Genomic DNA, 54,347 nt, shown 5'->3' on the forward strand with positions numbered 1-54,347 from the left:
ACAGCACCTGTAACAGAGCCAACAACAGTATCTCCTTCTACAGAACCGACAACAGCTCCTGCATCAGGCGTAAGCGTATTTGGTGATATTAACCTTGATCTCGTTAAGGGTAATGATGATGTATACAGCGCATCAACAAGCCTTGAGAGCGGTACATACACATTCAGAATCAACAACAACGGTGCAACATATTGCAACGGTTCAACATTTACAGATAAGACTTCAAATGTTGCATACAGCACAAAGTGGAAGTCAGCAACAAAGCTCGTAGCTAATGGCGGTACATATACATTTAAGTACAATGTATCAACAAATAAGCTTACTATCGAGTATCAGGCTCCATCACTTGCTCAGATCTTCGGTGATATCAACCTTGATCTCCAGGCAACAAAGGATGCTAACATCTATTCAGCAGCAGTTGAACTTGAAGCAGGTTCTTATAACTTCAGAGTAATGAACCAGGGCGTTCAGTATTGCTGCGGATATACATTTGTTGATAAGACAAAGGGCGCACAGTACAACTCAAAGTGGAAGAGTGCATCAACACTTAAAGCAACAGGCGGTACATATACATTCAGCTATGATATAGACGCAAACAAGCTCACAATTGCTTATGTACCTGCAGGTGCAGAGTGCGGAATGGTAGGCGACCTTACAGCTGCATTTGAAAAGACTTCAACAGAGAATGTATATTCAACAACTATGGAAGTAAAGGCCGGAACATACCAGATTAAGATGAGCAACTTTGGTAAGATCTGCGGCGGCGGATTAAATGTTACAGATTCAACAAAGGGAATCACACTTAATCCTAAGTTCTCAAAGTATGCAACATTCAAAGCAACAGGCGGTACATACAAATTTACTTATGATGTATCAAAGAATGTTCTTTCAATTGCAAAGATTAAATAATTAAATAGTTGCAAAATCAATTGGCGGTTGCATTAATATGCAGCCGCCTCTTTTATCAGTTCAAGAAATAGGGGATAAAATAAAGCACTTCAAAAATTAAAATTAAAGGGGGAAGAGATTGGGCCTAAATAACTCAATGTCAATACTTGGTGTAAACCAGAAAAATGAATGATAGATTTAGGCAAGCGAAGGTTGGAAAGCTCCCGCCTTATTTGATATGAGTATGAAAATAGATTGGTATATTAACCTCCGAATTTCACTAAATGTAATTAACATTAAATTTGATTGAGTTTTTAAAATATGTTCTTATGCATAAAAACAATCGGTGGTAAAGAACCACCGATTGTTTGCACTAATTATTCGTTTTCTGATTTATTGCAACTGCTGAGATTACAATATGTTTTAAATTGAAAATTATTTTTTGAATATACGCTTTACTTTGTTAGATTTTTCACGTATTCTAATTTTTAGTTTTACCCAAAATACTTTTTTATAGCATTTGTTCAGAGCCTTTTCAAAACCATATTTTTCATAATTGTTCCAAAAATAATCTCCGTCTTTTGGTTTTTGAGAAGACATATACAGATTTGGATTAGGTTTTGCGCTTTTTTGCAGGTCACACTCAAAACATTCAATATCCTTTTTACAGGCTTCAAGCACCTCGGCGCCCTTTGATGAATTAACAAGCAAAAGTGAAACGCCTTTATTATCATTAAATTCAGGAAGAATGTTGTTTATGCCCCAAAAATCTGCAAGGGTAAAGTCTGCGGGTCTGTCAAGATTTGTAAATTTACAATTAAAGCAGGACGGTCTTGAAATATAATTATCATTAAAGAGATAAGCATATTCGTTTGAATTGTATTTTTTACCGTCAATCCATATGGCCTCTTTATGGGCATTCCAACCAAGTGTTTTGTCACGAAAATTTGCATTGGTAACTTTGCCGTTATATTTTTTTTCGCAATGGTTCAGATATTCTTTCCAGATTTTTGGACTTGGAACACCGTGACAAACAAGGTCGCAGGTGTACAGCTTTGAGGTATCTGTATTTTTGAGGTAGTTCTTTAATCCGCCAACTTGACAGGCCGTTCCTGAAAAAAGAACATACATACCGTTTTTGAGATCCTGTTTAACATTAGAAAATGTATCCTTGACATTACTTTGTACATATTTTGAACCTTTAAGTCTGTCGCGCTCAGATTTGTTTGTAGTCCTAATGTGACATACGGAAAAGTCATCGTCAAAGGCTGCTCCGTAAACAGAACCGTTTTTTTCAAGAATAAAGTCAGAAATCGCAATAAATACACCGCCGCTTCTGCTTGTCATTCTTGTGTTGAAATCCTTATGTTTTATGGCATACGCCTTTTGCGCTCTGTTTTTTTCATAACCATTTTGAAATGCACAAACTCTTTTGCAAGCACCGCATTCAACACAAAGCGAATTGTCTATTACGGGATACAAAAAGCCCCTATCGTCAGGTTTCATTTTAATAGCGTTTTTTGGGCAAATTTGCTCGCAGGCACTGCAGCCACAGCAATTATTTTTTGAATCAAAAATTTCCATAGTTCCATCTACTCCGTAATTTGTTTAAGATATTCATACGCATTATTGCGTTCAATGTTTAAAATTTCTTCCGCTTTATCCCAAAAAATCTCAGTTTCTTCAGATTTTCCGTTCTTAATTTCTCTGTTAATTCCCACCTTTGTAAGCAGGTTGCAGGCGCGATCGTTAAATCCTCTTGCCGTTTCAAACTCTACAAAAAGATTCTTGTGAAAAATTAAAGAGAATGCTGTCCCATGAAAAGAATTGGTGACCGTGTAGGTCGCATTTAAAAAGTAGCCGAGAAATTCCTCAACAGTCGGTGCTGAGACATATGTAAATCCTTGGTGCTTTTTTTGCGGATTGTCTGTAATATAAATTACAGGGATATTTTTAGCCCTCGAAAGATTTTCGGCAAAATCAAGTAACGATTTTACCGGCTTTACATTAAAAACAAGTATATAAGGTGTCTTAATCTTTGTAACGGCAATTTTTTTCCATTCGTCACTTGGCCACAAAAATGTTGGGTCAATATGGCAAAGCGCATCTTTGCCGGTAATTTTTTTTACAATTTTAACGGCACTTTCTTCTCGAACAGACAACGTTTGGAAACCATCCATAAGTGATTTCATAACAGGTATTTTTTCATCACTGATGTCAGAGACGCCAAAGCTTGCTGCATAGCTGAATTTTTGATAGTCATCGGCAAATTTAAGGAAATAGGCTGAATCCGGATCAACGCCCTTTTTTCCCGGTCCCCAAACCTGGTCACTGCCTGTAATAAAGATGTCATATTTATTTTTGCAATCTTTAATTTCGCTGTCGGTATATGATTTTTGGCTGATTCTCAAATAATTGTTATAAAAGCTTGAAAAGCTCTTAATGCGCTTTGACCTTTTGCGAAACATAATAACTGATTTTATAATCGACTTGACTGGGTCACTTGCGTTGAATTGAAACGGTTTGTAGCTGTTATCAATATTTTCACACTTATAGTCAATAATTTCACAATCGTTTCCAAAAGACTGAACTGCTTTTTGCAGTGCGTATCCCTGAAGGACAGCTCCGTAATTTTTTGCACGGTGAAATGTAATAATACCAACTTTTTTCATAATGATATCTCCTTATGAGCGTTTGTAAAGGATGATTCCCATGGGACTTAACAGTGTAACAAGAAATCTCCGAATTCCCGGATTAACCATTTTTCTGATTTCCTTAGGGGTGTAGTTGTTTGCCATTCCGTCTCTGGTTATGGCAACAATATGTTCAAGGTAGCGTTTGCGATTGTATTTGCGATAATCCCAGCAGTCGTTTATATAATGAAGGTGCATAGGATACTTTTCTTTTGCTGCGTTTTTTCTGCCTACATTGGTGACGGCATTTTCCTGATCATTAATATAATATCTTAGTGCCTTGTTTATATAGCGGGATTTATATTTTCTTCCGACAGTATTCCAGATAATACTTTCAGGATAAAAGTGGTATCCGGCAACTATTGGAAACGGAAATTCACGCATAACATCAGTGCGAATCATTCCCCATAATTCTCCGGTTATTTTATATTTGAATTTTAAATCAAGGTCACAACTGTCAATATAGGGAACATTCATCGGGGTGCCGTTAATAACACCGTTTTTATCACAGGTTCGGCAGGATATACCATAATATTCCGACTGTTTATCGGCAGGTATTTTATTCCATTCCGATAAAAAAGTCTCCAGTGCATCATTGGTGCAGGCATCGTCTGAGTCAAGGGTAATGAAAAACTCTCCTCTGCAAATTTTAACTGCATTGTTGGTTGCAACGTGTTTTCCCTGATTTTCCTGATAAATGTATATTATGTCAAAAAAGGAATTTTCTTTTTTAAAGCTTTCAACGACTTCCTTTGTATTGTCGTGGCTGCCGTCATCAATAATAATCCATTCAAAATTTTTAAAAGTTTGTTTTTTTAAACATTCGTACGCTCTCTGAAGTGTAGCAGCACGATTATATGATGGTGTAAATACAGTAATTTTAATATTATTCATAGTTTATCTTCTCTTAAGCTTTGTAGTAACTTTATTTTTAAGTTTAAGCAGTTCGTCTTTTTTGAACAGGAGCGGAAGTGAAATAATATATCCTATAATGCCGACGCCTATACATACTGCAAGAAGTGAAATCCAGCTGTTGAGAGCAAATATGTTATTTACGATTAAGAAGAGTACCAACATTATTGCAAATGTAATCCATCCCCTGATAATAGTGGGATAGAATGTTGTTACTTTGCGCCCGAGAATATGTGCGGCATACATAGGAACAAATATCAGAGAACGTAGACCCATAAGGATGGAGCTTGTACCTGCTATAAAATACACGCCTAAATCAGTTGTATTTACGGCAATCAAAACAATTGCCAGACTTCCAACTCCGATTGCGAGATTTACAAATACGGGCAGTTTAAGCTTGTTGCATACGGTATTGAGCATCATAAGCGACTGTGTCTGGCTTGCACACAAGAAAGTAATGCAGGTGAGTACAGACATAATCTGTATCAATTGTATTTCCGCAGGAGATTTTGTAGGCTGCCAAAGTGTGTAGAACTGGTTGCCAAATGCAATAAAGCCTGCAAATGGTACAATGAGTATGAAGCTCATAATCTTTGTAGTAAACTTTGCTTCTTCAACTAACTCGTTAATTTTTTGTTTTGCATAAAGAATGGTAAAATGAGGTGTAAATACCGAACCGAGAGTAACAGTGAGATTACCAATACTGTTTGGAACTGTTTTTGCAATGGATAGGAGACCCATAAGTCCCGTGCCTAATGTTAAATTACATATCAAAAGGTCAAAGCCGGTCATAAGAACGTGGCAAAGCTGAGATAGTGACAGCCAAACGCCCGACGCCAAAAGTGATTTTACAACTTTGATATCAAATGTACGTATATCTACCTTTACCTCAGGAAGAATTTTCTTTTTTACGGTTATGTTAGCAAAAAGCAGGAACAGTCCGCTTCCGAGGGTAGCAAGTGCAACATAATAAAGCTGTGCCGGAAATAGTGTAAATAAAATTACAACAAATGCAGCTTTCAAAAGATTAGAAATTATGTCACGGACAGAGTTAATGTCAAGTCTATTTTTGACAAATGCCGCAGTCGTGAAAATTGCTGTTACAGTGCTGACTACAAATGTAAGGAACGTAATGCCAAAGGTTATTTTTACGGTTGTTATGAGTTCATCGGGAATATTCAGGAATATGTCAAGATAACCTGTAAGTATGGCAGAGATAATCAGTATTACGGCTGCCAAAAATAAATCGGCAACAAGTACCGAGCTGAATATTCTTGAGGCTTTGTCAACCTCTCCTTTATGATATGAAATAGAGATAAATCTGCCCGAAATTGAGTTTAGAGCCATGGTGATTATTGTTCCGTACTGAACAAAGTTGTTGGCAAGTCCGATAAAACCGTATGCGTCCGAGCCTAATTCTTTTACAAGATACGGAGTAAGAAAAAAGTTTATACCGATTGTTACTGCAAACGAAACGATACTTGCTATAATATTGATCGACATTTGCTTGCCGGATGATTTAGACATTTATTTAAGCACTTCCTTTTCAAGCTTTTTTTATCATTTTGATATACATTCTTGATTTTTCTCGCTGTTCGGCAAGTGCTTTTTCAATGTGTTCCCAGTCAACGTATTCATCGGGATTGGGATAAAAATCTTTTTTGATTTCGTGATTTTTTATTCCTAAACTGTTCATAAGTTCTTCTGAGCGTATGTTTCTTCCGCCCTGATTTTCAAATTCAACGGCGAATCTTTTTTTGTAAATTATTGAAAAAGCTGTTCCGTGAAAAGAATTTGTGCAAACATATTCTGCATTTTTTATCAAACCTACAAATTCATTTGCAGTAACGGGGTCAAGGTATGTTACTCCTTTGACTTTGTGAATTCTTTCCTTTTGCAAATAATATATTTTCAATCCGGTTTTTTGGCTGAGTTGTTTTGCGTAATTAATAAGATGAATTGATTTTCTTACATTAAACAAAAATATGTACGGTTCATTTACAACGGGCTTGCTTATTTCGTCCCATTGCTGTTCTGTAAGCAAAAGCGTGGGGTCAATATTTACCTCAGCATCTCTGCCCAAAAGTTCCTTAATAATTGCGGCGGCACTGTCTTCTCTTACGGAAAATGCCTGATAATCTGACAAAAGCCGTTTGTATTCATCTTTCTTGTCAGACGGAAGCTCCTTTACCGCAATGCTTGCTGCATAGGAGTATTTTTGTTTGGATTGTGCAAAATCAAGGAAATAAACCGGGTCAAAACCAACACAGGTAGGACTCCACACTTGGTCGCTTCCTGCAATAAAGGCAGAATATTCGTCTGACGCTTCTTTTATATTGTCGGCATCAAACGGACGGCTCAACTTCATATATTTTTTTCGAAATTCAATGGATTTTTTTCTGTCAATTCCTGTCTGACGCATTGTAATCAGGGAACGCACAAAAGACTTTAACTTATGTTTGTTGCCGACCCTTATAGGACGGATAAGTCTTGTGTACATAAAATGACATGTGTAGTCAATAATATCGTTTTCCAAGCCATTCTGTTCTAAAAATTTTTGTAATGCATAGGCCTGTAATTTTGCTCCGTAGCTCAATGCCTGATGAAAAGTAACTATGCCTACCTTTTTCATATTATGTGTTCCTCCGTATTTAGTATTTTTCGATTTGTGTCCATACTGTTTTCGGAGGCTCTGTTCAGATACATAACCATACCGATTGAAAACATCCACAAAAATAAAATTTGTCGTGTATATACTGGATTTCCTGTTAGTGAATAAATAATCATCATTATCTGGATGTAAAGCGAAAAGTAAGACATATATTTGTCGTTGCGGTCATTGCGGAATTTTTTGATTGAATTAACAGTATAAACAAGCGCCGCAATAACAAATAACAAGAAAATTATACTTCCGACAATTCCTAACTCAGAAAATATTTGCATATAACTGTTGTGACCGTTATATGACCATTTTTTGTTGCCGACCCTTAATCCGTGGTCATAGGCGTATTGGTTGTACGAACCCATTCCGGCACCGAATATCGGAAATTCAGATATCATCATAGTCATATATTTCCACAGCGGTTCTCTGTCTCCCATAGATTCAACGTTTTCCTGATCCATGAATCTTTCAAAAATAGTTGCTACTTTAGGGATAAACATCATAATTACAAACAGCGCGCAGATTGCAATTATGATAACACTCATTGTTTTAAATGTTTTGCCTTTTAAGTTTGACAGTAGCATAAAAACTGCAAATGCCGCAATGACAATTACAAAAAGTGTTCTTTTGCCTGTCAGCATAAGGGCAACAAGAAAAATCAAAAGCATAAATAAGTCTTTTTTTGCAAGTTTTCCGTCAGAAAAATATTTTGCAAACAAAATTGCTATTCCGACGTTCATTATATAAGCTGCTTCAGCCTTTTCTCTTGCAAATCCAGAATATGCTCCGATGGCAAGTTCTTTTCCTATTAGTCTTGATATTTCTGCCGAGTGTGTCGGGTTTACGATAAACCAAAAATATTTGAGCATACAATTTTGAACAAAGACGCTGATTATAATCGAAAAAGCGATTACTGCACATATGACGTAAAAAATTGATAATATTTTCAGAAAATAAGATTTAGGCATATCAATGAATATCAGGGTAAAGGAGCAGGCATAAAGAAGAAAAAGCTGAATTGTTGCTTGCTGGTCATAGGAATAAATAATGGATATGCCTATATAAGATATTAGAATAAATGAAGTAACAGTTACTGTATTTATTCTAATTTTTATGTCGCAAAAAACAAAGACTACTAAAAATAATATACCCGTAGCATAAATTAACGGCAGTCTTATACTGTAAGGAATCGGACTTACACCTGTCACACATATTATCGGCAACGTGACCACAAGGAAAATTTGCCATATATTCTTCAAAGTTAAGTCTTTTAAATTTGGTTTATTCACAAAATATCACCGTAATTAGTATTTATCAAAATATTTTATCATAAAGAAGAAGAGCGGTCTGCTTGTCCTTAGTGTAAAAAAGCGTATAAAGTCTTTTTTAGAAAGATATTTTTTTGCAATCTTTTTGTCAAAGGCTTTCGTGAAATCAACTAACTTATCTGCTTCGTCTTTATATGTGTCGAGTCCGTTTCTCATACACATAAGCTTGTATATTCTGAGGGCAGTAGAAAGCTTATTACATAAAGCGTTTTCTGTAATATTGGGGTGTGATTGCTTAATGTTTTCAAGAATTTTATCTGCTAAATATATACAGTCAAAGTATTTATCTGAAAATTCAGTAATAGAGGACGAGCCGGCATGTCGAAAGTAAGTATATTTTGCTTCGCTTCTGCTACTTATTCTTTTTGCATTTAATGCGGCAAGAAAGCAAAAATACTTGTCTTCGTTTATTTTGCAGTCTTCGGGATATTTAACGTCCTTGCAAATCTCGGATTTAAACAGCTTGGTATACGTGCTCATACCAACACTGCCGTTAAAAAGATCACAAAGAAAGTCTTCATTATTATCCCATATTTTTTGCTCGCCCGTTGCAATATTGCGAATGGAGCCGTCCTCAAATGCAAAGCGTACCTCACAGATTGAAATGTCGGCATTATCTTCTTTTGCTGTATTAAGCAAAAACTCAAACATATCCTTGTCCGGAATATCATCACCGTCACAGAATCCTATATAATCGCCCTGTGCAACATCCAGTCCGGCATTTCTTGCCGCAGATACTCCTTTATTTTTTTGATGAATAACCTTTATACGACTATCTTTTTTTGCAAAATCATCACAAATTTGAGGGCTGTTGTCGGATGAACCGTCATCAATTAGTATAATTTCAAGATTTTTGTAAGTTTGATTAATCAGGCTGTCAACTGATTTTTCGAGATATTTTTCAATATTGTATACCGGAACGATAATTGAAATTTTAGCATTGTCCATATATATCCTGCCTTGAATTTATTTTAGCCTTTTTAACAATTTCAAAATGCCTGTTTTGTATAAAGTGCCACGGAACTTACCGAATATCTTTCGACTGGTTTTCACCGGAATTGTGTTTTTAACAACTTTATCTATTGTTATTCCGCTGTTGAGCATTTCAAAGTATTCTTTGCGTTTGGGATGAATTTCCGGATTTTGCAAAGCCATTTTTCCGTCTGTCTGTAAAAGCATATTTACATCTGCTTCGTATTTTGTGATTTTGTCTGAAATGCTTTCAAAAAGCTTTTTTCCTTTTTCGCTTTGAATTATTACTGCCGTATAGCCTTTGTCATCATCAGGAACTGAGGGTACATAGCGGGTTACATTCCAACAGTCAAAGACCGTTAAATCGGAAATCCTTCCTGCACTCCTGGACGGGCAGGAATAACATGATGGACGAGAACAAATTCCGTCAAAATAACTTTTAAGCATATAATCAGTGTTAGTGTTTTCAACGCTTCTTTTACCGTTAGCAAATCTAAGTGTCAAATTTGCGCTGTGATATCCATAGGTCTTTTCTCTGAAATTTGCATATGTGATTTTTGAATTGAATTTTGATTCCATATACTCCCTGTACTTTTTCCATACGAACGGAGAGGGAACCCCATGACAGACCAAATCAACAGTAAACAGATTGTCATACGGTTTTCGTAAAAAGTTTACTAATCCTTCAACTTGGCACGGTGTGCCGGAAAACATAACAATTCTTCCACTGTCAAGCCATTTTTTAATATCTGAAAATGTGTTTCCAAGGTCACTTTGCACATACTTTGAGGTTCGGAATTTTGAAAGGTCTTGCACCGTTTCTGCTGAAGAATGATATACATTAAAATCTTTGTCATAAGCTGCGCCGAATATAATACCGTTTTGATTTAGTATTTCTTCGCAAAAAGCTGTTACGGCACCGCCGGATGAACTATTTTTCACAATTTCAGGGTCATTGTTGCGAACAATATACGCAGTGTACGGCATATCTTTGCCGTTAGTTTGGTTGTTAATAATCGGACAAACTTTTTCGCAAAGCCCGCATTTTATGCAAGTTTCTTTGTCAACAGAAGGGTACTTAAATCCCTCTTTATCTTCCTGCATTGTGATACAACGTTTAGGACATATGCAGGCACACGCCGTACAACCGCAGCAGGCATTTTTGTTATTGTCGGTAATGTTAATCATAGTTTCCTCCATCAGCAAAAGTCAGCAAGTGCCCTGTCCAAAAATGCTTTGGATTTTTGTCTGTGCTCATCCACTTTACCAAGAACGTCCTCATAATTAATTTTATTTTCAACATCGGCGATATTGCCGTTATATCTTCTGTCGGAGAGTCCGTAGTTTTTGCAAAAGCTGTCGATACGAGAGTTCTTGGAAGATGACGAGTTGTCCGAATATCTGTTGAATACCAAGAAATGTTTTTGATACAGCATTGAGAATACCGAGCCGTGGAATGAGTCGGTAAATACATATTCCGCATTGCGAATCAAATTTACAAATTCTGCCGGACCGATGTCAAACGGTGTATAGTCGCCAAAGTTTTCATCAGCCTTGTTGTAGCTGTCCATATGAGGCTCAGTTACAATCTTTAAACCCTTTTGCTTTGCAAATTTGGTTACAGCGTCACGATATTCGGCACTTTTTCCAAGAAAATATGCAAATATGTAAGGTTCGTCATAAAGTCGTTTGTTTGGTATTTCTTTAAGCCATTGTTCTGCGTCAAGCAAGATAACAGGGTCACATACCACTTCCGCTTTATTTGAGCTGAGTTCCTCAACTATCTTTTTTCCGCTGTTCTCGCGGACGCTTATAAAGTTAAGTCTGTTAAGAAATGTATTGTATATCTTGTGGTATCTTGGATTTATCTGTGATACGCCGAAACTTGTGGCGTATGATATTTTAACGGTGTTATTGTCTGCGAACATAAGATTATAAAAATTTGAGGTTATTCCGCTAGGAGACCAAAGTTGGTCGCTGCCAACCATAACAGCAGTGTATTTCTTTGATTGTTCCTTTAACTGTTCATAACCATAGTAAACCGGTGACAGTTTTTTAAACCTACTTTGCGAAAATTTGTCAAACGCAGCGTTACGAACTGCGTTATCCTGTGCAAGTTGTGGATGAAGTTTTAGCATCATCTTTTTTTGTGAGGTTTCAATAATTCTGTCATTTATAAAAATAGGGTTCAAAAGGCGCGGAAGTGACTTTATAAGCAAAAGGGGAGTTGTTTTTTTCTTATATCTGATTATTTCAAAGTCGATATTTCTTCTTGCAAGTTCAACCGTTGTAGCGTAGCTTTGCAGCTGGCTTCCGTAGTTTTTATGCTGATAGCAGGCACAAATTCCGAGTTTTTTCATAAAATCAATCTTTCTTTAATTTGTATTTCTTTATAAATCCGAATCGTTTTTTCAATATATGCTTCCGGATTAAGTCACGTTTTGCGGCGGAAACGGCATTTTCACCTATCTGTTTGTATTCGTTGGAAGATAGGGCACACAGCTTTACAAAAACGAGCTATTCAAATTTGCTTGAATTGCATATGCCTGCAAAACAGAGCCATAGTTTAATACTGTGTATATTTCGGGAACGTAAATGTATTATTATTCATTATCATTCCAGGCTTTCAACAGTAATGCCGCCATTATTTTTTACAACGGAATTTGCGGGAATATCACGATAGATAATGCAACCTGCTCCGATAACACTGTTATCTCCGATTTCAACACCCTTAAGTATAACTGTGTTGGTACAAATCCAGCAATTGTTTCCGATTTTTACACGACTTGTTGAATATCCCTGTTCACGGATAAGTTTTTTTCTGTCTCTGAATTTATGATTCTGGTCATAAATTTTAACATTTTCTCCGAATATGGTATGATCGCCGATTTCAACACTTTCAAGGCAGTTTATGGAACATCCACGGTTGAAGAAACAATCGGTTCCGATTTTAATTGATGCGCCTTTTTCAAGGTATAGACCGAAATTTTTGCGAAAGGTTGTATTCTTTCCCACTGAAAATCTTTTGCCAAACATAATCTTGAAGCACAGCTTTTTAATTGCAGCTTTTGTTCGCCAATATATTTTTAATAATATCATATTTTTTTACCGCCTTTAGCTTTTATCAGTTCTTTGTAGCATTTCATAAGTTTGTCGTAGTAGTTTTCACAGTAACAGTTGTTTTTTGCTTTTTCAAGTGCAGACTCTGACATTTTGCGGTATTCATCATCTGAAAGGTTGTTCATTTTTTTAAGACACTCGCAGAGACTGTCGGGATTATTGGGTTCACAAATAAACCCCGTGACCCCGTCATCAACGATTTCGGGAAGTCCGCCGTAATTGCTTACGATTGCAGGTTTGCCGACCGCAATTGCCTCAAGAATTGAATACGGCCCGTTTTCATACCATTCACTCGGAAGTATAACGCACTTTGCTCGTTCAACATATTTCTTTAATGCGTCACCACGCTGAAATCCTGTAAAAATGACCTTATCGGTCAGATTGTTTTCTTTTACATAAGTTTCGAGTTCTTCCCTCAGAGGACCGTCACCTACAAGGTAGAGCTTGTTTTTAAAATTACCTTTTCGGTAAGCTTTTACAAGCGACATAATTCCCTTTTCAACTGACAATCTGCCAAAGAACAGGAAGTAATCATCAATATCTTTGCAAAGGTGATACTGTGTTCCCGACGGCAAAAAATTAACCCAATGCACAATCGGATTCTTGGTTATATGTGATTCAACAAATTGTCTGCGATAAAAATCGGAAGGACAGATGTAAAAATCTATCTTATCGTACATATGCATACGCTCGTAATTTTTGGCTTCAATTACGGCAAGATATGTTTGCATAGTTGAATTTTTTACGCACTTTTGTTCAATCGCCGGTTTATAACTGTGCTCCCTCACGCAGCGATCACAGACTTTTCCGTTACAGAGCATCGTATGTGTCGGACAAACGCAGTTTAAGTCGTGTGCTGTCAGCACAACGGGAATGTTGAATTTTTGGATAGCATTGAGTATTGAGAGCGTAATATGACGGTGAACAAGGTTGATATGTACAATGTCAGGTTTTTCGTCTTTAATAAGTTTTTCGATTTTCCTTTTAGCGTCAAATGAGTAGAGTGCGTGAAAACCTGCACTTAATTTTTGGACAGGAGACATACTCTTGTTAAAATCAACATTTTTGGAGAAGTATTCGGATTGCGGACAATCGTAGTTTTTTTCGTCCTCCATTGCAAAATAAATGACCTCGTTACCGTGTTCTTCAAGTAGTTTTGCAAGACCAAAGTGATATGTCTCACTTCCGCCCTTTACATAGTGGTATTTATTTACAAGCAAAATTTTCATTCTCAGCCCTGCCTTTTTCCTTTAAATGATCGCACCATAGGGTACAATTTTGAGTGAACAAGCGAGATTCCTGCAATCATCATTCCTTTCGGCATAATGTTGCAAACCTTTGTCATTGCTTTTTTGCTTCCTTTGCGGTCGTCCGGATACTGCGGAAAATCTCTCCAGGGAGAAATAGATTTGTATTTAAGATAATCATCCTTAAAGGGGTGATTGTTATTTTCGTTCCATGGACGTGTTCCTGACATAAAGCACGAGGTGTAGTGTATTATATACGGGTCGCCGACAGCCTCGTTATATTCCTGTTCGCTCAGATGATGCTCGGGCCTTCTGACTTTTAATAAGTCCTTGAAGTTGAAGTCAAAGAAAATTGTCATTGCATCATACTTAGTATGAATCGGCATAACAAGGTTGCGCTTTGCAAGCACTCCGTTAAGTACGCCCTGGTCAACGTACGTTATATCACCGTTGTGCTTAATTATAAATTCCAAAAAATCCTTTTCAACGTTCATTTTGCGCCAGCTGCCAAGGTCTATCAGCAAAACTCCGTTATTGGTATAGGTGCTGTCTGTCGGCAGACCGAGTTCTGTTTTGTATCGATCGCTTCGGCAGTCGTCAACTGCTGCTACAATTTTATCTCCAAGGTCAAGTTCCCACAAATCTTTGAGTGAATGACGGATTACCGTGTCGCAGTCAAGATATATGCATCGGTCAATATCGTCGGGCAAAATTGTGCATAAGAAAAGTCTGAAAAATGTGCTTATGTTCCATCTTCCAACCTCAATGTCAACTCCTGCTTGCTTATTTAAATCAGGTTGAGGAATAAAGATAATATTTCTTTTGTATTCGTTAGCAAGATTTTCAAATCTTTGTTTATTTTCGGCTGAAATGTTGTTATCTATCATATAGATATTGATTTCATCAGCATCGGTATTATTTTTTAGTAACGAGCAGATTGAAACGCCGGCAATCGGCGCATAACTGTCTGAGCTTGAATAAACTACGTTCATTTAATTCTCCGAATATTAATTATTTAAGATATTTTTCCTGATACTCTTTAAAAGATTGCAGATTTTTATCCTTGTCGGCAAGAATAAGATTTTCAATTCCGCCGATTTCTTCAAACGGCCACTCAACACCAAGGTCGGGGTCGTTGAACATAATACCGTCATCGTATTCGCCGTAGAATTTTTCTCCGCACTTGTACGATACTATTGACGGTTCAAGCACCAAATATCCGTGAGCAAAATGTTCGGGAACATAGATTTCATTCATATTTTCTTCTGATAAATAAAAGCCCTGCCATTTTTTGAAAGTAGGGGAGTCAGGACGCAGGTCAACAATTACGTCAAATACCTTTCCTTTAACGCATCTTACAAGCTTTGCCTGCTCGTGAACACGCTGAAAGTGAAGTGCACGAATAACTCCCTTGTGAGATACTGTGTAAAAGACTTCTGCAAGATTATGTTCAAGACCGTTTGCTTCAAAAACTTCTTTTGAATAGTCCTTAATAAATGCGCCTCTTATGTCTGTTGCACAAAACGGTTTGATAAGATAAGCTCCTTCAAAGTCTGTTTTGCAAAATTCAAATTTTTGTATCATAGTTTCTACCTCCATATAAACAGCGAAAAGGGCGAACAATGTCCGCCCTGCAAATCTTAATTCACAGTCTTAATCCAGTCCATTGTCAATTTTGTGCCTTTTGCAAATGAAATTGAAGGTTTAAAGTGGCAGTCGGTTTGGATGTCAGTTGTGTCAAATGCTTCAAGCGGCATATTAACACCTGTAAAGGGTACATCACCGAAAATCGGTTTAGCGTCGGGCGCAAGGGATTGCTGCATTTCAATGATAAATTCCTTAAGCGGACGAGCGTTGCCGCTTCCGATTGTGTATTCTTTATTAGCCTTTCCGTATTCACCGATGGCAACAAACGCTTTTGCAACGTCATCAATATAGATGAAGTCATAATTTTGAGTTGCCGCAGTAAACTGCAAAGGCTCGCCTGCGATAATTTTTCTTATTGTTGTGTTCACAAACCTTGGCGAAAATTCGCCTGCGCCATAAGCATTTGTTATTACAGCCCAGCATAAGTCAATGTTAAGGCTGTTGGCAATCGGTTTGCATATTGCGTGAGCAATCAGCTTGCCCGCACCGTATATATACGGAAGTCCCGGAGTGCTTCCTTGTGTGTAAACAGCGGTATAAGTTTCCTTTTCCATAATGGAACCCGCATTTACAAATTTTTTGCATCCCATTTTATCGGCTGTTCTGAGAGCCTGCGCTGTCCAAAGCGCATTTTTCAATTGAATGTTTTCGTCACATCTCAGGTTGCCTGCAGAACCAACCCATGCAAAATGATAAAAAACGTCAATGTCATTATCTGTTATTTTTTCTGAGAGTGATTCTATGTTGTCTAAATCACAGTATACAATTGAAATTCCCTGTAAATCTTTTATACTGTCGATATTTTCGTTTTCATCCTTGATTACAGCGTAAATTTTTGTGTTGCTGTCCGCCAGTTCTTTACATACATGCGAACCGACAAATCCGTTTGCGCCTGTGACAACCGCCTTATTCATTTTAACCCCCATTATATCCTGCTGTTTAAAAAGTCTTCAATTTGTGAATCCATACACTTGCGTACATCACCGTTTTCAAGCCAGACTTTTGACCATTCAACGGTTTTTTGAACCGCATTATCAACATGCCAATGCGGAGTCCAGCCAAAAGCAGCCTTTAGCTTTGAACAGTCAAGCTTCAAAAAGTTTGCTTCGTGAACGGCATTTTCTTCCGACTTGTCAATTCTCTTAACTTTACCGTCGGTATATTTTGTAAACATATCAACAAGTTCTCCGGTTGTTACGCAGTCACATTCATCGGGACCTACGTTATAGTAACCGGATTTTTCAATGTTTTCATATTGAGCCTTTGCTATCATAAGATATGCAAATAACGGCTCAAGAACGTGTTGATACGGTCTTGTTGAGTACGGATTTCTCACTATAATGTTGTTTCCGCTTTCAAGAGCACGCACACAGTCCGGAATAATTCTGTCGTTTGCAAAATCTCCGCCACCTATAACGTTGCCTGCTCTTGCAGTTGATATGGCTACATTTCCATCGGCAAAGAATGACTTTTTGTAGCTGTGAGTTACAAGTTCACTGCAACTTTTGCTATTGGAATAAGGGTCGAATCCGTCAAGCGGTTCGTCTTCTCTGTAACCCCAACACCATTCTTTGTTTTCGTATACTTTATCGGTAGTTACGTTTAAAAATGATTTTACACAGCTGTTTTGTCTTACACATTCAAGAATGTTTACAGTGCCCATAACATTGGTTTCATATGTATAAGCCGGTTCTTTATAACTGTCACGAACAATCGGCTGTGCTGCCAAATGAAGCACTATTTCAGGCTGTGCTTCATCAAAAGCCTTTTTTAGAGTCTCAAAATCCCGTATATCACCGATTACGGAATTAATATCCTTTTCAATGTCTGCAATTTCAAACAAGCTTGGGTTTGTGGGCGGATTAAGCGAGTATCCTGTTACCTGAGCGCCTGCGTTCGCAAGAATTTTGCAAAGCCAACTGCCTTTAAAACCTGTATGTCCTGTTACAAAAACTTTTTTTCCTTTATAAAACTCAAGCATCAGTCAGCCCACACTTTCCACGGGGCTCTTTTCTCAGCCCAAAGTTTTTCAAGTCTTTCTTTATCACGCATTGTGTCCATGCACTGCCAGAATCCGTCGTGTTTGTAGCACATAAGCTGTCCTTCAGCGGCAAGCTGTCCCATGGGTTCACGCTCAAACATAATAGTGTCGTCCTTAACGTAATCAAGAACCTTGGGGTCAAGCACCATAAATCCTGCGTTGATATAACCCGAATCAACGCTGCTCTTTTCTCGAAATGCATTAACCATACTGTCTTCCGACAAATCAAGAACGCCAAATCTGCTGTCAGGTTTAACCGCAGACATAGTGGCAAGTTTTCCGTGAGATTTATGAAATTCAAGCAGCTTTTTTATATTAACGTCAGAAACGCCGTCGCCGTATGTCATAAAAAACGGCTCGTTTCCGATAAACTCACGCACACGCTTGAGTCTTCCGCCTGTCATTGTGTTGAGACCTGTGTCAACAACGGTTACTTTCCATTGCTCGGCTCTTTTGTTGTGAACGATAATTTTATCGTCCTGTGTAAAGTCAAAGGTTACATCCGAAGTGTGAAGAAAATAATCGGCAAACCATTCTTTTATTACGTGTTGTTTATAACCTGCACAGATTACAAATTCATTAAACCCATAATAAGAATACAGTTTCATAATATGCCACAAAATCGGCATTTCCGCAATTTCAATCATTGGCTTTGGCTTAAATTGAGATTCCTCAGAAATTCTTGTGCCAAATCCGCCTGCCAAAATTACTGCTTTCATTATATGTACCTCCCGACATTTGATTATTTTGCACCCTCGCCCTTAAAGACAGAAATTATAGTTTTAAAAAATATTTTTATGTCAAGACCGACAGAGCGGTTTTTTATGTAGTAAATTTCCATAGCCATACGTCTTTTATAGCTTATTGTACTGCGGCCGCTGGCTGCCCAGTATCCGGTAAGTCCCGGTCTTACGCTTAAAAACATATCACGATAGTTTCCATACATCTGCGTTTCTGCTTCTGTTACAGGACGTGGTCCGATAATTGAAATGTCACCTTTAAGTATATTAAAAAGCTGCGGAAGTTCGTCAAGGCTTGTCTTTCTCAGAAAATTACCGATTTTTGTAATTCTCGGGTCATTGTCAAGCTTGAAGTTCTTTTCAAACTCAGCTTTTTGTTCCGGAGTGAATTTTTTGATGAGTTCTTCTGCATTTACAACCATACTTCTGAATTTGTAAATTGATATGGTCTTTCCGCCCTTTCCCACACGCTTGTGAGCAAAAATAACAGGTCCTTCGCTTGTGGCTTTGACCGCAATGTTTATTATTAAAATCAGCGGTGAAAGCAGAATTATTGCCACTAAAGAGAAAACTATGTCAAACAAACGCTTGAAAAAATCATAAAAAGGCTTTCGTTGTACATATTTTGAACTCTTAAAAGAAGATTCTGCTTGTGCATTTATTACCGTAGTCAAATTGTCCCCTCCTAATTTGTGCCCGGATGATTTGATTAATATCCATAATAATAATAGTCGCCTGAGTAGTATTTTTTCTTATTGCGGCTTTCAGGTTTTACTCGGTTTACAACCACACCGAGTATCTTACTTCCGGCACGGTTAAGCGTGTCTATTGTTATCTTGAGCTGCGGGTATGTTGTTGAGTTGTTCCTTATAACCACCACAACTCCGTCCGATGCTTTTATGATTGGAATAGCATCAATTACGACTCCGACCGGCGGTGTGTCAAATATAATATAGTTATAATCTTTTTCTACGCTTTTGATAAAATCTTGCATAGCATCACTCGACAAAAGTTCCGATGGGTTAGGCGGTATTGCTCCGTAACAAACAGCGTAAAGATTCGGAATCTTGGTTTGTTGAATTATATCTTCGCGAGTACACTCTTCGTTAAGATAGTTAGTGATACCCGGGGTCGGTGCTATGTCAAGTGCGGAATGAACGTGAGGACGACGCAAATCACATTCAACAACAAGAACTTTAGTCTCAACCTGTTGTGCAAGTGCGAGCGCAATGTTCATTGCGGTAATTGTTTTTCCTTCACCTTTTGCGGAACTTGTAAAAGCTATTTTTTTGCAACCTTTTTTTATAATCGAATAATCAATATTAGTTCTTGCGGCTTTGTAGGATTCTCTTATCTGGAAATTAAGAGCCTTTTGAGTTATTGCCGAATCTTTGCCTTTTGAAGAAGCCATACTTTTGTTACCTCTCTAAATAATCTTTATTGTTGTTTTGAAGATTTACGATTGTTATCTGAAAACTCAAACTCAGGAATTGCAGCAAGTATCGGAAGGTCGCAAATCGTTGTCATATCTGAATCATACTTAACTTTGACATCAAAGTAATCTCGAATAAATGCAATTATCAACGAGCATACTAATCCGGCTACAAAGAATATAAGTGTATTCTTTGCTACATTCGGAGAAGTCGGGGCTTTCGGAACTTGTGCTTCGTCAACTATGTCAAGTTTTGCGGATTTTTGGAGAAGCTGTTCTATGGTTGCCGGTGCGGTGTCAGCAACAGCGTCCGCAATTCGTTTGGCTTCCTTAGGGTCTTCGCTTACTATGTTGGCTTTAAATAATTCAGTATCTTCAACACCGGTGAATTTCACCATACTCTTTAATTCGGAAGCAGAGTAGTCGTTATCCAGCGTATCGGAAACCGCACTGAAAAATCTATTTGTATCAAGCATATTAATATATGTTGTAACAAGTTTTTCGGCATAATTGTAAGAAATAAGGTCTTCGTTTATGCTCAGACTTCCGTTGTTTGTGTTTACGTGAAGTTTTACGGTAGCTGTGTATGTTTTTTTAACCACAAATTTCGTTACAACAAATGAACCTGCTGCGCAGACAAGAGAAACAACTACTATAAAAATTATATTCTTCTTAATTATGCGCAAAATATCTTTAAATGAAAATTCCATAAGCAAGTACCCCTTGTATGCAAAATAATGCAAGATTTGGCTGCTTAAATCAAGTAACCATAGTATTTCTTATTATATAACATTTTTTGACTTTTAGCAATGGACAAAATTAGACAGAATATGATATGCTTGACAAAGTTTTATTGTAAACTTTATGTGTTGCTATTTTATAACTTATTATATTAATCATTGATAAATATACTTTGTTAACCTTGTTGTCAAATTTTTGCTGAGGTTTGGCTATGCCCGCAATATTGTATTTTACTGTTTTTTTGACCAAATATGTAAATTTTAGTTTCAATTTGCAATTGAACACGAATACACTTAATCGGTGTTTAAATATTCAGTGTATGTGAACAATATGCGAAAAATATTTAATGATTTAAAATGTTTGGTTGTAAATATAACAAAGGGAAAGATGATATATTGTGTCGTTTTTGTCACAACCTACAAAAAATAAAATTTTAGTAAAAAAAGCTATTTTTTGTTAGCACTTTTGTTTAAATTGTGGTATAATTCAATTAAATATTAAAGTAAATACACAGGAGTTTTAATTACGGAACATATTATAAACATTGACAGAATGGAAAATGCCGTTGCACTTTTCGGCAGCTTTGATGAAAATATTAAATTGATTGAGCGAGAGTTTGGTGTTAAAATAACTTGCCGTGACAGTGAACTCAAAATTGAGGGCGATGCTGAGAACGCATCAAAGGCAGGCAAGGTTATTGAGAGCCTTTTGCAGTTTATCAACAGGGGAGAGGCTTTGTCCGAGCAAAATATTCGATATTGCATTTCGCTTGTAAACGAGGGCAGCGAGGATAAAATCGAACAGCTTGCAGGTGACTGTATTTGTATCACCTCTAAGGGCAAACCGATAAAGCCCAAGACTATCGGACAAAAGCGCTATTGCAATATGATAGCCAAAAACACAATCACAATCGGCGTAGGTCCTGCCGGAACAGGAAAAACCTATCTTGCCGTTGCAATGGCTGTGACTGCTTTTCGCAGCAAACAGATAAACCGAATTATTCTTACCAGACCTGCTGTTGAGGCGGGAGAAAAGCTTGGCTTTTTGCCGGGAGATTTGCAGAGCAAGGTTGACCCGTATCTAAGACCTTTGTATGACGCACTTTTTGATATGCTGGGGGCGGAAACCTACCAGAAATATGTGGAACGAGGCAATATTGAAGTTGCGCCACTTGCATATATGCGAGGCAGAACACTTGACGACAGTTTTATAATACTTGATGAGGCTCAAAATACCACAAGCGCACAGATGAAAATGTTCCTTACAAGACTTGGCTTTAATTCAAAAATGGTTATTACCGGCGACATAACCCAGATTGACCTTCCCGGAGGAGCACGGAGCGGATTAAAGGACTGTATGAGAATTTTGAGAAACATTGACGGAATAGGAAGCTGTACGTTTGACGAAAAGGATGTTGTGCGTCACAGATTGGTTCAGGATATTATTAAGGCATATGCCAAATATGAAAACTCCAAAACTAACAACGTCAGAAATTAATTTTTGAAATAAATTGCAGAAAGGAAAGTTTACAATGGCAGACAAAATTAAAGTTATTATCACTAACAAACAAAAGACAGTTAAAATCCCGACAGGAATAAGAATGCTCGTACGCCGTTGTTGCAATGCGGTGCTTCAGCTTGAAAAATTTCAGGGACCTGCCGAAATCAGCGTTACTTTTACAGACAATAAAGGCATAAAGGAACTCAACAAGCAGTACCGTGACAAGGATATTGAAACAGATGTTTTGTCATTCCCGATGGGTGAAAACGGGGTTTATGATACAGATATGGAAACAGGCGCCAAGATTTTGGGCGATGTTGTAATTTCAATGGAAAAAGCAAGAGACCAGGCTGAGCTTTACGGACACAGTCTGCAAAGAGAAGTAGGCTACCTTACAGCTCACAGTGTTCTGCACCTGCTCGGTTACGACCATATGGAAAAACTTGACAGAGTAAGGATGAGAGAAAAGGAAGAACTTGTAATGGACGAGCTCGGACTTCCCGCTTCTTCAAGTTACATAGTTGACAAGGTTTGATTTTATAGAATGAAAAAACAGATTTTGAGCTTTAAATTTGCATTCAGAGGTATTTGGAAAGCGATAAAAAGCGAATCGCATATGAGATTCCACATTGTATCGGGATTTTACGTTATGGTGTTTTCGCTTTTTTATAACTTTTCACCTACTCAAACCGCATTGCTTATTGTCCTTGTGGCAACAGTGATTGCGCTTGAGACCTTGAACACCTGCATTGAAGAGCTTTCAAATCTTTGTGCCGACAGATACGAAATTCTTGTGCGTTTTGCAAAAGACGCAGCGGCAGGGGCTGTGCTGGTGGTTTCTTTGGCGGCAGTTGCGGTTGGAATTATATTCTTTTTTGATTTGACGGTAATACACAGAATACTGTGCTTCTTTGCCGATAATGCTTTTCTGCTTGCACTGCTTGTTTTATCAGCGGTTGTTTCGGCGTTTTTTATAGCTGTCGGTCCTGTCGGAATTAATGAAAAGTGGCTTATATACAGGCGCAAATTTAAAAATAAATCTGTAAAAAACAATAAATAATTTAGTAATCGCATTAAAATTGCATATTGATATTGCACAGGGCGAACTTTGTTCGCCCATAATTTTTAACGTTGGCACAGAGCTTTCTTGCTTCTTAAGGCGACAAGGTATGTTACGGTTTTTCAAACCGTTGCAGGCTCTGCTGTTTGCAAGCAGGGAAAAACCTTGCTCCGATTTAAATTTATTGCAAAAATTATATGTGCATTAAAATAACAAATACTTGTATTAAGAATATAAATTCAAGGGGTATCAGATGAATACAAATGACAAATCCGCCTTTGTGGCAATAGTGGGCAGACCGAATGTCGGAAAAAGCTCTATTCTCAATCAACTTTTAGGGCAAAAAATAGCAATAGTTTCAAACAAGCCTCAGACTACACGAAACCGTATTACAGGCGTTTTGACCGAAGGGGAATATCAGCTTGTGTTTTTTGACACACCGGGTATGCACAAACCTAAAAATTCTCTCGGAAAGTATATGGTTCGCAGCGTTAACGAATCGGTGGGCGGCGTTGACTGCTGTATGCTTGTTGTTGAAGCGGGCAAAGAACCCGGTCAAACCGAAATCTCTCTGATTGAAAAATTCAAGTCGCTTGATATGCCTGCAATTCTTGCCATAAACAAAATAGATACTCTGAAGGAAAAGGACGAGCTGATGAAGCAAATCCTTGAGTACAGCAAACTGTATGACTTTGATGCGGTTGTGCCTGTCAGCGCACAGGACGGAAGCGGACTGAACGAACTCCTTGACGAATTGAAAAAGCAGTCAAGCGAGGGCGGACACTTTTTTGATGACGATACGCTTACCGACCAGCCCGAAAGAGTGATTGTTGCCGAAATAATCAGAGAAAAAATACTTCGGCTTTGCGATAAGGAAATACCGCACGGTACCGCCGTTGTTATCGAAAAAATGAAAACACGGGAAAACGGAATACTGGACATTGACGCAACCATTTTCTGTGAAAAAGAAACGCACAAAAGGATAATTATCGGCAAGAACGGTTCAATGCTAAAAAAAATCAGCAGTTTTGCCCGACAGGACATTGAAAGATTTTTTGACTGTAAGGTGTTTTTGCAGACCTGGATAAAGGTAAAGGAAGATTGGCGCAACCGTGCTCAGCTTTTGCAGAACTTTGGTTTTGACGAGAAGAATTTTGATTAATATGACAATTGTGTTTTTCAAAAAGGAAGTTTGATTAATGGTTAAATTTTATGACAGTGTTGATGACAGGTTGCTTAAGTTTGCGGTAATTATTTCTAAGTCGAACGGAAAATGGGTATTTTGCAAACACAAGGAAAGAAATACGCTTGAAGTTCCCGGCGGACATCGGGAACCGGGAGAAAAAATAGAAGATACGGCAAAAAGAGAATTGTATGAGGAAACGGGTGCGGTTAAATACAATATTAAGCCCGTATGCGTTTATTCGGTGATTTCAGAGGATAACTTTGGTGGTTGTGAAACCTTCGGAATGTTATATTATGCGGACATTTTTGAATTTGAAAGCGAGCTTCACAGTGAAATCGAAAAAGTAATTTTATCCGATAACTTAGCGGATAAATGGACATATCCGCAAATTCAGCCGTTTTTGATAAAAGAATATGAACGCAGAAATAATCCCGGCAAATAAAGGATGAGAGTATATGAACATTGTATATAGAAAGCTTACAACTGAAGACATAGATATGTTTATTGATATGCGTATAAATCAACTGCGTGCCGAGGGTGCAACCGAAAGCATTGATTTAAGACCAAACCTAAAGGATTATTATAACCGTCACCTTGCTGACGGAACATTTGTGTCATGGCTTGCGTTAGACGGTGAAAAAACAGTTGGCACAAGCGGAATATCGTTTGTTGAAAAACCGCCGTATTTTTCATGTCCAAGCGGTAAGATTGCATTACTGTCAAGTATGTTTACTGAGGACGATTACCGCAGAAAAGGTATTGCAAAGCATCTTCTTGCAAAAGTCATAGACGAAGCTAAAAATTTCGGCTGTTCGGTTGTACAGATCACGGCTTCGGATATGGGAGTATTGCTGTATACTGATTTTGGCTTTAAAAAGAACGGAAACTTTATGCAATACAATCTCTGACAACAGGAGAAAAATTTACCGTCTATAATTCGCTCAAAAGTAAAAACACTATTTCTAAGAAGATTATTCGGAGGTGTTTTTATGGACGAGTGGTCTATGTGGGAAACTTTCATTACTACCGGCAGTGTGCTGGATTATATACGCTACAAAAGTATTCAGGATGCAAAAGATATGGGCATTGATACCGTAAACAGGGAGGAAACCGATGAAATTCCGAACCGATGGATTGATAATAAAGGAACAGAATATCGGTGAAAACGACAGGCTTGTTTTTGCTCTGACAAAATCAAACGGAGTTATCAGGGCATTTGTCAAAGGAGCCAAAAACATAAAAAATCAAAAATGTGCCGCAACCTCTTTGCTGTCATATTCCCGGCTGACAATATATAAAAGCCGGGACAGCTACATAATAGGAGAGGCTCAGTCTATCAGAATTTTTTCAAAACTGAGAAGCAATGTAAAAAATATGTGCCTTGCCCAGTATTTTTGTGAACTTGCGCTGACAATATGCCCCCGTGAGCAAAATTCTGGCAACTTTTTGAGCTTGGTGCTTAATTCGCTGTATCTTTTGTCTGAAGAAAAGAGAAGCCCTGATTTAATAAAGCCGTGTCTTGAAATGAGGCTTGTTTCACTTGCAGGGTATATGCCCGACCTTACGATGTGCAGACATTGCGGTGAATATTCCGCAGATACAATGTATTTTTTACCGAATATAGGTGTGCTTGAGTGCGCTTCGTGTCACCCAAAGTCTGTGGGCGGAATTGCTCTGAATACTTCGGTCTTGACTGCACTCAGACATACAATTTATGCGGATGATGACAAACTGTTTTCGTTTTCATTGCCTCAGGAGGGGCTTGATTTGCTGAATGTTTGCAGTGAAAATTATTTAAAGTATAAGTTTGAAAAAGATTTTAAAACGCTCAATTTTTATAAAGCGATTTCCTGAGTTTATTTTTGCGTTATATTAAAGCAATATAGATTTTATTGTGTAGGAGCGGCTTGAACGTTTTCTGTGATTATACGTTTTGATGCATATAGAATTTTCCGCATAATAAAATCATTCCGCACTCATGTAATACGCAATTAAAATATTATTTAAATAATCAATTATACAGATGATAATTTTCTGTCAGACAGAGAATTATTAATCATGCAATTAATGCAAAAGCCGAATTACATATGATTTTTTATTTTTAAACGTTATTCGGTTGAACAGAGGTTTTTATGAACAGACATTACAAAACACTTGAACTTGATAAAATACTTGAACGCCTTGCAGGGCAGACATCTCTTGATGACGCATATGAAATGGCGCTCAAACTTGAACCGCAGTTTGACTTAAAAAAAGCTCAACTGCTTTTAAAACAAACCGATGATGCGGTTGTGCTGAGCGGCAAATTCGGTGCACCGTCGTTCGGAGCGGCAACAAACTGTTCGGGCAATTTAAGACGTGCACAGGCGGGCGGTTGCCTTACAACTTCGGAATTGCTTGCAATTGCGGATACCTTGAGAATTATACGAACGGTTAAGGAGTGGCATTCCCGCTTTGCTTCCGTTGAGACAACCCTTGATATTTATTTTTCGGGCTTGGTTTCAAACAAGTATCTTGAAGAACGTATAACTTCGGCAATTATCAGCGACGATGAAATTTCCGACAAGGCAAGTCCTGCGCTTTCTGATATTCGCCGCAAAATTCGTACTGCGTCCTCAAAGGCTCGTGAGGTTCTTGACAAAATAATCCACAGCTCCTCCTACATAAAATATTTGCAGGAGGCTATTATAACTCAGCGTGACGGACGTTACGTTGTTCCTGTGCGCAGCGAGTGCCGCAACAATGTTCCGGGACTTGTACATGACACATCTTCAAGCGGAGCAACCGTGTTTATTGAGCCTATGGGCGTTGTTCAGGCAAACAATGATATAAAAATGCTCAGAGCCAAAGAGGAAGAGGAAATAGAACGTATTCTTTTTGAATTATCGGCAAACGCAGGCGATTTTGCCGACAATATCATTAACAGCTATAAAAATCTAGCTGATTTAAATCTGATTTTTGCCAAGGCAAATCTTGCTTATTCTATGAGGGCTACAATGCCTGTTCTTAACGACAAGGGAATTATAAACATTAAACAGGCTCGCCATCCGCTCATCAACAAAGATAAAGTAGTGCCCGTGGATATTGAGCTTGGCAAGAATTTTGATACGCTTGTAATAACAGGTCCCAACACCGGCGGCAAAACCGTTACTCTTAAAACTCTCGGGCTTTTTACCCTTATGGCTATGTGCGGACTTTTGGTTCCGTGTGCCGATAACAGCGAACTTTCTGTGTTCAGACGTGTGCTTGTTGATATAGGCGACGAACAGAGTATTGAGCAGTCGCTCTCAACGTTTTCTGCACATATGACAAATATTATTCAGATTCTTAAACTTGCCAATGCGGGTTCACTCTGTCTAATCGACGAGCTTGGCGCAGGTACAGACCCTGTTGAGGGTGCGGCGCTTGCAATTGCAATTCTTGAAAAACTGCGTACCCGTCATGCAAAAATTGCTTCCACCACTCATTATGCGGAGCTTAAGGAATTTGCTCTGCGCACCGAGGGTGTAGAAAACGGCTGTTGTGAATTTGATGTGGTTACTCTAAAGCCGACATACAGACTCTTGATTGGCGTTCCCGGAAAATCAAATGCATTTGCAATATCCAAACGCCTCGGAATGGACGATGATATTGTTGAAAGAGCAAGCGAGCTTGTCTCAAACGAGAGCAGGCAGTTTGAGGACGTTGTTGAAAAACTTGAAAAACGCCGTCAAAGCCTTGAAAAGCAGCTTGAAAATGCAAACAAGCTCACCGCAAAGGCTAATACAGAAAAGCAAAAGGCTGAAAATGAGATGCGCAAGGCAAAAGAAAATGCCGAACGTGAGATTGAGCGTGCAAAGCAGGAAGCTCAGAGAATAATATCCCGCACAAGAGCCGAAGCGGACAGGCTTGTTGAGGAGATTAACAAGGCGCGCAAGGAAAAGGAACTTAGCGTGGCGGCACGTACTAAGCTCAGAAAAAATATTGATAAAATGGAGGCTCATGCCGACCCTATCAAGCTGAAAAATACGCCCGACGAAGAATATAAACTTCCGAGACCTCTTAAGGTCGGCGACACAGTTTTGATATATGATATTGACAAAAACGCAACCGTTCTTGCGCCGCCGTCCAAAGAGGGACAAGTGCTTGTTCAGGCGGGAATAATCAAAACCAGGGTTGACATAAAGAACCTTCGTCTGTTAAAATCTCAGGTGAAGCCGACGGCAAGCCGTTTTTCATCGACAAGAAATGTGCCGAGCCGTATGGATGTACGACCCGAAACCGAAGTTGATGTTCGAGGTGAAACTGCATTTGACGCAGTAAATATTGTTGACAAGGCGATCGACAATGCGGTGTTGTCGGGTGTAGGAAAGCTGACGATAATTCACGGAAAGGGCACAGGTGTTCTTCGCCGTGAAATAAATCAATATTTAAAGACAAATAAAGCCGTCAAATCTCACCGACTCGGTGTTTTTGGCGAGGGCGAGGACGGCGTAACAATAGTTGAACTGAAATAAAAGCTTTTAAATGAGGAAATCGGATATATGAAAAAGCAGTTTCTTGATACGGGAAAAATCGTGGGCACCCACGGAATAAAGGGAGAAGTGCGTATAGACCCATGGTGCGACAGTCCTGAGTTTTTGTGTGCTTTTAAAAAACTTTATCTTGATGAGAGCGGCAAAACGTATGTTGACGTGAAATCACGTCCGCATAAAAATATAGTTTTGTGCAAAATTAAAGGCATTGACACTATCGAGGACGCCGAACGTCTGCGTGGAAAGGTTGTGTATATCGACCGCAACGATATAAACCTTGAAGAGGGCGTTAACTTTGTGCAGGACTTAATCGGGCTTGAGGTTCGTGACGCCGATACAAACCAAGTTTACGGAAAAATCACCGATGTTTTGAGAACAGGTGCAAACGATGTATATGAGATAACCGACAAAGGCAATAAATACCTTGCTCCGGTTATTGACGACGTAATTGTTGAGATTAACGTTGACTCGGGTTTTGTGCTTATTCACCCGATGAAAGGAATATTTGACGATGAGGATTGACATAATAACTCTATTCCCTGAAATGTTCGAGCCGGTGCTTAATGAAAGCATTATCGGCAGGGCTCAGAAAAGCGGAGCAATTGAGATTGTTTGTCATCAGCTTCGTGATTTTGCTTTTGACAAGCACAGACGTGTGGATGACACACCCTATGGCGGCGGAATGGGAATGTTGATGAAAGCAGAACCAATTGCCCTGTGCTTTGAAGATATATGCGCAAAACTCGGAACCAGACCTCACTTTGTCTATATGTCGCCCCAAGGCAAAACTCTTAATCAAAAACGCCTTAAGGAGCTTGCTGAGATTGACAACATATGTATTCTTTGCGGTCATTACGAGGGCGTTGACCAGCGTGTGCTTGATGAGTTTATTGATGAGGAAGTTTCAATCGGAGATTATGTTCTTACGGGCGGTGAAATACCGGCAATGGTTTTTGCGGACGCCCTTTGCAGAATGGTTCCCGGAGTGCTTACAAATAACGAGTGCTTCACCGAAGAAAGCCATTTTAACGGTTTGCTTGAATATCCTCAGTATACAAAGCCTGCGGTTTGGAGAGGCATAGAAGTGCCCGAAGTTTTAATGAGCGGTCACCACGCCAATGTTGAAAAATGGCGCCGTGAAAAAAGTATTGAAGTTACCCGAAAAAAACGCCCGGATTTGCTTGAATAAAGCTTTTTTTGTAAGTTTTTGACTGCATACAGGTTGATTTTCAGACTGATGTTTGGCAGTATTTGTCGACACAAAGACTCGGCTTGTAAATTTGCACAATAAACAGGGCGAAAATTTGACATCAAGTGAGTATAAGCACGAAAATATTCTTACTTATTGACCTTGTTTAAAAAAAAGACTATAATATGTAATAATTAAGCTGTATGAGGCTTTAAAGGTAATTTTAATTATTTTTGCAGAGAGGGTTTTATTATGTATGTTAAGGAAGTTTTAGTTCAGAACAAGGCAGGATTACATGCTCGTCCCGCAACTTTCTTTATCCAGAAAGCCAACGAGTTCAAAGCTACAATTTGGGTAGAAAAAGAAGAACGCCGTGTTAATGCAAAGAGCCTTCTTGGTGTGCTTTCACTTGGTATTATCGGCGGTACAACAATAAAGATTATTGCTGACGGCTCAGATGAAAAAGAGGCTGTTGAAGGTCTTGTAGAGCTTGTTGAATCAGGTTTTACAGAATAAAATCATCTTTGATTTATATAGTGAAATTCAGGGGCGGCTTTCCGCCCTTTTTTGTTTGTCATTTTAATTTTAAATTTTCAGCATAACGGCAATATCAAAATTGATAAAACCGAACGGAATGTGTGGTGACGGTATGAATACGAAAATGTCGGTGCTTCGCAAAAAAGCAATGTCTTTGCCGCTTTTGCCCGGTGTGTATATTATGCATAACAAAAGCGGAGAAATAATATATATCGGTAAGGCTGTAAAGTTAAAGAATCGTGTCAGTCAGTACTTTGGCTCTCAGAATAACCATGCCGAAAAGGTTAGGCGAATGGTTGATAATGTAGATGATTTTGAATATATTATTACTGACAGCGAATTTGAAGCCCTGATACTTGAATGCAGTCTTATAAAACAACATACGCCAAAGTACAATATTCTGTTAAAAGACGATAAGGGATACAGCTATATTCGTGTCGGTGTGGGAGACTGGGGGAAAATCTCGTACGTACTGCAAAAAAAGGACGACGGCGCAACATATATAGGCCCATACAAAAGCAGTTATTACGTAAAAAGTGCCGTTGAAGCGGCAAATAAAATTTTTATGCTCCCCACCTGCAACAGGCGGTTTCCGCAGGATTTTCGCAAGGGAAGACCGTGCCTTAACTATCATATAAAGCAGTGTATGGCGCCTTGCACAGGAAAAATTAAGCTGAAAGATTACCGTGAAAGCGTTGAGCAGGCGCTGGACTTTTTAAAGGGCGGTTCGTCAAATTCCATTAAACAACTTACCGCTGAAATGGAGCAGGCCGCTGAGGAACTTGAATTTGAACGTGCGGCACGGATACGTGATAAAATCAATGCGGTTAAGAGAATGTCGGACAAACAAAAGGTTGTGTCGAACAAGGTGCTTGACCAAGATGTCATTGCAAGCTTTTCAAATGACGGAAAAACCTGCTTTCAGGTATTCCGTTTTGAGGGAGGTCATTTGTTTGACCGTGAAAGTTTTGTTTTTGACAGCGGTGATTCCGACAGCGAAACCGAAGAATTTATACTCAGGTATTATACAATAAGAAATGATGTGCCAAAAAACATTGCGCTTGACAGAGATTTTGACGGTGCACAGAGCGTTGGTGAGTGGCTTTCTCAAAAGCGTGGCAGTAAGGTTAACATTACTGTTCCTCAGAGGGGCGAACAGGCGCAGCTTGTGTCTATGTGCCGCTCAAACGCCGCCGAGGCACTTGCTCAGCAAAAGGGTGCCACCGTTCGTGAATTTGGTGTGCTTGAAGAATTAAAAGATACGCTTGGTCTTTCCAAGCTTCCGGAATATATTGAATGTTACGATATTTCAAACCTTGCGGGCGCAGAAAACGTGGCAGGAATGATTGTGTATAAAAACGGAAAGCCGTTCAAATCCGGCTACAAAAAATTCAAAATAAAAGGTTTTGACGGTCAGGACGATTACGCTTCGATGGCGGAGGTGCTTACTCGCCGTTTTAAAGATTATTACAGCGCCGATGACGATTCGCAGGGGTTTGGAAAATTGCCCGACCTGATATTGCTTGACGGCGGTAAAGGTCAAGTCAGTGCGGTAAAACAGGTTTTGCAAAATATGAGCATTAATGTTCCGCTTTTCGGTCTTGTAAAGGATGACAAGCACCGCACCCGTGCAATAACGGGAGAGGGCGGAGAAATTGCAATTAATTCAAAACGAGCCCTTTTTACTTTCTTAAGTAAAATGCAGGATGAAGTCCATCGCTTTGCAATCGGATACCACCATGCAAGACGAAAAAAGAATACGTTTAAAAGCTCTTTGACCTCAATTGACGGGGTTGGTGAAGTCAGGGCAAAAAATCTGTTGAAATATTTTCGCACGATTGATAATATTTCAAAGGCTGATTTAGCTGAGCTTGAAAGTGCACCGAAAATGACAAAAGACGTTGCACTTAACATTTACGGGTATTTTCATCCGCAGTCTGAAGATGAAAATCTAGCAGACAATATATGATGAAAATTTGTTTAATTTAAGTTTATTGCAACCGTATAAAATCAATTTCTTTTATGAGGATAACTGCTGTAAATTTAAGAAATTATTTACAAAAAATGCAGTTGTAAAAATTAAATATGTATGTTATACTGACATAATAAATGATATGCAGAAAATTAACTGCAAAAGGAAGATACTATGCGTGTAATAACAGGTTCGGCAAGAGGAAGACGACTTGAAACCCTTGAGGGTGAGGACGTAAGACCGACAACCGACAGAATAAAAGAAGCCGTTTTTTCTATAATTCAGTTTGAGACAGAGGGCAGGATTTTTCTTGACCTTTTTGCAGGTTCGGGACAAATGGGAATCGAAGCTCTCAGCCGCGGTGCAAAATCTGCGCTTTTTGTAGATAATTCCAAAAAGTCGCTTGAAACGGTAAAGCGCAACCTTAAAACCACGGGACTTGAAGCGGGAGCTAAAACTTTTGCTATGGATTATCATAGTTTTCTTGCTATGAATACTCAGAGCTTTGACATTGCGTTTCTTGACCCGCCCTACGGAAAAGGAATTTTGCAAAACAGCCTTGAGATTATTCCCGAGCATATGAAAGATACAGGCATAATTATAGCCGAAAATCCTTTGAACGAAGAAATTTTGTCGAAGTACGGCGATTTTGTACTTGACAGACAGTATCGCTATGGTAAAATAAAAATAAGTACATTCAGACATAAGGATTTTGTGCGATGAATAAAATTGTAATTTATCCGGGTAGTTTTGACCCTGTTACAAGAGGACACGTTGAAATTATAAAACGTGCTGCAAAAATGTTTGACCACGTAATTGTTGCTGTCCTTGTAAATTCGGCAAAAAAGCCGTGCTTTTCAACCGATGAACGCCTTGACATGCTAAGATTGGCGTTGGGCAACATACACAATGTTGAAATAGCAAGCTTTGAGGGACTTCTTGCAAATTATTGCAAGGAACGCAAGGCTGACGCGGTTATAAGAGGACTGCGTGCTGTGACTGACTTTGAGTACGAGTTCCAGATGGCTCTTACAAACAAAAAACTTAATCCGAATCTTGAGACCATTTTTCTTACGGCTGACTCGGATTCAATGTACCTCAGCTCAAGTATGGTGCGTGAGGTTGCCTCAATGGGCGGAGATATAAGCAATTTTGTTCCTGCCTGTGTTTGTGAAAAAATCGCCGAACATTTCGGTCACAATGATTAATCAGCTTATATTAAGATTATTAAGGTTTATATAAGGAGTGGAGAAAATGAAAGTTGATGATTTGATTTTACAGCTTCAGGATGTTATTAACGAGGCAAAATCTATGCCGTTTTCCAACGGCAAGGTTATGGTAAGCAGTGATGAGATATATGACATCATTGACCAAATTCAGGATGCAATGCCTGCTGAGGTAAGACAGGCAAAGAACATAGTTGCCGACAGAAAGCAGATTCTTGCAGAGGCAAATCGTGAAGCTGAGAATGTGATTCGTGCCGCAGAAGAGCGCAAAAAGGCTATGCTCAATCAGAATGAAATCACTCGAGAAGCTCAGGCAAAGGCTAAAGAAATTATAGACGATGCAAAACACAAGTCTGCCGAAATTCGCAAAGCTGCAAATGTTTATGTTGAAAGCATAATCAAGCGCACCGAGGAGAGCCTTGCAACTCAGCTCAGTGATATCAGAAAGACAAGAGCAAATCTTGCCAATTCACAGAAACCCAAAAGAGACTGATTTTGATTGGTTTCCCGAGAGCTCTGTAAAATATTATATTGATGATTTTGATACAAAAAGTCCAATGCTTGTGCATTGGGCTTTTTGCTTGTTGCGCTAAAAATCTGAGTCTTAGTTATTGAAAAATGACGGTGACAAAATTGTTATTCGAACATATGTACGTGTAATTATTTGTAACTGAATCAGTGCTTTTTGGGGCGTTTTTGTGTTCACAAAATGTAACATTTTTCCGCAGGCGAAAATTGCGCTAAAAAAGTAAAAAAATCGTAACTTTTGTCTTGATTTTTTTTATCCGATAGAGTATAATTATTACACTAAGTGTCAGATTGTGTCAATCGGTGACTTTTAGTTACTCGAAATGTTGATTCTGAACAGATTTTGGTTAGAATCAAAAGTATTGGAGGTGGGCAAAATGTTTTCGGGAATGTCTAATCATTCAATTGACGCCAAAGGCAGAATTGTTTTGCCCGCAAAATTCAGAGAAGAACTCGGCGAAACGTTTTATATTGCCAGAGGCTTTGGAAATCGCTGTATTCAGGTTATGTCAATCAATGAATTTAATTCGATTTCTGCTAAAATACAGGAACTTCCTGCCGATAAGGCTATGGCTTTGCAGTATACTTTTACAGCTACGGCTGTTGAGGTTTCTCCGAATGCTCAGGGCAGAGTGATTATTCCTCAAACGCTCAGAGAATTTGCTGAAATTGAATCCGATGCGCTTGTAATCGGTATGAATAAAAGAGTTGAGATTTGGAGCAAAGCTAAGTTTGACGAGTATCTCGCTGCTCAGCAGGATACAGTTGCCGAGGCTCTTACAATGCTCAAGCTTTAGGAGGATTTATGGAATTCTCTCATATTTCGGTTCTTTTGAACGAATCGGTTGACGGTCTTGCAGTTAAGGAAAACGGCATTTATGTTGACGGCACCGCAGGCGGAGGCGGACACAGCAGTGAAATCCTGAAACGCCTCAAAAGCGGAAAGTTAATATCAATTGACCGCGATCCCGACGCAATCACAACGCTTACGCAAAAATTTAAAAAAAATGAAAATTCAATAATTGTAAAGGGAAATTTTGCCGATATAAAAGAGCTTTTGCTTCTTAGAGGAATCGGTGCCGTTGACGGGGTTTTGCTTGATATAGGCGTTTCGTCGCATCAGCTTGATACCGCTTCAAGGGGCTTTTCGTTTCACGAAGACGCTCCGCTTGATATGCGTATGAGCCAAAGCGGAACAACAGCCGCAGAGCTTGTCAACACGCTTCCTTTTGAAGAATTGAGGCGCATAATAAGCGAGTATGGCGAAGAAAAGTTTGCCTCCTCAATTGCAAAGGGAATTATAAACGAGCGTGAGAAAGCACCGATTAAAACAACATTGGAACTTGCCGAGATTGTAAAATCTCATGTACCGCAAAAAGTGCGTCGTGACGGACATCCCGCAAGAAAAACGTTTCAGGCGTTGAGAATTGCCGTTAACGATGAACTCGGTGCCTTAAAGAAGGGGCTTGACGGAGCATTTGATGTTCTGGCAAGCGGCGGCAGACTTGCCGTAATTACATTTCATTCGCTTGAAGACAGAATTGTTAAGCAAAAAATGGCTTCATGGTGCCAAGGATGCACCTGCCCAAAAGACTTTCCTGTTTGTGTTTGCGGCAACAAGCCAAAAGCAAAACTTGTTAATAAAAAACCGATTTGTGCAAATGAGACAGAATTAGCCCAAAACCCAAGAGCGAGAAGTGCAAAGTTGAGAATATGTGAAAAAATATGAAAAAACTTTCGCCAGGGTATGGACAAAGTAACCGATTTGTAGTAAAATATAACAAAACTGTAAAGAATATTACAAATACAAGAAATTGTGTGTGCATTCTTTAAATTTACTACATATACGGTGTGTTTTTATCTTGAATATCCAAGATAAACCGATTGTGTGTATTAGATATAAATAAAATGTTAAAAAAATGATACTTTTTTGTTTTATCGAAAAATAATGCAGAAATGTAGTGTGTTTTATGAAAATATGAATATAGAAAGGCGCAAGGTGCAAAGCAAATGACGTATAAAAACCAAAATGCTGCATATGATTTGAGTTTGTTTGATGACGGTTATTCAGCTTATAACGAAGGCTCAGCCGCACCGAAGCATACAGAACAGGAATCTACCGGGAAGAAGAGTAAGCGAAAGCAGCGCAAGGCTAACAATGTTGTAAAGCTTCCGGAAGAAGAATTACATAAGATAAGAAGAAGAAAGCACAATCCCGTTAAATTAGCACTTGGCAGTTTGGGTGCCACAGCGGTTGCACTGACAATCGGCGCAATAATAGTCGGACAAGTTCAGCTTACAGAGCTTAATCAAGAGATAATAACTGCTCAGGCAACTCTTGAGGATGCTCAGAGCATATATACACAGAATGAAATGAAGATAGAGGCTAACCTTTCGAATGAAGACATTGAGAAGTACGCAACAGACGTGCTTGGTATGACCAAAGCTTCCAATACCCAAAAAGAGTTTGTTTCTCTTTCTGAGGGCGATAAAGCCGAGGTGTTCGAGCAAAAGGACGATAACCTATTTACACAGTTTATTGAATCCATAAAAAATCTTTGGTCATAACATTCATTTCAATTTAATAAATATGTAATGAAAGAATGAGAGTTAAGACTGCGTCTTGACTCTTTTTTCGGTATTTTGAGAAAATAATTTTTTGTCTTTAAAATGCTTATAACGTATGTTGTTTTATGCAATACTATAAAGCAGTATACCGAATATCCGCTAAAGGAGCTATTTTGTGGAAGATAACAGCAATCCTATAAAAACAACAAGAAAGCACGTGCCGAAAGGTCCAAATCAAAGACTGAGACAGCGCACGGCGATATTAATAATTGCAATACTGGTTTTTGGATTTGGCGCAGCCTTGACAAGACTTTCGTTTTTAACGCTTGTTCAGGGCAGCACGCTTCAGGAAGCTGCGGTTGAACAGCAGCTAAAGGATACAACCCTGCCGGCAAAAAGAGGTACTATTTATGATGCAAACGGAAAGGTGCTTGCCGAAAGTGCGTCTGTTTGGCAGGTAGTTATTGCACCTATTTACCTTAAAACCGATGAACAGCGTGAAGCTGTTGCAAAGGGTTTGTCTGAAATCCTTGAACTTGATTATGACAATGTTTACAAGAAAACCCAGCAAGAGAGTTATTATGTTGTGGTTAAGCGCAAGATAGAGGTTGAAACCAGAGATAAGATTCTTGAGCTTATTGATACACTTGATGAAAAATACGAATGCGGAAATGTAATTCAGCTTCTTGATGACTATAAGCGTTACTATCCGCATGAAAGCCTTGCCGCTTCGGTAATCGGATTTGCCGGAAGCGACGAACAGGGACTTGAGGGAGTTGAGTATGAATATGACAGCTATCTTTCAGGTACGCCGGGAAGAATTGTTACCGCAAAAAACGCCCGCGGAACAAATATGCCGTTTCAGTATGAGCAAAATATAGAGGCTGAAGACGGCAACAACATTTATCTTACGATAGATGAAAATATCCAGTCCATTTGTGAAAAATATATGCAACAGGGTGTAGTTGACAACAACGTACTCAATAAAGGCGTATGTATTGCAATGGACGTAAACACCGGTGCAATTCTTGCAATGGTTACGACAGACGGATATGACCTTAATAAGCCTTATGAATTGCCGGCTGACGAGCAGAGCAAAATTGATGAAATCACAGATGATACCAAGAAAAACAAGGCGCAAAGTGAAGCACTTTCGGCAATGTGGAGAAACAAAGCTGTAAGTGACACTTATATGCCGGGTTCTGTTTTCAAGATGTGTACAGCCTCAATGGCGATTGAAGAAAACAAGGTCAACGACAACAGCACATTTACCTGTACCGGTTCAATTACCGTAAGCGACAAAACTATGCACTGTGCAAATACGGCGGGTCACGGAACGCAGAACTTTTTGCAGGCATTGTGTAATTCCTGCAACCCTGCGTTTGTGCAGATAGGTCAGCTTGTCGGAATGAATAAATTCCGTGAATATTATCAGGGCTTTGGCTTTTCCGAAAAAACCGGAATCGATTTGCCCGGTGAAGCCGACGACACATTCTGGGCAGAGGGAGAAATGAGCGATGTCGATTTGGCGGTTGCCTCCTTTGGTCAGAACTTCTCAATTACACCGATTCAGATGATAACAGCCTGTGCGGCTGTTGCAAACGGCGGATATGTTCTTCAGCCGTATGTAGTGTCTAAAATTACTAACGTTGACGGAAATGTAATAAAGAGCGTTGAAAAGAAAGTAAAACGTCAGATTATATCAAATTCAACTTCAGCCAAGCTTAACGAAATGCTTGGATACAACACACAGACTGCCGGAGCTTCTTCGGGCTATGTTGCAGGTTATAAGGTAGCAGGTAAGACAGGTACTTCCGAGAAAATCGGTTCAAAAACCGAAAGCTCATTCGGCGAGGACTATATTGCTTCTTTCTGCGGTTATGCTCCCGCAGACGACCCGCAGATTGCAATGCTTGTATTTTTTGATACTCCTTCGGGCGGTTCGTATTACGGTTCTCAGGTTTCTTCACCTGTATTTATCAATATCATGTCTGAGGTTCTTCCTTACCTTCAGGTTAAAACCTCATATACCGATGATGAACTTGAATTTGTAGACGTTGCAGCAGGTGATTATACGGGAATTTCTGTCAGCGACGCAAAGGCAGCCGTTGATCAGGATGGATTTACCTGCACCGTTAAGGGTGACGGCGATACTGTAATTTCTCAGATTCCGACGGTTTCATCCAAGGTGTCAACAGGAGGCAATATCGTTCTTTATACTGACAGTAACAGTCAGAAAGAAACTGTAACGGTTCCTAATTTGGTAGGATATTCTGCAAGCGAGGTAAACAATGTAGCAAGTGCCTGTGGGCTTAATGTCAGCTTCTCGGGTGCGGCAAGCTCAGACGGAGTAAGTTCCGCCCAAGACGTTGCCGCAGGAACGTCAGTAAGTCCGGGAACGGTAGTTACGGTGTCGTTTGCTTCGTCAGACAGTAACGTGAGAGATTAATTTATATTTAAACCCTAAACACAAAGGATTATTTCTGAAAGGAACGAAATTTATATGGCAAACATGGTTTATGGAATATGGACATTTTGTTCGGCTTTTGTGGCTTTCCTGATTTCCGCCTTTTTGGGCAGACGTTTGATTCCGTATCTTCACAAGTTGCACTTTGGTCAGACGATTCTTGAGATTGGTCCGAAATGGCATAAGAAAAAGCAGGGAACTCCGACCATGGGCGGACTTATGTTTATTGCCGCAATTGTGATTGTAACTATAATTAGCACGATGATTTATATTTTTACAGGTTCTAACTTTATTGAGGTTTATTTTGCGGATATTCCGCGCGAGGCTGTGTTTATTTTTGCCGGCTTAGGTCTTGCGGTTGCAAACGGACTTATTGGTTTTGTAGATGACTATACAAAAATTGTAAAGAAGCGCAACCTTGGTTTAACAGCTCCGCAAAAACTTGTGTTCCAATTTGCCGCAGCGGCTGTTTATCTTTTGGTTCTTTCCCTTGCGGGTTACGGCACAACAACCACCATTCCTTTTGTAGGAGAGGTAGATTTTGGCTTCTTCTATTATATTTTCTCAGCAATAATAATTGTTGGTATAGTAAATGCAGTAAATCTTACAGACGGTGTAGACGGTCTTGTGGGTTCAGTAACATTTTTTGTATGCGTAGCGTTTATGGCTATTGCGGTAACATTAAATTATCTTGGAATAAGCGCAATGAGTGCCGCAGCAGTCGGCGGTTGCCTTGGATTTTTGATTTGGAATTTCCATCCTGCAAAGGTGTTTATGGGTGACACGGGTTCACTTTTCTTAGGCGGACTTGTGTGTGCTCTTGCATTTGCGGTTGATATGCCGATTTTGCTTTTACCTCTCGGAATTGTATATCTTGCAGAAATGCTGTCAGTAGTTTTGCAGGTATCATATTTTAAGATTACTCACGGCAAACGTCTTTTTAAGATGAGCCCTATTCATCATCACTTTGAAATGTGCGGTTGGAGTGAAGTAAAAATTGTAACCGTGTTTAGCGTTGTAACCGCAATCTTTGGTATAATTTCATTTGTTATCGTACTTCTTGGAGTGTGAATGAATACATATATTAAGAAAAATATCTTTATAAAGGAGGGAACGGCTGTATGGCCCCATTTAAAAAGATGCTGTTAAAGGCTGATGTTAACAAAATCTATGATGAAGAATATCAGCGTGAACAGAGTGCAAAAGATGAAAAGTTCTTTATTCGTCCCTCCCATCAACGCAAGATGAAAAACACAAAGCTCTTCTCAATCGGTATGGGAATCGACTTGCCGTTTTGTATTATAATTTTGGTTCTGCTGACAATAGGAACTATTATGATGTTTTCCGCAAGTTACGCTTATTCGTACTATACTCAGGGAGACAGCTATTATTATCTTGTGCGTCAGTTGATATTTGTTGCAATCGGAATTGCCGCAATGGTTGTTATGTCGTTCTTTAACTACAACAAGCTTCATAAAATTGCACCGATAGTTTTGGGTATTGCTTATTTTTCGTTATTGCTGGTTCTCATATTGCCTGCGGGAGACGGAAATGTAAAGCGTTGGATACCAATGGGTTTGTTTAATATTCAGCCGTCGGAGATTGCAAAATTTGCGGTAATACTTTTCTTTGCCCATTGGGCGAGTAAGTACTACAACAAGATGCAGTTTGCACGGTACAGCGTAATTCCCGGCCTTGTAATTTTTGGCACCATTGCGATTTTGCTTTACCTTGAGCCTCACTATTCCGGTATTGTAATTATTGCAATACTTACCGTTTTGATGCTGTTTATCGGCGGAATACAGAAGAAATATCTGATTATAGGTTTTGTTGCGGTTGCCGCAATTGTAGGAATACTTGCGATAACCGGCGGATTGTCATATGCTATGACACGTATGGACGGCTGGGGACAGTCGCTTGTTTATACAGACGAAGATATGTGGCAGACAACTTGGCAGACAAGAAACTCACTTTATGCAATCGGCTCGGGCGGATTGTGGGGCCTTGGACTTGGACAGTCAAGGCAAAAATATCTTTACCTTCCTGAGCCTCAAAACGACTTTATATTTGCAATTGTCGTTGAGGAACTCGGACTTGTCGGAGCCGCAATTATTTTGCTTATATTTGCTTTACTTGTATGGCGCGGCATAACTCTTTCTTTGCGTGCAAAGGATAAATTCGGAAAGTTACTCGGCATCGGTCTGACATCCCAGATTGGAATTCAGGTTGTGCTTAATATACTCGTTATTACCGACTGGTTGCCGAACACCGGTATCAGCCTTCCGTTCTTCAGTTACGGCGGCAGTTCGCTAATTATGCTTCTTGCACAGATGGGAATTGTACTTTCAATTTCAAGAACTGCAAATATTGAACGCAAATAAAATACTGCATATAATTTCGGAGGAATAGATATGAGAGTACTGCTTGCAGGCGGAGGTACGGCGGGACACATTAATCCTGCTCTTGCCATTGCAGGTTATATCAAATCCAAACGTCCCGATACTGAATTTTTGTTTATCGGAAATCAGGGAGGTATGGAGCAGAGGCTTGTTACTCAGGCAGGTTATAATATAAAATCAATTAAAATAAGCGGTTTTAAACGCAGCTTTTCACCGAAAAGCATAGCGGAAAACATAAAAACAGTCGGCAGAACTTTTTCTTCATCTGCCGCTTCAAAAAAGATTATAAGTGATTTTAAGCCCGATATTTGTATCGGAACGGGCGGATATGTTTCGGGACCCGTAGTCAGAACTGCGGCAAAAATGGGAATACCGTGCGTAATTCACGAGCAGAATGCATATCCGGGTGTTACCAATAAAATGCTTGCCAAGAGGGTAAAAACGGTTATGCTTGCGGTTGAAGCAGCCAAAAAGTATTTCCCGGATTCAAACGTTGTTGTAACGGGAAATCCTGTTCGCAGTGAAATCCTCACGGCAAACAAAGAAGAGTCACTAAAAAAACTTGGTCTTGACGAACGTCCCGTTGTACTTTCGTTTGGCGGCAGCCTCGGCGCAAGGAAAATAAACGAAGCTGTTGCAGACTTGGTTGCACGCAGCGGCAAAGACCAAAGGTATCAGCATATTCACGCATACGGCGGCTATGGGGAGTGGTTTCCTCAGCTTGTCAAGGAAAAAGGCACAGATATTTCAGCGTGCAAAAACCTTGATATAAGACCGTATATTGATAATATGCCCGAGTGTATGGCGGCTGCCGACTTGGTGATTTGCAGAGCAGGGGCCATTACACTGAGTGAAATTCAGGCTATGGGCAAGCCTGCAATATTAATTCCGTCTCCTAATGTTGCCGAGAACCATCAGTATCATAACGCTATGGCTCTTGTGAATGCGGGGGCGGCAGAAATTATTGAAGAAAGCGAGCTTTCGGGAGAGGCTTTGACTAAAAAAGTCGACCAAATGCTTAAAAGCCCCGATAAGTTGAATAAGATAGGCGAAAATTCTCGAAAGATGGCAATTACAAACGCCAATGAAAGAATTTATTCGGTTATAAAAAAGGTTTTAGGACTTGTCTGACTGTCACAAACAACACCTTTGTTCATAGAATATACAGGTATTCTTTTTGAGAGGGTGTTACGATGTCTAAACTGCTTGTTACAGGACGACAAAAGCTTAGCGGCGAAGTATATGTGCAGGGAGCCAAAAACAGTTCGCTGCCAATTCTTGCGGCAACAATCCTCACCAAGGGAGAAAGCGTTATATTTAACTGCCCGAATCTTTCGGACATAGACGCTTCATCACGAATTTTGCGTTATCTCGGCTGTAAGGTCGAGCGCAGTGACCACACGATTGTGGTTAAAAGCGATGATGTTTGCAGATCTGACATTCCCGATGAGCTTATGCGTAAAACCCGCAGTTCAATTGTTTTTCTCGGAGCTGTGCTTGCGCGCACCGGTCGTGCACGGCTGAGTTTTCCGGGCGGTTGTGAAATCGGTTTGCGACCGATTGATATGCATCTCAAGGCGCTTCGTGAGCTTGGTGCCGAAATAAAAGAAAAACATGGTTATTTGGACTGTTCCGCTCCGTACGGATTGAAAGGCACAAAGATTTCTTTGTCATTTCCAAGCGTTGGAGCAACAGAAGATATAATGATTGCCGCCTGCCTTGCGAGCGGCACAACAACAATTACAAATGCGGCAAGAGAACCTGAAATAGTTGACCTTGCCGATTACCTTAATAAATGCGGTGCTAAAATTTACGGTGCGGGCGAGGGCGTTGTTATGATCGATGGTGTATCTTCGCTAAACGGCACGAGCCACACGATAATTCCCGACAGAATCGTTGCCGCAACGTTGATGTCGTGTGCAGCCTCAACGGGTTCTCATATTATGCTGAGAGGTGTAATAGGCAGCCAGCTTGAGTCTGTTATTCCGGTTTTTGAAGAGACAGGGTGCACCGTAAAATATAAAGATGGCGATATGGAGTTTGTTTCTCCCAAACGTTTGAAGACGATGAAAATTGTTCGTACAATGCCATACCCCGGGGTCCCGACAGATGCTCAGGCTCCGTTGCTTGCGGCGGCTTGTGTTGCAGACGGCACATCGGTTTTTGTTGAAAATATATTTGAAAACCGTTATCGTCACACAAGCGAGCTTGTAAGAATGGGAGCTAAGATTAAGACCGAGGGCAAAATTGCGGTGGTAGAAGGTGTTCAAAGCCTTTACGGCGCTTCGGTAGAGGCTACTGATTTGCGCGGTGCAGCAGCATTGATTGTTGCAGGTCTTTGTGCTGAATCCGATACGGAAATCAGCGGCATTAAATATCTTGAAAGAGGATATGAGAACTTTGAGATTGTATTGTCGTCACTTGGAGCAGACATAAAAAAAGTTTAACAGTATCAACATATGTGATATAATGATAAAGTAGGGAATTTTGGAAAGGAGGATTTATATGATTGAAGAAAGGCTGAACTCTGCAAAAGAAAGGCTTGAGTCTGAAAAAAGCCGAAAAGAAAGGGTAAAGCAGGCTCAGAATTATCACAAACAGCAGAAGAAAGCTGAAAAATTGAAAAAAGATAAAAATTCATCAAAATCCTCCGCAAAGAAAAACAATATTAGTACATCAAAGAAGAGCAAAAACAACAAAACAGCAAAGAGTAATTCTAAAAAATATGAAAATACAAGCCGTGAAGAAAAATATAAGCGTGAAAGTGATGAGAGAATCAGAAATCTCAAACCACGTGATTTTGAGGACGGTTATTACATAGATGAATACAGCGCAAGGCAGAAACAAAAGCGCAGAGCAGAGGAAATTCGTGAGCAGGAAAGCGAAGTTATTCGCAGAAATAAGAAGCCCCTTACGCATAAACAGGTTAAAAGAAGGCATATTCTTGTTTCTGTCTGTATTATTTTTGCCGTTATTATAATCGGCATAATTCTAAGTCTTACCGTTTTGTTCAGAACAGAACGAATTGACATTGAGGGCGATGAATATTACTATGAAGACCAGATAATTGCCTTTAGCAACGTCAGTCTTCAACAGAATATTTTTATTGCGGCACTAAACGGAACGCCCGACAAAATTTCTGAAAATCTTCCGTACGTTGAACGGGCGGAAATCGGTTTTTCAATTCCCGATACGGTTACAATAAAAATAATTGACGCTGTTCCGTCATACGTAGTCAAAGACGGCAACAACTTTTTGCTTATAAGCTCAAAAGGAAGAATCTTGGATTCGCTGACAGAAAACACCGATAATCTTCCCGAACTCATCAGCGGAGATTTAAAAAGCAAAAATATCGGTGATTATGTAAGCTTTGAAGATGACAGCGTGCCTGAAATTCTTGACCAGGTAGCTACAAGTCTGAAAAATGAGAATGTAAATAAAATAACCTCATTCGATGTTACCGATACAACCAATATTACTTTGAGTTATGACGGAAGAATTAAAATTGTTTTGGGCTTGCCAAATGACCTTGATTATAAAATAAAGACGGCAATGACCATAATCAATGAAAAGCTTGACCCGAACAATACCGGAACAGTTGCCGGAACGCTTGATGTTTCAACGTGCAGCACAAACAAAATGTCGCACTACATGCCTGCGCCGACTGACGCAACTTCGGTAAACGAAGCTTCCACTGCTCCGTCAGTAGCATCAGACAATAACGACGGAAGCAACAGTGATTACAGTTGGAACGGCGGCTCGGCAGATAATAATTATGACGGAGCAGGGAATTATAACAGTTATGACAGTAATTCCTACAATAACGGTTATTCGGATAATAATGCATATGCCGACAACGGTAACGGAGCATATTCCGACAACAACTCGGTTGCAAACAGTAATTGAATTTATGAATAAAGTTTTCGGAACGGTTCATGGCATATAGCTGAAAAACGCGCTTGGTTTGTTACAAATTCAAGAAATTATTCCCGAAGCATTGATATTTTCAAGAAAGTATGTTAGTATATAAATTATAATAATGTATTATATGATATTATGCGATTTTCAGGAAATTGGTTCCGGATAACATAAGGAGGACGTTACAAAATGGCTTTTGAAATGGAATTGGAAAATGAGTATATGCCTAAAATTAAAGTAATTGGTGTCGGCGGAGGCGGCGGAAATGCCGTAAACCGCATGGTTGCTATGGAAGTTAAGAACGTAGAATTTATTGCAATAAATACAGATGAGCACGTTTTAAGACTTTCAAAGGCTTCACAGAAGATTCAGATTGGTGAAAAGCTTACAAAGGGCAAGGGCGCAGGTTCAATGCCTGCAATCGGTCAAAGCGCAGCAGAAGAGAGCAAGGACGAAATTTCAGGCGTGCTTAAAGATACAGATATGGTATTCGTTACTGCCGGTATGGGCGGCGGCACAGGAACAGGCGCAGCTCCGGTTGTTGCCAAGATTGCAAAGGATATGGGTATCCTTACAGTCGGCGTAGTTACAAAGCCGTTTGCTTTTGAAGGCAAAAGAAGAATGACACAGGCTGAGCAGGGCATTGCAGAACTTTCTGCTTGTGTTGACTCACTTATTATTGTACCTAACGAAAGACTCAAGTATGTTTCTGACCAGAGCATCACATTGCAGAATGCTTTTGCAATTGCAGATGATGTGCTCAGACAGGGTGTTCAGAGTATTTCTGACCTTATTTTACTTCCAGGTCTTGTAAACCTTGACTTTGCAGACGTTACGTCGGTAATGAAGGACGCAGGCTATGCTCATATGGGTATGGGAAGTGCCTCAGGTAAGGACAAGGCTTCTGTTGCCGCAGATATGGCAATTTCAAGTCCGTTGCTTGAAACATCAATCGACGGAGCAAAGGGTCTTATTATCAATATTACAGCTTCATCCGATGTAAGTCTTGACGATATCGACACAGCTTCAACTATGATTAAGGATAAGGTTTCGGAAGACGCTAACATCATCTGGGGTGCTGTTATTGATGAGAAGATGGACGACGAGATGAGCGTTACTGTTATTGCAACAGGCTTTAACGCTGACGGTAATCCAAAGAAGAATGTGAAGACAGCTGATACCGCAAGTATTGATTCTGTAATTGCAGATGACAAAAAGGATGCTGTTCCAACATCAACTAAAGATAAAACTGAGGAAGATGACGATACATTCTATGACATTATGTCAATCTTCAATAAATAATTAAACATAACAGTCGTTTTACGCCGCTTCAATTTTGAGGCGGCGTTTTTGTTGTGCAACACCTCACCAAAATTGTAGGCTAAATGTCAATAGCTGGGGAACCCCTGAAAAAGAATGATTGATTAAACAAGGCGGTTAATGAACTATGGTTTGTTTTGGCGGGTTCTGTGTCTTACCCTAATTTAAATTTCAGAGCAGTAAAAACAGCCGATTAACTGCCGTGTAATTATGGTAATAATCAAATATGCCGCCGCATATAAATTAGCGGTGATAGTTATGAAGCGGATGATGTGTGCATTTGTGGGTGTGTTTTTAATTGCAATTGTGGTAATGATGCAGGTTGCGGGCAAAGATATTGATAAAACCGGTTACATAAAGTATGTTGAATTTAACGTTACAAGCGAAGCCCTGAAAGACGCTGTCAACCTTGACATTGAAAGCCAAGATTCGGATAATAAAGTTGATTTTATTACGCTTCTTGCATATCTTGGGGCAAAGTACGGCGGTGATTTCTCAAAATACAGCCGCTCGGATATGACTGAATTTGCCGATAAAATCAAAAGCGGAGAAAATATTGAAAGTCTTACTGACGATATGAAATATTTTAAATATTACAGCCAGGCATACGGAGCCGCCCTTAACGGAATGGTTGGAAACTTCAGCGAGGAACGCCCCGATGACAGCGGCAATGCGGTTATGGAAGAAAAGTACGGAGTTCGCTGGTTTTCTCCGATTGCCAGGACTTTTCCGTGTTCAAGTTATGATGATTTCGGAGCAGAGCGAACTTATGGCTATAAACGGCGGCATCTCGGTCATGATATAATGGCGGCTGTCGGAACTCCCGTTGTTGCCGTTGAATCGGGAACAGTTGAATGTTTGGGCTGGAATCAGTATGGAGGATGGCGTATCGGAATCCGTTCGGATGACACAAAAAGATATTGGTATTATGCCCATCTACGTCAAAACAGACCGTTTGCCGAGGGACTGAAAGAGGGCAACAGAGTCAAGGCGGGCGATGTTATCGGCTATGTGGGCAGGACAGGATACAGTTCAACGGAAAATACCAACGGCATTGACGAAACACATCTGCATCTCGGACTTGAGCTTGTGTTTGACGAAAGTCAAAAAGAGAGCAACAGCGAAATATGGATTGATTTGTACGCTATAACAAATTTGCTTGAATCACATCAAAGCTCTGTGGTGCGAAACAATGAGACAAAGGAGTTTACACGTCAGTATGACTATTGTGAATCAAATGACGATAATTGATAAATAACGATTACGGGAACGGTTTTTGTGCCGTTCCTTTTTTTGTAATATTATATTGACTTAGAAGAATAATTAATATAAAATAGGAACGTATTTAATTTGGGTGAAGTTGGAGGACAAAGAATTGGTATTTTCAAGTCTTGTGTTTTTATTTGTATATCTTCCGTTTACACTGCTTGCTTATTATCTTGTTCCGCGGCAGGGAAGAAACATATTTTTGTTCATTGTAAACCTGATTTTCTATGGATGGGGCGAACCAAGGCTCGTCCTGCTTATGGTTTTTAACATATTTTTTAACTATGTCGGTGGTTACCTCGTAGACAAATATCGTCGGGACCAAAAAAAGAAAAAACTGTTTTTGGTGCTGACCTGTATACTTGACATCGGTATTTTGGCGGTGTTTAAATACACCGGTATGATTACCGAAACTCTTAATATGCTTCCGTTTTTGGATATTCCCGAGCTTCAAATAAGCTTGCCTATCGGCATAAGTTTTTACACATTCCAAACAATGAGCTACGTTATTGACGTTTATCGTGACGACGCTCCAGTTTCAAAGAGTTTTATTGACTTTGGAACATATGTTGCGCTGTTTCCTCAGCTTATTGCCGGTCCTATCGTTCGTTACAGAGATGTTGCTTATCAGCTTAAACATCGCCGTGAAACGCTTGAAATGTTCACTCGCGGTGTTATGCTCTTTGCCGTGGGTCTTGCCAAAAAAGTGCTTATTGCCAACCAGATGGGCACATTGACCACTGCAATTTTTTCAACCACAGACCAAAACGGTGTGGTGGGAACTTGGGTTGGTATGATTGCATACACATTTCAAATTTATTTTGATTTTTCGGGATATTCCGATATGGCATGCGGCCTTGGCAATATGCTCGGATTCGAGTTTCTCAAAAACTTTAATTATCCGTATATTTCAAAATCCATCACAGACTTTTGGCGCAGATGGCATATTTCGCTTTCTACCTGGTTCAAGGAATACGTTTATATTCCTCTCGGCGGCAACAGAAAAGGTGTAAAACGCCAAATCATAAACCTGCTTGTTGTTTGGGGGCTTACGGGTCTATGGCACGGTGCAGCATACAACTTCATTTTATGGGGACTGTATTACGGTATTTTACTTATTCTTGAAAAGTTTGTGCTCAAAAAGTTCCTTGATAAAATGCCGTCGTTTATCCAACACGTATATACTATGTTTATCATAATAATAGGTTGGGGAATTTTTTACTTTACGGATATGGGACAACTTGGGCAATTCTTTGTCGATTTGTTTAACTTCGGCAACGGAATTTGCGGTTCTCAGGCACTTAACCTGATTATCAGTTATCTTCCTGTGCTTATTGTGGCTGCAATTGCAAGCACCCCAATCGGCACAAAGCTCTACACTCATTTCAGCAACACAAGATTTATATGGATACCCGAAACGCTGTATTGTGTGGTTATATTCCTGATCAGCACGGCAAGCCTTGTTGACCAAAGCTACAATCCGTTCCTGTATTTCAGATTTTAATAAGGAGGTGTAGTATGAACGGTTCAGAAAAAACAAGCAAGTACCGAAAGTATGTTCCAAAGTACGGCGTCAAAAATTCCGATAACAGAAGTGCGTTTGGAAAATACGTTCCCGCATTTGTTTTTATAGTATTCATATTCGGAATGGCGATTTGGTTTATATTTTCACCAAAAACCGATTACAGCTCATCAGAAAAAAGATACCTCCAGAAGTTTCCCGAGGTTTCGTTTGAAAACGTAGAGAGCGGAAAATTCGGCAATGATTTTGAGAGCTATTTTGCCGACCATTTCCCCGTCAGAAATCTGTGGGTAGGTCTTAATGCCTACTATGCTCTTGATACCGGTAATAACGGCGCAGGCGGCGTTTATAATTGCAGTAATGGCTACCTCATCAACAAGCCCGTTTCAACGGATAACAAGCTTTCTGTAAACGTTAAGGCTGTTGCAGATTTTAAAAAGTCAATTGACGTGCCTGTAACGATGATGTTGGCTCCGTCAACAGGTTATATTGCCGATGATGTGCTTCCTGCCGTTCACGACAAGTACAACGACGATATGTATTTTGAAGATACTGCCAAAACACTTTTCGATAATAATATTTCATTTGTCGATTTGAGAAAACCTTTTAAGGATGCCTATGCAAACGGCACACAGCTTTATTACAAGACAGACCACCACTGGACTACTGTCGGCTCATATACGGCTTATGAGCAGCTTTGCAAACAACTTGGCATATCTCCTGCCTCAAAGGAAAAGTTCAGTATAGAGCAATATCCGGGCTTTTACGGTACTACTTATTCCACAAGCTGCTTCTGGCTTACGCTTCCCGACACAATTGAGGTTTGGAACAATAATGCCAATACTCCCGAAAATATCAGCGTTAAGATTACAGAGGGAAATAAGACCGAGGAATACAATTCGATGTTCTTCTATGACCACATTGATGAGGATGATAAATATCCTGTATTCCTTGACGGAAATCATGCTTTGACCGAGATTACAAATTCAAACGCCAAGGGCGGAACGCTTGTTATGATAAAAGACAGTTTTAGCCACTGCCTTGCTCCGTTCCTTGCCGAGAATTACAGCAAAATTATTATGGTAGATATGCGCTATTATAAAAACAGCGTTTCTGACCTTATAAAGGCTGAGAACCCCGAACAGGTACTTGTTGTGTACGGCATTGATAATATTGCAACCGATACCGATATTGTATGGTTAAAATAAGTTATATATGTCCCTTGCCTTTAATATGTCGGGGAACATTCAATGATTATGAATCATATTCTCACACTGAAACTCCAATAATCTGTAACGCTTGCAATCGGTTACAGTTTTTAGTGTTGTTTCGATAAAAAAGACAATGGGCACAAGCAGAAAGCTTGTGCCCATAATTTTATCAGGTGATTAATTATTACTTTGTGTTATTTGCAATTTCGGTAAGTTTGTCGATGATTTCACCAAAGCCGTATGTGAAAAAGCTTCCGATCCACGAGGCAATCGAACCGCCGACAATACATATAACGCCCATAATAATGCCAAATATCATATTTTCTCCGGAAATTACGGAAGAAGCGATGAAAATTACTCCGATTAATATTGAAACAATGATTCCAAGCCAACAAACAACCTTTGATAAAGTTTTAATTTTGCTTCCAACATTTCTGAACATAAAAAAACCTCTTTCATTATTTAATATGAACATATAATTCACTTAATTCGTATATTAATTTTACCACAATAATTATAAAAGTCAATGTATAAATTGTGTTTTTTAGCTAAAATAGTGTGGGGGTATAATTTGTGTAATGATTAATCAAAAATTTTCAGACGGTTTTATGTTTTGCTTATATTTTTTATTTGCTTGCTAAAAACACTTTTATATGTTAAAATTTTAATGTATAAAATTATGTCTTGTCAGGAGGCTGAAAAATGAATTCGAAATTAAAAAGTGAAGCGGCAGACTTTTTGTTTGATGCAATACTTTCACTTGAAAATAAAGAGGAATGTTACAGATTCTTCGAAGATTTATGTACAAGTGCAGAGATTAAGGCTATGTCGCAAAGGCTTGTTGTGGCTAAAATGCTTATGGAAAAAAAGGTTTATACCGAGATAGTGAAAGAAACCGGTGCTTCTACGGCAACAATCAGCCGAGTTAAGAGGGCTTTGTTTGATAACGATACCTACGGTTATACGCTTGTGCTTGACAAATTGCTTGATAAGGGTGAAAACTGATGCCGGGATACAATTCCTTTGCCCGCTTTTATGAAGGCCTTATGGAGGATGCCGAATATAAAAAACGCTGTGACTATATACTTGAGCTTTCAAGGCGTTTTTGTCACGATATGGGGCGCACGCTTGACTTGGCGTGCGGAACAGGCAGCCTTACACGTGAGCTAAAAAAATGCGGCGTAGATGTTTTTGGCGTTGATTCAAGCGCAGATATGCTGACCGAGGCTATGCAGAAGAATTTTGAAGACGGACTTGACATTTTGTACGTCAATCAGGAAATGCAAAATCTTGACCTTGGGCAAACCGTTGATACCTGTGTTTGTACGCTTGACAGTCTGAATCATATTACCGATGTTGATGTTTTGCAACAGGTGTTTTGCCGAATAGGTGAATTTATGGAGAGCGGCGGATTACTGATTTTTGACGTTAATACGGTGTATAAACACAGAGAAATTCTTGCCGACAATGCATTTGTGTTTGAAAACGACGAGGTGTTCTGCGCCTGGCAGAATGAGCTTGAAGAAAACGACGTTGTAAAGATTTACCTTGACTTTTTTGAAAAAGACGGGGAAGTCTATCATCGCTATCAGGAAAACTTTACAGAACGGGCGTATTCTCGGGAGTGCCTTGATAAATTGCTGAAAAACGCCGAATTTGAGGTTTTGGCGGTTTATGATGATTTATCTTTTGAAGCGCCTGAAAGCACCTCTCAGAGGCTTATTTACGCTGCAAAGAAGATTTGAAAGGAGTTTTTTAGTAATGGATAAAATAATTCGTTGTATTACAAGCGACGGAGCGGTAATGGCTTCGGCAATTGACGCTTCCGATATAGTTTTTACATCCAAAAAACTGCACAATCTTTCACGCTGCGGCACAGCCGCACTCGGACGTTTGCTTTGTGCAGCTTCAATTATGGGCGCAATGCTAAAACAAAAGGACGCTTTTGTAAATTTGACCGTTAAGGGCGGCGGAGAGATCGGAGCTGTTGTTGCGGTAGCGGACAGCAAAGGAAATGTCAGAGGATATGTTGATAATCCCGAATGTCCCACGGAATACTATGATAACGGAAAGATAAATGTAGCCAAGGCAGTGGGTACAGACGGAATGTTGACCGTTATGCGTGATTACGGAAGCGGTGAGCCCTATGTGGGTCAGGTTGAGCTTGTGAGCGGAGAAATAGCCGAGGACGTAACAAATTATTACGCAACAAGCGAACAGATTCCCTCAGCCTGTGCTTTGGGCGTGCTGATAAATAAAGAAGACGGCGAGGTTATGCTTGCCGGCGGATTGCTCATTCAGCTTTTGCCGGGTGCGGATGACGCAGTAATTGATAAAATAGAAAAGAATGTTGCGAAACTTGAACCTGTTACAACAATGCTTGCAAAGGGAATGTCCATTCTTGATATATGCAAAACCGCGCTTGACGGATTTGAAGTTGAAGTGCTTGACGAGTTTCCGGTGAATTATGTTTGCACTTGCTCAAAGGAAAAGCTTGAACGATATTTCTGCACATTGGCTGACGATGAAGTTCGCTCACTTGAAGACGAGAACGGCGAGGTTGAGGCTGTTTGCCATTTTTGCAACAAGAAATATGTATTTACGTCAGATGATATAGAAAAGCTTATCGAAAGCAAAAACAAGAAGGAATAAACTCACCTAAAATGCGATAAAATCGAGCCTAAAAAATTTTTTAAAAAAATTTAAAAAATTTTTCAAAAAGGTGTTGACATTTGCATAAGTTTGTAGTATCATAATATACGTCGCTGAGAGATACGACAATCGAGTGAAGCGACAAAGGCATGTGGGAGCATAGCTCAGCTGGGAGAGCATCTGCCTTACAAGCAGAGGGTCACAGGTTCGAGCCCTGTTGTTCCCACCACAATGGCCCGGTAGTTCAGTTGGTTAGAACGCTAGCCTGTCACGCTAGAGGTCGACGGTTCGAACCCGTTCCGGGTCGCCATTTTTGCCTCTGTAGCTCAGTCGGTAGAGCAGGGGACTGAAAATCCCCGTGTCGATGGTTCGATTCCGTCCGGAGGCACCAAAAATATGCGGATGTAGCTCATCTGGTAGAGCGCCACCTTGCCAAGGTGGAGGTAGCGGGTTCGAGCCCCGTCATCCGCTCCATCTAAACACTTGATAACATAAGTTGTCAAGTGTTTTTTATGTTTTCAATTAAAATGTCTTGCAATCCGAGTATTTTTTCTGTAAAATGTTTATAGAGCATATTTGATTCTCCTTAAAATGGTTTGTTTCCACTTTCATTTTAAAGGTTTTTTTACAAATATGCTCTACTTTTTTACTTTTATTTTTGTAGGCTCTTTTTGTTCTTACCCCAACTTTTATTATAGAGCCAAATATTATTTCTTTAGATAAGCAACATTCAGACCTACCGTTTCCTATATTATCTATTAATTTTAATTGCCTTAAAAACCTTTTGAATAGCAATTTACGCTTTGTTTGCCTGTCTATGCTATCAATTGAATAACTTGAATGAGTTTAATGCAGGTGATATAATTTATTCAAATATTTTTAAATTGAT

General features: G+C 39.4%; 53 protein-coding genes and 4 tRNA genes. 37 read left to right on the plus strand and 20 right to left on the minus strand.

All coding sequences use genetic code 11. The features are described from left to right. A partial coding sequence (locus BLP46_RS13035; protein WP_167669198.1) for a hypothetical protein occupies window positions 1-909 on the plus strand: 909 nt, incomplete at its 5' end. Window positions 910-1,323: 414 nt separating this feature from the next. On the opposite strand, the gene BLP46_RS06430 is transcribed toward BLP46_RS13035, so the two are convergent. The 19 genes from BLP46_RS06430 to BLP46_RS06520 form a co-directional block, all read right to left on the minus strand. Continuing rightward, window positions 1,324-2,472, minus strand: a complete 1,149-nt coding sequence (locus tag BLP46_RS06430) for a Coenzyme F420 hydrogenase/dehydrogenase, beta subunit C-terminal domain (RefSeq protein WP_092977396.1) — start codon at window positions 2,470-2,472, stop codon at window positions 1,324-1,326. 8 nt (window positions 2,473-2,480) lie between these two features. Then, entirely contained in the window at window positions 2,481-3,560 is a 1,080-nt protein-coding gene (locus BLP46_RS06435; RefSeq protein ID WP_092977398.1) for a polysaccharide pyruvyl transferase family protein, read from the minus strand. 12 nt (window positions 3,561-3,572) lie between these two features. Continuing rightward, window positions 3,573-4,475, minus strand: coding sequence for a glycosyltransferase (locus tag BLP46_RS06440; RefSeq protein WP_092977400.1), 903 nt, complete (start codon window positions 4,473-4,475; stop codon window positions 3,573-3,575). Window positions 4,476-4,478: 3 nt separating this feature from the next. Further along, window positions 4,479-6,020, minus strand: a complete 1,542-nt coding sequence (locus BLP46_RS06445) for an oligosaccharide flippase family protein (protein WP_092977402.1) — start codon at window positions 6,018-6,020, stop codon at window positions 4,479-4,481. A 19-nt stretch (window positions 6,021-6,039) separates the two neighbouring features. After that, window positions 6,040-7,125, minus strand: a complete 1,086-nt coding sequence (locus BLP46_RS06450; protein ID WP_092977404.1) for a polysaccharide pyruvyl transferase family protein — start codon at window positions 7,123-7,125, stop codon at window positions 6,040-6,042. Next, window positions 7,122-8,444 carry an O-antigen ligase family protein gene (locus BLP46_RS06455; RefSeq protein WP_092977406.1) on the minus strand — a complete coding sequence of 441 codons (1,323 nt, stop codon included), beginning with the start codon at window positions 8,442-8,444 and terminating at the stop codon, window positions 7,122-7,124. Before BLP46_RS06455 ends, BLP46_RS06450 begins: the two co-directional genes overlap by 4 nt. A 15-nt stretch (window positions 8,445-8,459) precedes the next feature. After that, a complete protein-coding gene (locus BLP46_RS06460) occupies window positions 8,460-9,431 on the minus strand; it encodes a glycosyltransferase family 2 protein (RefSeq protein WP_092977408.1) in 972 nt (323 codons plus the stop codon). Window positions 9,432-9,449: 18 nt separating this feature from the next. After that, window positions 9,450-10,643, minus strand: coding sequence for a Coenzyme F420 hydrogenase/dehydrogenase, beta subunit C-terminal domain (locus tag BLP46_RS06465; protein WP_167669199.1), 1,194 nt, complete (start codon window positions 10,641-10,643; stop codon window positions 9,450-9,452). 11 nt (window positions 10,644-10,654) lie between these two features. Then, window positions 10,655-11,815, minus strand: coding sequence for a polysaccharide pyruvyl transferase family protein (locus tag BLP46_RS06470; protein ID WP_092977412.1), 1,161 nt, complete (start codon window positions 11,813-11,815; stop codon window positions 10,655-10,657). A gap of 253 nt (window positions 11,816-12,068) precedes the next feature. After that, a complete protein-coding gene (locus tag BLP46_RS06475) occupies window positions 12,069-12,554 on the minus strand; it encodes an acyltransferase (protein ID WP_092977414.1) in 486 nt (161 codons plus the stop codon). After that, window positions 12,551-13,804 (minus strand): glycosyltransferase family 4 protein, encoded by a 1,254-nt coding sequence (locus tag BLP46_RS06480; protein ID WP_092977416.1) that lies wholly within the window; start codon window positions 13,802-13,804, stop codon window positions 12,551-12,553. The genes BLP46_RS06475 and BLP46_RS06480 overlap by 4 nt, the downstream gene beginning before the upstream one ends. A 2-nt stretch (window positions 13,805-13,806) precedes the next feature. Continuing rightward, entirely contained in the window at window positions 13,807-14,814 is a 1,008-nt protein-coding gene (locus BLP46_RS06485) for a glycosyltransferase family 8 protein (protein ID WP_092977418.1), read from the minus strand. Between the two features lie 19 nt (window positions 14,815-14,833). Continuing rightward, complete coding sequence (gene rfbC / locus BLP46_RS06490) at window positions 14,834-15,406, minus strand: dTDP-4-dehydrorhamnose 3,5-epimerase (RefSeq protein ID WP_092977420.1); 573 nt, start codon at window positions 15,404-15,406, stop codon at window positions 14,834-14,836. Window positions 15,407-15,462: 56 nt separating this feature from the next. After that, window positions 15,463-16,383, minus strand: coding sequence for an NAD-dependent epimerase/dehydratase family protein (locus BLP46_RS06495; protein ID WP_092977492.1), 921 nt, complete (start codon window positions 16,381-16,383; stop codon window positions 15,463-15,465). 11 nt (window positions 16,384-16,394) lie between these two features. Next, a complete protein-coding gene (gene rfbG, locus BLP46_RS06500) occupies window positions 16,395-17,450 on the minus strand; it encodes a CDP-glucose 4,6-dehydratase (protein WP_092977422.1) in 1,056 nt (351 codons plus the stop codon). Further along, entirely contained in the window at window positions 17,450-18,229 is a 780-nt protein-coding gene (gene rfbF, locus BLP46_RS06505; RefSeq protein ID WP_092977424.1) for a glucose-1-phosphate cytidylyltransferase, read from the minus strand. Before rfbF ends, rfbG begins: the two co-directional genes overlap by 1 nt. A 23-nt stretch (window positions 18,230-18,252) precedes the next feature. After that, entirely contained in the window at window positions 18,253-18,912 is a 660-nt protein-coding gene (locus BLP46_RS06510) for a sugar transferase (protein WP_318259516.1), read from the minus strand. Between the two features lie 47 nt (window positions 18,913-18,959). Next, window positions 18,960-19,661 carry a CpsD/CapB family tyrosine-protein kinase gene (locus BLP46_RS06515; protein WP_092977428.1) on the minus strand — a complete coding sequence of 234 codons (702 nt, stop codon included), beginning with the start codon at window positions 19,659-19,661 and terminating at the stop codon, window positions 18,960-18,962. Window positions 19,662-19,687: 26 nt separating this feature from the next. Continuing rightward, window positions 19,688-20,392 (minus strand): YveK family protein, encoded by a 705-nt coding sequence (locus tag BLP46_RS06520; RefSeq protein WP_092977430.1) that lies wholly within the window; start codon window positions 20,390-20,392, stop codon window positions 19,688-19,690. Window positions 20,393-20,975: 583 nt separating this feature from the next. On the opposite strand from BLP46_RS06520, the gene BLP46_RS06530 reads away from it, so the two are divergent. From BLP46_RS06530 to BLP46_RS06665, 29 genes are all read left to right on the plus strand, one after another. Continuing rightward, a complete protein-coding gene (locus tag BLP46_RS06530) occupies window positions 20,976-21,920 on the plus strand; it encodes a PhoH family protein (protein ID WP_318259504.1) in 945 nt (314 codons plus the stop codon). A 34-nt stretch (window positions 21,921-21,954) separates the two neighbouring features. Further along, the gene (ybeY, locus tag BLP46_RS06535; protein WP_092977436.1) at window positions 21,955-22,458 is read left to right on the plus strand and encodes an rRNA maturation RNase YbeY; all 504 of its coding nucleotides are present in this window, start codon (window positions 21,955-21,957) and stop codon (window positions 22,456-22,458) included. A 9-nt stretch (window positions 22,459-22,467) separates the two neighbouring features. Continuing rightward, entirely contained in the window at window positions 22,468-22,983 is a 516-nt protein-coding gene (locus tag BLP46_RS06540; RefSeq protein ID WP_092977438.1) for a diacylglycerol kinase family protein, read from the plus strand. A 253-nt stretch (window positions 22,984-23,236) separates the two neighbouring features. Then, window positions 23,237-24,145, plus strand: a complete 909-nt coding sequence (era, locus tag BLP46_RS06545; protein WP_092977440.1) for a GTPase Era — start codon at window positions 23,237-23,239, stop codon at window positions 24,143-24,145. 37 nt (window positions 24,146-24,182) lie between these two features. Next, window positions 24,183-24,611 carry an NUDIX hydrolase gene (locus BLP46_RS06550; RefSeq protein ID WP_092977442.1) on the plus strand — a complete coding sequence of 143 codons (429 nt, stop codon included), beginning with the start codon at window positions 24,183-24,185 and terminating at the stop codon, window positions 24,609-24,611. A gap of 13 nt (window positions 24,612-24,624) precedes the next feature. Next, the gene (locus BLP46_RS06555; RefSeq protein ID WP_092977444.1) at window positions 24,625-25,077 is read left to right on the plus strand and encodes a GNAT family N-acetyltransferase; all 453 of its coding nucleotides are present in this window, start codon (window positions 24,625-24,627) and stop codon (window positions 25,075-25,077) included. Between the two features lie 81 nt (window positions 25,078-25,158). After that, window positions 25,159-25,332: a hypothetical protein gene (locus BLP46_RS13040; protein ID WP_167669200.1), complete on the plus strand. Its 174-nt coding sequence runs from the start codon at window positions 25,159-25,161 to the stop codon at window positions 25,330-25,332. Beyond that, entirely contained in the window at window positions 25,283-26,023 is a 741-nt protein-coding gene (gene recO, locus BLP46_RS06560) for a DNA repair protein RecO (protein ID WP_092977446.1), read from the plus strand. Before BLP46_RS13040 ends, recO begins: the two co-directional genes overlap by 50 nt. 278 nt (window positions 26,024-26,301) lie before the next feature. Further along, on the plus strand, window positions 26,302-28,665 hold the full coding sequence (locus tag BLP46_RS06565; RefSeq protein ID WP_092977448.1) for an endonuclease MutS2: 2,364 nt from the start codon (window positions 26,302-26,304) through the stop codon (window positions 28,663-28,665). Window positions 28,666-28,692: 27 nt separating this feature from the next. After that, window positions 28,693-29,205, plus strand: coding sequence for a ribosome maturation factor RimM (gene rimM / locus BLP46_RS06570; RefSeq protein ID WP_092977450.1), 513 nt, complete (start codon window positions 28,693-28,695; stop codon window positions 29,203-29,205). Continuing rightward, the gene (gene trmD, locus BLP46_RS06575; protein ID WP_092977452.1) at window positions 29,195-29,872 is read left to right on the plus strand and encodes a tRNA (guanosine(37)-N1)-methyltransferase TrmD; all 678 of its coding nucleotides are present in this window, start codon (window positions 29,195-29,197) and stop codon (window positions 29,870-29,872) included. The genes rimM and trmD overlap by 11 nt, the downstream gene beginning before the upstream one ends. 252 nt (window positions 29,873-30,124) lie before the next feature. Continuing rightward, on the plus strand, window positions 30,125-30,388 hold the full coding sequence (locus tag BLP46_RS06580) for an HPr family phosphocarrier protein (RefSeq protein ID WP_092977454.1): 264 nt from the start codon (window positions 30,125-30,127) through the stop codon (window positions 30,386-30,388). A gap of 133 nt (window positions 30,389-30,521) precedes the next feature. Beyond that, window positions 30,522-32,378 carry an excinuclease ABC subunit UvrC gene (gene uvrC / locus BLP46_RS06585; RefSeq protein WP_092977456.1) on the plus strand — a complete coding sequence of 619 codons (1,857 nt, stop codon included), beginning with the start codon at window positions 30,522-30,524 and terminating at the stop codon, window positions 32,376-32,378. Window positions 32,379-32,555: 177 nt separating this feature from the next. Further along, entirely contained in the window at window positions 32,556-33,104 is a 549-nt protein-coding gene (rsmD, locus tag BLP46_RS06590) for a 16S rRNA (guanine(966)-N(2))-methyltransferase RsmD (RefSeq protein WP_092977458.1), read from the plus strand. After that, window positions 33,101-33,589 carry a pantetheine-phosphate adenylyltransferase gene (gene coaD, locus BLP46_RS06595; protein WP_092977460.1) on the plus strand — a complete coding sequence of 163 codons (489 nt, stop codon included), beginning with the start codon at window positions 33,101-33,103 and terminating at the stop codon, window positions 33,587-33,589. The genes rsmD and coaD overlap by 4 nt, the downstream gene beginning before the upstream one ends. A gap of 46 nt (window positions 33,590-33,635) precedes the next feature. Then, complete coding sequence (locus tag BLP46_RS06600; RefSeq protein WP_092977462.1) at window positions 33,636-34,100, plus strand: ATPase; 465 nt, start codon at window positions 33,636-33,638, stop codon at window positions 34,098-34,100. A 412-nt stretch (window positions 34,101-34,512) separates the two neighbouring features. Beyond that, window positions 34,513-34,932 carry a division/cell wall cluster transcriptional repressor MraZ gene (mraZ, locus tag BLP46_RS06605; protein WP_167669201.1) on the plus strand — a complete coding sequence of 140 codons (420 nt, stop codon included), beginning with the start codon at window positions 34,513-34,515 and terminating at the stop codon, window positions 34,930-34,932. An 8-nt stretch (window positions 34,933-34,940) separates the two neighbouring features. Beyond that, window positions 34,941-35,864 (plus strand): 16S rRNA (cytosine(1402)-N(4))-methyltransferase RsmH, encoded by a 924-nt coding sequence (rsmH, locus tag BLP46_RS06610; RefSeq protein WP_092977466.1) that lies wholly within the window; start codon window positions 34,941-34,943, stop codon window positions 35,862-35,864. A gap of 281 nt (window positions 35,865-36,145) precedes the next feature. Then, window positions 36,146-36,703 carry a hypothetical protein gene (locus BLP46_RS06615; RefSeq protein ID WP_092977468.1) on the plus strand — a complete coding sequence of 186 codons (558 nt, stop codon included), beginning with the start codon at window positions 36,146-36,148 and terminating at the stop codon, window positions 36,701-36,703. Between the two features lie 175 nt (window positions 36,704-36,878). Continuing rightward, complete coding sequence (locus BLP46_RS06620) at window positions 36,879-39,152, plus strand: penicillin-binding transpeptidase domain-containing protein (protein ID WP_318259507.1); 2,274 nt, start codon at window positions 36,879-36,881, stop codon at window positions 39,150-39,152. Window positions 39,153-39,206: 54 nt separating this feature from the next. Beyond that, window positions 39,207-40,241: a phospho-N-acetylmuramoyl-pentapeptide-transferase gene (mraY, locus tag BLP46_RS06625; RefSeq protein ID WP_318259509.1), complete on the plus strand. Its 1,035-nt coding sequence runs from the start codon at window positions 39,207-39,209 to the stop codon at window positions 40,239-40,241. A 50-nt stretch (window positions 40,242-40,291) separates the two neighbouring features. Further along, window positions 40,292-41,551: an FtsW/RodA/SpoVE family cell cycle protein gene (locus tag BLP46_RS06630; RefSeq protein WP_318259511.1), complete on the plus strand. Its 1,260-nt coding sequence runs from the start codon at window positions 40,292-40,294 to the stop codon at window positions 41,549-41,551. A gap of 30 nt (window positions 41,552-41,581) precedes the next feature. Then, entirely contained in the window at window positions 41,582-42,700 is a 1,119-nt protein-coding gene (gene murG, locus BLP46_RS06635) for an undecaprenyldiphospho-muramoylpentapeptide beta-N-acetylglucosaminyltransferase (protein WP_092977470.1), read from the plus strand. A 62-nt stretch (window positions 42,701-42,762) separates the two neighbouring features. Beyond that, on the plus strand, window positions 42,763-44,016 hold the full coding sequence (gene murA / locus BLP46_RS06640) for a UDP-N-acetylglucosamine 1-carboxyvinyltransferase (RefSeq protein WP_092977472.1): 1,254 nt from the start codon (window positions 42,763-42,765) through the stop codon (window positions 44,014-44,016). A 58-nt stretch (window positions 44,017-44,074) separates the two neighbouring features. Continuing rightward, complete coding sequence (locus BLP46_RS06645) at window positions 44,075-45,475, plus strand: cell division protein FtsQ/DivIB (RefSeq protein WP_092977474.1); 1,401 nt, start codon at window positions 44,075-44,077, stop codon at window positions 45,473-45,475. 201 nt (window positions 45,476-45,676) lie between these two features. Next, window positions 45,677-46,789, plus strand: a complete 1,113-nt coding sequence (gene ftsZ / locus BLP46_RS06650; RefSeq protein WP_092977476.1) for a cell division protein FtsZ — start codon at window positions 45,677-45,679, stop codon at window positions 46,787-46,789. 276 nt (window positions 46,790-47,065) lie between these two features. Further along, window positions 47,066-48,058, plus strand: coding sequence for a M23 family metallopeptidase (locus tag BLP46_RS06655; protein WP_092977478.1), 993 nt, complete (start codon window positions 47,066-47,068; stop codon window positions 48,056-48,058). A gap of 124 nt (window positions 48,059-48,182) precedes the next feature. Further along, window positions 48,183-49,577 carry an MBOAT family O-acyltransferase gene (locus BLP46_RS06660; RefSeq protein ID WP_092977480.1) on the plus strand — a complete coding sequence of 465 codons (1,395 nt, stop codon included), beginning with the start codon at window positions 48,183-48,185 and terminating at the stop codon, window positions 49,575-49,577. A gap of 14 nt (window positions 49,578-49,591) precedes the next feature. Beyond that, on the plus strand, window positions 49,592-50,803 hold the full coding sequence (locus BLP46_RS06665) for a DHHW family protein (protein ID WP_092977482.1): 1,212 nt from the start codon (window positions 49,592-49,594) through the stop codon (window positions 50,801-50,803). 187 nt (window positions 50,804-50,990) lie between these two features. On the opposite strand, the gene BLP46_RS06670 is transcribed toward BLP46_RS06665, so the two are convergent. Next, window positions 50,991-51,248: a hypothetical protein gene (locus tag BLP46_RS06670; protein ID WP_092977484.1), complete on the minus strand. Its 258-nt coding sequence runs from the start codon at window positions 51,246-51,248 to the stop codon at window positions 50,991-50,993. A 260-nt stretch (window positions 51,249-51,508) separates the two neighbouring features. On the opposite strand from BLP46_RS06670, the gene BLP46_RS06675 reads away from it, so the two are divergent. The 7 genes from BLP46_RS06675 (at window position 51,509) to BLP46_RS06705 (ending at window position 53,932) form a co-directional block, all read left to right on the plus strand. Further along, a complete protein-coding gene (locus BLP46_RS06675) occupies window positions 51,509-51,811 on the plus strand; it encodes a YerC/YecD family TrpR-related protein (protein ID WP_092977486.1) in 303 nt (100 codons plus the stop codon). After that, window positions 51,811-52,551 carry a class I SAM-dependent DNA methyltransferase gene (locus tag BLP46_RS06680; RefSeq protein ID WP_092977488.1) on the plus strand — a complete coding sequence of 247 codons (741 nt, stop codon included), beginning with the start codon at window positions 51,811-51,813 and terminating at the stop codon, window positions 52,549-52,551. The genes BLP46_RS06675 and BLP46_RS06680 overlap by 1 nt, the downstream gene beginning before the upstream one ends. 16 nt (window positions 52,552-52,567) lie before the next feature. After that, a complete protein-coding gene (gene hslO, locus BLP46_RS06685) occupies window positions 52,568-53,458 on the plus strand; it encodes an Hsp33 family molecular chaperone HslO (RefSeq protein ID WP_092977490.1) in 891 nt (296 codons plus the stop codon). Window positions 53,459-53,611: 153 nt separating this feature from the next. After that, a tRNA-Val gene (locus BLP46_RS06690) sits at window positions 53,612-53,687 on the plus strand. A 4-nt stretch (window positions 53,688-53,691) separates the two neighbouring features. Next, window positions 53,692-53,768 (plus strand) — tRNA-Asp (locus BLP46_RS06695). A gap of 5 nt (window positions 53,769-53,773) precedes the next feature. Further along, window positions 53,774-53,849 (plus strand) — tRNA-Phe (locus BLP46_RS06700). Window positions 53,850-53,856: 7 nt separating this feature from the next. Continuing rightward, window positions 53,857-53,932, plus strand: a tRNA-Gly gene (locus BLP46_RS06705). Window positions 53,933-54,347: the final 415 nt, after the last annotated feature.

This window comes from Ruminococcus sp. YE282, assembly GCA_900101355.1.
GTDB lineage: Bacteria > Bacillota > Clostridia > Oscillospirales > Acutalibacteraceae > Ruminococcoides > Ruminococcoides bromii_A.

Bases quoted from the DNA above. Each gene is read 5' to 3' on its own strand.
- BLP46_RS06670 (WP_092977484.1), bottom strand. From the start codon at position 51,248: ATGTTCAGAAATGTTGGAAGCAAAATTAAAACTTTATCAAAGGTTGTT.
- BLP46_RS06630 (WP_318259511.1), top strand. From the start codon at position 40,292: ATGGCCCCATTTAAAAAGATGCTGTTAAAGGCTGATGTTAACAAAATC.
- mraY (WP_318259509.1), top strand. From the start codon at position 39,207: ATGGCAAACATGGTTTATGGAATATGGACATTTTGTTCGGCTTTTGTG.
- BLP46_RS06440 (WP_092977400.1), bottom strand. From the start codon at position 4,475: ATGAATAATATTAAAATTACTGTATTTACACCATCATATAATCGTGCT.
- BLP46_RS06430 (WP_092977396.1), bottom strand. From the start codon at position 2,472: ATGGAAATTTTTGATTCAAAAAATAATTGCTGTGGCTGCAGTGCCTGC.
- BLP46_RS06515 (WP_092977428.1), bottom strand. From the start codon at position 19,661: ATGGCTTCTTCAAAAGGCAAAGATTCGGCAATAACTCAAAAGGCTCTT.
- murG (WP_092977470.1), top strand. From the start codon at position 41,582: ATGAGAGTACTGCTTGCAGGCGGAGGTACGGCGGGACACATTAATCCT.
- rfbC (WP_092977420.1), bottom strand. From the start codon at position 15,406: ATGATACAAAAATTTGAATTTTGCAAAACAGACTTTGAAGGAGCTTAT.
- BLP46_RS06465 (WP_167669199.1), bottom strand. From the start codon at position 10,643: ATGATTAACATTACCGACAATAACAAAAATGCCTGCTGCGGTTGTACG.
- rfbF (WP_092977424.1), bottom strand. From the start codon at position 18,229: ATGAAAGCAGTAATTTTGGCAGGCGGATTTGGCACAAGAATTTCTGAG.
- BLP46_RS06530 (WP_318259504.1), top strand. From the start codon at position 20,976: ATGGAAAATGCCGTTGCACTTTTCGGCAGCTTTGATGAAAATATTAAA.
- BLP46_RS06475 (WP_092977414.1), bottom strand. From the start codon at position 12,554: ATGATATTATTAAAAATATATTGGCGAACAAAAGCTGCAATTAAAAAG.
- BLP46_RS06495 (WP_092977492.1), bottom strand. From the start codon at position 16,383: ATGAATAAGGCGGTTGTCACAGGCGCAAACGGATTTGTCGGTTCGCAT.
- BLP46_RS06485 (WP_092977418.1), bottom strand. From the start codon at position 14,814: ATGAACGTAGTTTATTCAAGCTCAGACAGTTATGCGCCGATTGCCGGC.
- rsmH (WP_092977466.1), top strand. From the start codon at position 34,941: ATGGAATTCTCTCATATTTCGGTTCTTTTGAACGAATCGGTTGACGGT.
- BLP46_RS06445 (WP_092977402.1), bottom strand. From the start codon at position 6,020: ATGTCTAAATCATCCGGCAAGCAAATGTCGATCAATATTATAGCAAGT.
- BLP46_RS06675 (WP_092977486.1), top strand. From the start codon at position 51,509: ATGAATTCGAAATTAAAAAGTGAAGCGGCAGACTTTTTGTTTGATGCA.
- BLP46_RS06520 (WP_092977430.1), bottom strand. From the start codon at position 20,392: ATGGAATTTTCATTTAAAGATATTTTGCGCATAATTAAGAAGAATATA.
- recO (WP_092977446.1), top strand. From the start codon at position 25,283: ATGAAATTCCGAACCGATGGATTGATAATAAAGGAACAGAATATCGGT.
- uvrC (WP_092977456.1), top strand. From the start codon at position 30,522: ATGAATACGAAAATGTCGGTGCTTCGCAAAAAAGCAATGTCTTTGCCG.
- ftsZ (WP_092977476.1), top strand. From the start codon at position 45,677: ATGGCTTTTGAAATGGAATTGGAAAATGAGTATATGCCTAAAATTAAA.
- BLP46_RS06600 (WP_092977462.1), top strand. From the start codon at position 33,636: ATGAAAGTTGATGATTTGATTTTACAGCTTCAGGATGTTATTAACGAG.
- ybeY (WP_092977436.1), top strand. From the start codon at position 21,955: ATGGCAGACAAAATTAAAGTTATTATCACTAACAAACAAAAGACAGTT.
- rimM (WP_092977450.1), top strand. From the start codon at position 28,693: ATGAAAAAGCAGTTTCTTGATACGGGAAAAATCGTGGGCACCCACGGA.
- coaD (WP_092977460.1), top strand. From the start codon at position 33,101: ATGAATAAAATTGTAATTTATCCGGGTAGTTTTGACCCTGTTACAAGA.
- mraZ (WP_167669201.1), top strand. From the start codon at position 34,513: ATGTTTTCGGGAATGTCTAATCATTCAATTGACGCCAAAGGCAGAATT.
- BLP46_RS06615 (WP_092977468.1), top strand. From the start codon at position 36,146: ATGACGTATAAAAACCAAAATGCTGCATATGATTTGAGTTTGTTTGAT.
- era (WP_092977440.1), top strand. From the start codon at position 23,237: ATGAATACAAATGACAAATCCGCCTTTGTGGCAATAGTGGGCAGACCG.
- murA (WP_092977472.1), top strand. From the start codon at position 42,763: ATGTCTAAACTGCTTGTTACAGGACGACAAAAGCTTAGCGGCGAAGTA.
- BLP46_RS06460 (WP_092977408.1), bottom strand. From the start codon at position 9,431: ATGGACAATGCTAAAATTTCAATTATCGTTCCGGTATACAATATTGAA.
- BLP46_RS06470 (WP_092977412.1), bottom strand. From the start codon at position 11,815: ATGAAAAAACTCGGAATTTGTGCCTGCTATCAGCATAAAAACTACGGA.
- BLP46_RS06555 (WP_092977444.1), top strand. From the start codon at position 24,625: ATGAACATTGTATATAGAAAGCTTACAACTGAAGACATAGATATGTTT.
- BLP46_RS06645 (WP_092977474.1), top strand. From the start codon at position 44,075: ATGATTGAAGAAAGGCTGAACTCTGCAAAAGAAAGGCTTGAGTCTGAA.
- trmD (WP_092977452.1), top strand. From the start codon at position 29,195: ATGAGGATTGACATAATAACTCTATTCCCTGAAATGTTCGAGCCGGTG.
- BLP46_RS06665 (WP_092977482.1), top strand. From the start codon at position 49,592: ATGAACGGTTCAGAAAAAACAAGCAAGTACCGAAAGTATGTTCCAAAG.
- BLP46_RS06680 (WP_092977488.1), top strand. From the start codon at position 51,811: ATGCCGGGATACAATTCCTTTGCCCGCTTTTATGAAGGCCTTATGGAG.
- BLP46_RS06450 (WP_092977404.1), bottom strand. From the start codon at position 7,125: ATGAAAAAGGTAGGCATAGTTACTTTTCATCAGGCATTGAGCTACGGA.
- BLP46_RS06480 (WP_092977416.1), bottom strand. From the start codon at position 13,804: ATGAAAATTTTGCTTGTAAATAAATACCACTATGTAAAGGGCGGAAGT.
- BLP46_RS06655 (WP_092977478.1), top strand. From the start codon at position 47,066: ATGAAGCGGATGATGTGTGCATTTGTGGGTGTGTTTTTAATTGCAATT.
- BLP46_RS06580 (WP_092977454.1), top strand. From the start codon at position 30,125: ATGTATGTTAAGGAAGTTTTAGTTCAGAACAAGGCAGGATTACATGCT.
- rfbG (WP_092977422.1), bottom strand. From the start codon at position 17,450: ATGCTTGAGTTTTATAAAGGAAAAAAAGTTTTTGTAACAGGACATACA.
- BLP46_RS13040 (WP_167669200.1), top strand. From the start codon at position 25,159: ATGGACGAGTGGTCTATGTGGGAAACTTTCATTACTACCGGCAGTGTG.
- BLP46_RS06540 (WP_092977438.1), top strand. From the start codon at position 22,468: ATGAAAAAACAGATTTTGAGCTTTAAATTTGCATTCAGAGGTATTTGG.
- BLP46_RS06550 (WP_092977442.1), top strand. From the start codon at position 24,183: ATGGTTAAATTTTATGACAGTGTTGATGACAGGTTGCTTAAGTTTGCG.
- hslO (WP_092977490.1), top strand. From the start codon at position 52,568: ATGGATAAAATAATTCGTTGTATTACAAGCGACGGAGCGGTAATGGCT.
- BLP46_RS06565 (WP_092977448.1), top strand. From the start codon at position 26,302: ATGAACAGACATTACAAAACACTTGAACTTGATAAAATACTTGAACGC.
- BLP46_RS06435 (WP_092977398.1), bottom strand. From the start codon at position 3,560: ATGAAAAAAGTTGGTATTATTACATTTCACCGTGCAAAAAATTACGGA.
- rsmD (WP_092977458.1), top strand. From the start codon at position 32,556: ATGCGTGTAATAACAGGTTCGGCAAGAGGAAGACGACTTGAAACCCTT.